Consider the following 57671-nt stretch of genomic DNA (forward strand, 5'->3'; position numbering starts at 1 on the left):
CGATAAGCCGTTCTTCGACCGAGGCCGGCCACGAAACCGTGGGCAGGATGCGAATGCTGCCCGCGGCGGCCAGAAGTCGCTGGTCGAGCGCCGCATAGCGCCGCATCTCGGACGAGAGGTGTAACGGGAGGGCGGTCACATGCATGGCTGCGGAGTATAGGACGCCGACGCCCGCGCAGGAGCCGCCGTGGCGGCGAGAAGCCAGCCCTTGCCGCCATGGCGGCTCCGTCAAAGGCAGTCAGCGCGAGGAAATGTACTTCTCCCGGCGGATGTGCTGCACCGGCAGGCCGTGTTCCTTCAGTGCCGAAAACGCGGCATCGACCATGTTCGGGTTGCCGCAGAGGTAGGCGATGTCCCCCTCGCCGCTCGGCTCCAGCTCGGCCAGCATGTCCTGCACGTGGCCCAGGCGATCGTGCGGGCGCGGGTTCGGCCGTGCCCCGCGGGACAGGCAAGGATGAAAGGAGAAGCCCTCATGAGTGCGGGCGAACGCCTCGAATTCCTCGCCGTAGAGCAGTTCGCCCTCGTTGCGCGCCCCGTACAGGAGCACGAACCGGCAACCGCGCGTGGCGATCAGCGCCTCGATCTGCGGCAGCATGGCGCGGTACGGGGTGACGCCCGTGCCCGTGGCGATGAGGATGTAACGGTTGTTCTGGTCGCCGTCCATAAGGCAGAAGCGGCCGTACGGGCCGCTGGCATCCACCGTACCGCCCTGTTCCAGGCCACCCAGCAGGGCCGTGGCGGCGCCGCCGTCGACATAGCTCACGGCGATCTCGATCCGTTGAACCGGGCCGCTGCCGTCGCCCACGGTACCGACCGAATAGCTGCGTTTCGTCGGCTTGCCGTCATCGTAGTGGAAGTGCACCTGGAGAAACTGCCCCGGCACGAAGGCCAGCGGCTGGCCGTCCGCCCGCTCGAAGGACAGGTGTCGGACCGTCGGGGCCAGCATGAAGCTGTCGGCGAGGCGGAGCTGGAACTGTTCTGCCATGGAAAGTCTCTGTTGACACCGGGGAACGAAGCCGCCCGGTAAAGGCCGGTATAATAGGCGGCTTGTCATTTCGGCGCAGCCCATGACCATTCCCGCTTTAAACGTCAACGATTTAAGGAAGACCTACGGCAACGGCGTGGAGGCCCTCAAGGGCATCTCCCTCACCGTGCAGCCTGGGGATTTCTTCGCCCTGCTCGGCCCCAACGGCGCCGGCAAATCGACCCTGATCGGCATCCTTTCCTCCCTGGTGAACGCCTCTTCGGGCGACGCCGAGGTGTTCGGGGTGTCCATCCACAAGCACCGCAGCGAGGCGATGCGGCTGATCGGCCTGGTGCCCCAGGAGATCAACTTCAACCAGTTCGAAAAACCTTTCGATATCTGCGTGAACCAGGCCGGCTTCTACGGCATCGGTCGCGTGGAGGCCTCGGAGCGTGCCGAAAAGTACCTGAAGGAGCTCCGGCTCTGGGACAAGGCGCACCACCAGGCCCGCATGCTCTCCGGCGGCATGAAGCGGCGGCTGATGATCGCCCGCGCGATGATGAACGAGCCGAAGCTGCTGATTCTGGACGAGCCCACGGCCGGCGTGGATATCGAGATCCGCCGCTCCATGTGGCAGTTCGTCAGCGGCATCAACGCCGCCGGCACCACGGTGATCCTCACCACGCATTACCTTGAGGAAGCCGAGCAACTCTGCCGCAATATCGCCATCATCGACCATGGCCGCATCGTGCAGAACACCGCGATGAAGAGCCTGCTCGCCACACTGGACGTCGAAACCTTCGTGCTCGATGTCTCCGCCGTGCCGGAAACGCTCCCCGCCCCGCCCGGCGTCACGCTGCGCAAGCTGGACGACCACACCATCGAAGCCGAAATGTCCCGCGCGCACGACCTCAACTCCCTCTTCGCCACGTTGTCGGCTCACGGCGTCACCGTCACGTCCATGCGCAACAAGGCCAACCGCCTCGAGGAACTGTTCGTCCGACTGGTCGAGCACGGCCGGGAGAATGCCGCATGAGCAGTTCCACCAACCTTGTCGCCCTCGGCACCATCGTCCGCCGTGAAATCATGCGCATCATGCGCATCTGGACGCAGACGCTGATTCCGCCCGCCATCACGATGACGCTGTACTTCGTCATCTTCGGCAAGCTCATCGGCAGCCGCATCGGCCAGATGCACGGCTTCACGTACATGCAGTACATCGTGCCGGGCCTCGTCATGATGAGCATCATCACGAACAGCTACGGCAACATCTCCTCCTCGTTCTTCGGTGCGAAGTTCGGCCGCTTCGTCGAGGAAATGCTTGTATCGCCCATGCCCAACTGGGTGATCCTGCTCGGCTACATCACCGGCGCCGTAACGCGTGGCGTGATCGTCGGTGCGCTGGTTCTGGTCATCGCGCTGTTCTTCACTGACCTGCACGTAGCCCATCCGGTCATTACTTTCCTCTCGGTGGTGCTGGGCGCGTCGGTGTTCTCCCTGGCCGGTTTCGTCAACGCGGTATTCGCGAAGAAGTTCGACGACATCGCGTTGGTGCCCACTTTCGTGCTCACGCCGCTGACCTACCTGGGTGGCGTGTTCTATTCTGTGGACCTGCTGGGCGAGCCGTGGCACACCATCTCGCTGGCCAATCCCATTCTCTATATGGTGAACGCATTCCGCTTCGGCGTGCTCGGCGTGAGCGATGTGCCCATCGTCACCGCCTTCGTGGTGATGCTGGTGTTCGTGGTGGGTCTCTCGGCGGTGGCCCTCCGCCTGCTTGCACGCGGCATCGGCCTGCGTTCCTGAAGCGATGCGGGTCAATAAATACATCAGCGAGGCGGGCATATGCTCGCGTCGCGAGGCCGACGAGCTGCTGGCTGCCGGCCGCGTCACGATCAACGACGGCGTCGTCGGTATGGGTGCGAAGGCGCTCGACGGCGACGTTGTCAAGGTCGATGGCGAGGTCGTCGTCGCTCGCACCCTCATCGCCAGTCCGGCGAAAAGCCGCGGCGTCTACATCGCATTGAACAAACCGGTGGGCATTACATGCACCACCGACACCACCGTGGACGGCAACATCGTCGACTTCGTCGATCATCCGCAGCGCATCTTTCCGATCGGTCGCCTGGACAAGGATTCCGAAGGGCTGATCCTGCTTACCAGCAACGGCGACATCGTCAACGAGATCCTGCGCGCGGAGAACCACCACGAGAAGGAATACCTCGTGGCGGTGAACAAGCCCGTGACGGATGAGTTTCTCAAGGCCATGGCCAAGGGCGTCATGGTCCACGGCCAGATGACGAAACCCTGCCGCACACGGAAGATCGCCAGGTTCGGTTTCTCGATCGTGCTCATGCAGGGACTCAACCGGCAGATCCGCCTGATGGCGGCGGCCTTCGGCTACCGCGTCACGCAGCTTCGCCGTGTGCGCATCATCAATGTGAAGCTGGGTCATCTCAAGGTCGGTCAGTGGCGGAACCTGACCGAGGCGGAGCTGAAGGGCCTGCTTCCCGACCGCACCAGCTGGTAGTCGATCGCATACAGGTAGACAGGCTTCTCCTACGCGAGGCCTACGCATTCGAGATAGATATCCAGGCCATCCACCGACGGCATGACCTTCCTTCCTTGCGTCTAATGCTTACACCCGCCCGTGGTCGCGAACATGGCCGGGAGGCCCCCTCGGAGAGGGGGCTTGGCACTCGCAAGGAACCCCTACATGAAGCCACACCTGCGACTGGCAGTTTTCGCCAGCCTTCTCCCTTTATCAAGTTTGGCCGCGGACACGCCACCCTTCGATGCCTACAAGGCACTCGTCCAATTCCGCGTGCAAAACCATGGTGCGGCCAGCGCATTCGACGCCACGACCAACCCGCTTCTTTCGCAATTGCAGGTGGACACCGCCTCACCCTATAGCGATCTCATCGATCAGCCTGTCATGGCCAACGAAACGTGGTGGCCTGTCTTCCTTGAAAGCGTTCCGTCCGGTGTAGTGGCCCCGGGCGACACTATCGTCGGCATGCTGCAATGGCAACTTGGGCTGACCAAGGCCCGCCCAAACGTCGATGTTACGGTCAGCGATGAAGACACCGCGAGGTATCGAGGACACGAAGCGGCAGCGAACGCCCTCAAGGCAGAAGTCGATGCCGATATTTTCTGGAAGGCTCGCGACTTGAACGGCTCACACTTTGCCGAGGCTGCCGGCGAAGCCGTCGCCCTGCAAATTCTTCGCGACCAGATAGCTCGCAACGATGCTGAAGACTACGAGTCGCTGGCCATCAAGCCGGACGTGCTGCGGCGGTACATGGAACAAACGAACCCGGAGCGAGTAGACGACTCTGGTCGTGAATATCTAGGCACGATACTGAGACACGCCATAACCTCCAGGCCCTCCTTCGAGGACGGGGGAAGTCGCCGCGGACTGCCCACGATCTACCGCGTTGCGCGCACCGCTGCGGCGTATGCGGATGCGGATGGATACACGAGGCCCGGTGGTTACTGCTCGGGTAACCAGCCCCGACCAAGCGCACCCGATACGTGGCCCATCCAGTCCGGCAGTCCACTCTGCTTCGTCGCGGCCCATGATCGGGCGGTAACGGCATGGTACCGCTGGGAACTGCGAGACGAAGCTGTGCGGCGCCCGCCACCACCGGAACAATCCGGCTTGTCCAAGCTGATGCACTGGGTTGGCGTGGCCCTCCTGCTCATTGACGGCGCGGCCTTCATGGAAACCATAGATGCCGCCGTCGCCGACGACCTCGCCTTCGAGGGCGCCCTCAGCGACGAGGAAGCCGAATTGGCCAGCCGGCGCGCCTCGCGCCTTACGTGTGGAATCCACCGATGAGAAAGTTACTTGTATTTGTCTTCTGCTTGCTTTCGCAAGCGGCCTGGGCGGGAAAGATCGAGCTCCAGTCGGGTGCTGGAAACATTCCCGCCATCCTGGAGAGGGAGGCCCAATACCACCTCGATGCCTTTCTGATGTTCATCGCCGACCACCCGGACATCGTGAGCGATGTCTCTTACATGGATAACATACGCGCTCGCGCCATCGGGATGACCGTCGCACGATTTGAATACACCTACGAGATCAACGGACGCTCCTTCACAAAGGTGTACCACGCACGAAGCGGAAGGTCGGTGGGAGGAACGGTAGCCGACGCAAGATATGGCTCCGGCGGCACCAGCGATTCCGGGACGATGAATGAAGACATCCTTCGAGAGGCTCAAGAGACGGAATACTACCCGCGGGATACGCCTTTCAATGTCCGGGCTCGTAACCTGACACCGGTGCCGGGCTCCGGCATCGTGGCCCAGGGACCCCGGAGCGACGCCGAACTGAAGGCCGTCCGCGCCATCCAGACCAATATCGAGGACGGAATCATCCCGAGGGGCGGCACGCTTACGGCTTATGTCAGCAAAACCCCGTGCCAGTCCTGTACGAACGCTATCCGAAACTTCGCCGAGGAGTACAACGTCGACGGTACCGTCCACTTTATGATCGAGGGCAAAGGGACCGTGGAAGGCCCAGGGAAGGTGAAGAGAAGCATGCGGGCAAACCAGACGTTTTTCACGAAACAGAAGGACCGGGTCAAGGCGCAGTTTCGGAACGGCAATGTGAGAAAGCCAACATCCATAGCTTGGGGGGAAGACAGCGAGCGGCTGTTGGCAACCCAAAGGGAGCTCGAACTGACAGGCGCCACATCGACCGCGGAAGCCTGCGAGTAATGACTCTGCATACGTGGGCACAGGCGCGCCTGTTTGCGGTCTCGTTGCTGGTGTCTGTGCAGGCAACGGGCGCTGTGGTCGTGGGCGTCGACGTCGTTTCCGCCTTGCAGCGCGAGCGAATGGAGCGTTTGGGTCCCGTCGAGGCATTGAATCGAAGCAGCGCGTCCATGGCGCGCGACATGCTCGTCGATCCTGCCTCACCCTACAGCGAGGTCCAACCCCTTCCGGCGTTCGTGAACGATCTGGCTTGGCCGGCGGCACTGGAAAGCCTGCCGGAGCAACTTGACGATCAGCAGGCGCTAGACGTCATCCGTTGGGACCTGGGCATGACGCGTGCCCGGCCCGGCGTCGACATCCCAGTCGGCGCCGTCCATGGCTATCGCGACAGGTTTGTCGCTGCCAGCGCGATCAAGGCCGATGTCGACGCCGACATCTTCTGGCACATGCTCGACCTCACCGGCTTCAGGCACTCCACGAAAGCTGCTTACTACGCGACAGGCATGCAGGTGCTGCGCAATCAGATGGGCACCACCGAGCCTGCACAGCTGGCCGCACTAGGCATCGATGTGGACGTGTTCCGGCGGGTCATGCAGGCCCGGAGCCTGTCCTATATCGCGGACCACGACCTGCGTTACCTCTCTGCGCTGGTCCAGCATCGCCTGATCCACTGGCAGGCCGGTGGCGATGCCTCGACGGGACTGCGGGAACTGCCCATGGCGTTTCGTATTGCACGGGTTGCCGCGGCGTACCGCGATGCCGAGGGATATTTCGTCGGCTCACCGTGCCGGCCCGATGGCTCGCCGGCGGCAAACGTTGCCGGTACTGGCATGCCCGGAGATCCTCGCGATCTCTGTTTCGTCGCCGCCACCGATCGTGCCGTGCACCGCTGGTATCTCGATGAAGTGCGCGCCCAGGCAATACCCAGGCGCGACAGACCCGAGCCAAATGGCCTCGCACGACTCACCGGCCTTCTCTCGCTGGCATTCCCACTGCTCGAATGGGTCACGGCGATCGAGGTAGTGGAGGCCATCATTGCCGACGATCTCGTGAGCGCGGAAGCACTCAGCGTCGAGGATGCCGAGGTTGCGTCCGAGAGGGCCGATCTCATCAGCTGCCGGATTCCAAGATGACCCCGCGGAAAACCATCTTTGCCATGCTTTCACTCACCATGCTCATTGCCGCACCGGCCGAAGGCCGGGGAGGCACCGTCGTCATCGAAGACATGGATCTGGACAAGGGTAACGTCACTGCCCTCCTGGAGCAGACCAGCCAGTATTACGTCGATGCGATGACCAGGCTTGTCGCAGAGCGCTATCCGGACGAGTACCGCCCCATTCGCTGGGAAGACCTCGAAACGGCAATGACGCGCAATCGCGTGGCACGAGTCGAATACCACTTCCGCGTTGCCGGTGAGGAGCGTGTGCGCGTGTACCACGCGATGGGCGGTGAGCCTCTGGGAATCATAGGCGAGTCTATCTTCGAAGGTCCGACGCGGCCGGTCACGCCCGATACACTCGACCCGTCGGAAGACTCAGGCGAAGGAGCTTCGGAAACATCGGCTGCCTCCCGGTCGCCAGCCCAGCGAGAGGCGGCCGATGTCGCGGATGAGGCCTTCTTCACGACGTTCGACGATATCGATGTCAGAGCGCGCGTCCTTCCGATGGACGGATCGTCGCTCGAGCCGTTTCAGGTCGAAGGATGGCAGGGTGAACTCGATGCGGAGCTGAAGGCGTTGCGGCATATCGAGCACGATATAACCACCGGCTCCCTACCCAGGGGCGGACGCATCGACGCGAAAGTAGGCGACATCCTGTGCCAATCCTGCACCGAGGCGATGAGGAGCATGGCCGAGACGTACGATGTTGACATCCGTGCCACGCAGATTTACCGGACCCTGCCATCCACCAAGCAGAAAGTACTAATCCAGTCCGGGAAGGCCCGACTTTCCCGCGGGCGCCTGGTCGACGTATCTAACGGACGGCCACTCCTTGCAGAAGATGCGCTCACCGGTGCACGCGAAGCACAGGTCCGGCGTAGTCTGAGTCCCCGCGCCATGGGTCGGACGTTCAAGGGAATGTCCTGGCAGGGTCGCTCGTTCAAGCTTGGCGCTTCGTCGGGGCCCTTTCCATCGCCCCACCCGGAAGAGGGAAGACGTCCGAATCATTCTGATGTCGAGGAACCACGTCCACCGGAATGCTGAGAGGTAAGTGGTAGCCCTATCCAGAAGTAAAGCTGGTGACCCTGTCCATGCAGGGTGTGTCTGACTCCGTTCCCGCCTCTTCCTGACGCAATCATGAGGACATCCTTCTAGGGGCGATCCAGGAGGCCGGAGAAAATGGCCGAGTCGATGCATCATGCATGCGGCACATGCGGAGTTCCCCACGACATGAAGTCAATCGTCCGGCTGGCCGTTATGGCCTTGCTTGTTTCACTACCCGAATTCGCCATAGCTACTACACCACCCGTCGACGTTCATCGCGAGCTGGTTCGTTACCGGGCGGTCAAGCACGGCATTTCACGAGCCCTTGCCCACAATACGCACCGTTTCGTCAGCATGTTCCTCGAAGACCCCACCTCTCCGTATAGCGATATCGACGGACGACCTTCGATTACCAACGAATTATGGTGGCATGCATTTATCGACAGCTTGCCGATCGACGCAGCCGACAAGAATCGCGCGGCGCTCGAGACACTGCAATGGCAGTTGGGGCTCACCAAGGCCAGACCCGGTATCGAAGTCGCCGTCAGCGAATCACTGGCAAAGCTTTATCGCGGCAAGGAAGCCGCAGCCAGCGCCCTGAAGGCTGGCGTCGACGCCGATATCTTCTGGAAGGCCAGAGACATGAACGGAACCCTGTCCGCCGTCGCCGCCGGCTATGCCGTCGCCCTGCAGTTGCTTCGCGACAAGGTGAACTCGGTACAGCCCGCCCGTTACGCCGCGATGGGCATCAAGCCGAACGTACTGGCGCGTTACCTCCGGCAGGACCGCCCGGATGCTATCAGCGAATACGACACGCAGTACCTCGACGACCTCCTCCGCTACGCAATCAATGACGGCCATCTGACGATCGATGCGAAAGGCGACCGTCAACTACCTGCCCACTTTCGGGTAGCGCGAGTCGCTGCAGCCTACGCCGATGCTGCCGGCTACTTCACGGGTCCAACCTGCGCGGGAAACGCTCCCGCGGGGCAGTCCACGATGCCAGCTATCGGGCAACTCTGCCTGATCGCAGCCACCGACCGCGCGGTCCATGCCTGGTACCGGCAGGAAAAGCACCGGCAGACGGAAACGTTGCGCCTTCATCGGAGTCAACACGAAGCCAGGCACGGCTTCTTCACCCTGGTAACCGTGGTGCTCGCCCTGGCCGACCTTGCCGCATTTCTCGAGCCCATCGAAGCCTCCTTCGTCGACGAACTCGCCTCGTCGGGCGAACTCGCCGAAGCCGATGCCGAGTTCGCCAGCAATCGCTCCAATCGCCTGACATGCAGGATCGAAAAATGAGCAAGCACTTCACGTTCACGGCGCTTCGGGCAGCGACGCTGACGCTGTGCCTCGCCTCGGCCACTGTCCATGCGGGCACCATCGACGTCCTTCCTGGCTCCGGTGACGCCATCGTGGCCATGCTCAAGGGGCATTCCGATACCTTCGCCAATGCCTACCTGAAGATGATCAAGAAGGAAGGCCTGTCACCTACCGGCAGGTCCCTCAACAAGCTCAGGGGAGCAATGCACACGTCGGTCATTGCACGGATGGAATACACCTACGAGAAGAACGGCACGACCCATACGCGAACCTACTACGGGAGAAGCGGGCCTGCCATGAGGGTTATCTATGACCGATCCACGTTCCCGGGGTCCTCGACCGGTAGCGCGCCGGGCAGTTCGACTGGCGAAACTTCGGGATCCGACTCCGGCTCCCGCCCTTACGAAATCACCCCGGACGACCTCGCCCGCGACGCGGAGGAGCAGATCTACTATCCCAGCGATCCGTCCTCCGTGCGGGCACCCAACCTCCCTCCGGAAGGCTCAGCGGTGGAGGCAACCGAGGTAAGAACCGCTGACGGCAGGCTCGTCAGTCACGCGGCCGATGGAGAACTGAAGATATTCAGGAAGATCGAAGCAGACATCTTAAAGGGCGATGTGACCAAGGGCGGGAAGCTACTTGGCTATGCAAGCAAGGCATTATGCGATTCCTGTGAGCGGGCATCTGCCGCGCTCGCCGACGAGTTCGATATCGACGGCCAGATTTTTCAGCTCGTCGAGCCGGTGAACGGCGTCACCTCGACCGATGTGCTACTGGCCGAAAGCAATACGTCGTCCCTCAAGTTGAAGAGCATGCGCAAGGCATTCGCCGACACACATTTCGGCTCCACGGGAGTCAGCGCCCCCATCGAGGAATACGGACTGGGCGTCGATCGAATCGCCGCTATCGAAAGCGAGGAATCCGGCGAGGCGCTAGTGGGAGCAGCATGTGGTGAATAACGGCCAAAGCCATACAGGGAGCCCTACCGCTTGGTGGGGCACCCGTCGCTCAGCCGCGCTTATCTTCCTTATCCTGCCGGCGTGCGCCCTGGCGTCAGTCGTCGACGGCATCGACCTGTTGTCGCGCCTCCAGCACGAACGCGTAGCCCGGCTGGGTGCGGAGGACGCTTTCACGACAACGAACGCGGCGGTCATGCATCAGATGCTTGTCGATCCCGCCTCGCCCTACTCGGCGACCGTGGACCGACCCGCCTTCACCAATGACCTCGACTGGCTCGAGGTGGTCGCCGGCTTGCCCGGCAACGCCAGCAGCGAAGATGCGCTCGCCGCGCTCTATCGGGACCTCGGCCTTGGTCGGGCCAGGCCCGGTATCGATGTCACACCCAGCACGGGCTTCCGCGATGCCTTCCTTGGCGCCAACGCAGCAAAGGCGTCCGTGGATGCCGATATTTTCTGGCACACGCTGGACATGGCCGGCTATCGTCATTCGGCCAGGGCGGCGACCTATGCTGTCGCCATCCAGATCCTGCGCTGGCAAATGGCGACAACCGCTCCCGAGCGATGGGCCGCGGTCGGGATAGATGCGGGCGTGTTCAAGCGGTTCATGGCGACGCAGCACCTGGGCGACCTGGCGGATTACGATCTGGAGTATCTGGGCACACTCGTCCAGCACCGGCTCATCCATCGGGAAGTGGCTGCCTCGGGCGTGCGCGAACTACCGGTCGCCTTCCGCGTCGCCCGGGTCGCTGCTGCGTATCGCGATGCGCAAGGTTACTTTGTCGCTCCGCCTTGTCGTTCCGACGCCTCACCGGCCCCGCGGAACGCGGGTACGGGAACGGATGGCGATGACCGGCCGCTCTGCTTCGTGGCGGCAACCGATCGCGCTGTGCACCGCTGGTATCGCGACGAAGTACGGCGAGAGGCGGCATCGGCACCGCAAAGGGAACACTCCAGTCTGCAAAGAGCCTTCGCCTTTATCGGAGCCATCCTCGCTCTCGTCGATCTGGCTCCGCTCGTCGAAGTGATGGAAGCCGTCACCGCGGACGAACTGGCTACCGCTGAGATATTGACGCCGGCGGAGGCCGAGGTCGCCTCGGAACGAGCCGATGTCCTTTCCTGTGCCATCCCGGAGTAGGGTTCATGAGTAAGCCATGCCTCGCCATGCTTTCGCTGGCCATCCTTGCCCTGCCCTGCTCGCCGCTGCTTGCCACCGGCGTTGTCACGCAGACCCGTGTCACGCTTGACGACGGCAATGTCACGGCACTGCTAGAAAAGACGAGCCAGTATCACGTGGACGCGATGCGTACCCTGATCGACGCACGCTATCGGGATAACTATCGCGCCATCCGATGGGAATCCCTTGAAACCGCGATGCGCGACGCACCGCTGGCAAGGCTGGAATACCACTACACGATGAACGGTACCGCGCAGGTCAAGGTGTATCACGCCATGGGCGGCCGGCCGCTCGGATCGATAGCCAAGTCGATCTTCGAAGGCCCCACCCGCCCCGGCACACCGGACACGCCGGTCTCGCCAGGTTGGCCCGATCCGGAGATCGACGGCGATGAAGCCCTCACAATAGACGCGTCCGATCTCGTGGATGACGCTGCTGTCGACGTCGAAGACAGCGCCTTCTTCGTGGAATTCAATGAGACCAACGTGCGTGCGCGCATCCTCCCCACCGAAGGCTCGGCGCTTAGTGCCTTCGCCGATGACGAACGCAATCGCGCTTTCGACCCCGAGTTCAAGGCCATGCGGACCATCGAACACGATCTCGTCACGGAAACCTTGCCCAGGGGAGGAAGCGTTCGGGGCTTCGTGAGCACACCCACGTGCTCCTCTTGCAAATATGCCATGCAACGGCTGGCCGATACCTATGGGCTGGATCTGCACGTGACTAACGTCGTCGACCGGCTTACTTCCAGCGCGCGGCAACAACTCATCGACGCAGGGACGGCGCGTGTCAAGGGCACACTCCTGGTGGACGCGACGAGTGGGCGGCCCCTGATGGCCGCCGATCTGCTTCACGGCGCACGCGCGGCCCAGATCAGGCAGACGCTGAGTCCCCGCGCCATGGGCCGCACCTTCAAAGGCATGTCGTGGACCCGTCGCTCGTTCCACCTCGGCGTACCAGTGGTTCCCCGGCTTTCCCGGGTTTCCGAGGGTTCGAACTCGCCTGGCAACTCCAGTCGCGAGGGTTCTCCCTCGATCAACAACGACGCCGCGGAAACATCCAACCCGGGTTGCTGAGCACCCGGGCGAGCCAAGGCCACCACAGGCCATCAAGGCATGCTGACGGTACCCGAGCCGGTACCGTGCGATCATGACGGCATGAACACCTTCAGCCAGACCGGCCTTCTGCCCGCCCTCGTGACCGCCGTGGACTCCCTGGGCTACGAGACGATGACCCCGATCCAGCAGGCGAGCCTGCCACCGATCCTGGACGGCCGCGACGTCATCGCCCAGGCCCGCACCGGTAGCGGCAAGACCGCCGCCTTCGCTCTCGGCCTGCTGCAGAAGATCGACGTGGAATCCATTCGCCTGCAAGCCCTCGTGCTCTGCCCGACGCGCGAACTCGCCGACCAGGTGAGCAAGGCGATCCGGCGATTCGCAGTGAATATCCCCAACGTGAAGCTGCTGACCCTGTGTGGCGGCATGCCACTGGGACCCCAGCTCGCATCGCTCGAACACGATCCGCATATCGTCGTGGGCACGCCGGGCCGCGTGCAGGAGCACCTGAAGCGCGGCAGCCTGCATGGCGGCGGCATCAAGGTGCTGGTGCTGGACGAGGCAGACCGCATGCTCGACATGGGCTTCGAGGAAGCCATGGACGACATCGTCAAGCGTATCGCGAAGCACCACCAGACCTTACTCTTCTCGGCCACGTACCCGGATTCGATCCGCGCCGTCAGCGCGCGCATGCAGCAGGATCCCGTCAGCGTATCCGTCGAGGAAACGCACGACGAAACCAGCATCGAGCAACGCTTCGTCGAAGCGGAACCGCCGGTCAAGGCCGATGTGCTGTCACGCATCCTTACCCACGAGAAGCCTGAAGCGGTCCTGGTCTTCGTCAACATGCGCAAGGACACCGAGGCCGTGGCCGCCGAACTCGACCGCCGGGGATTCTCCGCGCTCGCCCTGCACGGCGACCTCGACCAGCGCGATCGCGACGAGGTGCTGGTTCGCTTCGCCAACCGCAGCTGCACGGTCTTGGTAGCAACGGATGTCGCGGCGCGCGGTCTCGATATCGCCGACCTGCCGTTGGTGGTGAGCTACGACATCGCGCATGATCCGGATACGCACACGCACCGCGTCGGACGCACCGGCCGTGCGGGAGCGACCGGTCTCGCCATCCTGCTCGCCAGCTCGCGGGAGTTGAACAAGCTGCGCGCGATCGAGGAACGCGTGGGTACTCCCCTCGGACGCTATCCGGCGAAGCCTGCCGGAGACGGCCGAAAGGTGTTGAACCTCGCACCGATGAAAACGCTCGTGATCGACGGCGGCCGCAAGGACAAGATGCGGCCCGGCGACATCCTGGGTGCGCTCACCGGCGAGGCAGGCCTGGATGGCAAGGACATCGGCAAGATCGACGTCTATGCCACGCGCGCCTACGTGGCGATCCGTCGCGACCTCGCCAACAAGGCGCTGGAACGCCTGCGCGCGGGGAAGATCAAGGGCCGCAACTTTCGCGTCCGCCCTCTGGGCTGAACGTTCCCGGCACGCAGTCCCGTTGTGCCGGACCCGGCCTGGTTCAGGTGCCGCGCGGCTTGGCCCGGTGGGTCGCCGTGGCCGTCCACGGATCGTCCGGCCAAGGGTGTTTCGGATAACGGCCCTTCAGTTCTTTCTTCACCTCCGGATAGGTGCGATCCCAGAAGCCCGCAAGGTCCTGGGTGACCTGGATGGGCCGCCCCGCGGGTGACAACAGGTGAAGCATGACCGGTACGCGTCCATCGCCGACACGCGGGGTGTCAGCCAGACCGAACAGCTCCTGCAGCTTCACGGCAAGGACGGGGGGCGCCCCGGCATCGTCGTCGCGCGTGCCGTAATCGAGCCGGCGCGACATGCCGCTGGGCACCTTCAGGTCTTCCGGCGCATGCGTGTCCAGCGCACGGCGCTGGTCGTAGTCAAGCATGGAGGACAGCGCCTGCGACAATTCAGCCGCCTGCAGCGCCTCGAGCCTTCGCTTTCCCGAAAGGTGCGGGGATAGCCAGGCGTCGAGGTCGCGCAGGAGGGCCTCGTCGCCGACATCCGGCAAGCCAAGTTCGGGACGCCACGCGCGCAGCGCACCAATGCGTGCACGCAGGCGCCGGGCCTGTTCGCTCCACGGCAAGGCATCGATGCCCCGCGCGCGGATCGCAGCGAGCAGTACCTGTATCGCATCGTCGTCGGTCAGGGGCACCTGGCGGCGCGCCATGACAAGCGCATCGAAACGCCGTTCCTCGAAACCCTCGGCGATCTGCCGGGACTCGTCCCAACGCACCACGCGCTCGACTACGAAACGGCCGGCATGGTCACGTTCGAGCACAGCGGGATCGAACGGGACAGCAGCGAAGACGAGGCTATCGCGCGCGTCAAGGCGCAGGTCGAGCATGATGAGCCATGGTTCGCCATGTAGCGCGCTCGCTTCGTGCAGGCGTGCGCCGCGGCCATTCGCGAGCTGGTAGCGCAATGGCTGCGCATCGTCGCGGCGCGCGACGCGATCCGGAAAGGCGTGGACAAGCAGGTCGCCGACGGCATGGCTGTCCGGTACGCCGCTCGCGCCCGAGCGCACGCCCAGGCGACGGCGCCAGCCCGCGGCGACCTTCTCGATCGCGGCCAAGGCACCCACGTCGGCGGATCCGGTGCGGGCGGCGCGAGCGCCACCGTCCCGCCACAGGTGGAGTGCGGCGACTCGTTGGCGAAAATCGTCCGTCCGTCCCTGCTCGCCGCGCAGCGGAGACCTTGCCTCGACAAGGGCCAGCAGATCGGCGACGAGCGCGCGATGTGAAGCTGGCGCCCGCAGCGCCGCGGCGGCGAGACGCGGACTGGCGCCCAGCACCAGCATCTCCCGGCCGAGCTTCGTGATGGCGAAGGTCTCATCAATGGCACCCAGCCTGCGCAGCAGATCCCGCGCCTGGCCCAGCGCCCCCTGCGGCGGCTTGTCCAGCCAGGGAAGTTCCTCACTGCCCCATCCCGCCAGTTCCAATGCCAGCCCTGAGAGTTCGGCGTGCTCGATCTCGGCGCCGCGCGACGACTCCAGCCGCCGGCTCTGCGGCCAAAGACGATAGGCGATGCCTTCCGCGACACGGCCTGCGCGCCCCGCGCGCTGGTCGGCCGAGGCCTGCGAGATCGCGACGGTTTCAAGACGCGAGAAACCGGAAGGCGGATCGAAGCGCGGCTCGCGCGCGAGCCCCGTATCGACGACGGCGCGAATGCCCGGCAAGGTCACACTCGATTCCGCGACATTGGTCGCCAGCACGACACGCCGCACACCCCGTTCGGCAGGTGCGAGCGCGAGCTGCTGCTCCGCCAGCGAAAGATCGCCATGCAACGGAACGACATCGACCTCTCCCATGCCACGTTCGAGCAAGCCGCGTGCGCGCTCGATCTCGCGACGGCCAGGCAGGAAAGCGAGCACGTCGCCGTCGGTTTCTCGCAGCGCCAGCTGTACCGTGCGAACGAGGTGCTGTTCGCTCGTTTCCTGCGTGCGCGCGGGCGGATGCTCGATTCGAACCGGAAAGCTGCGGCCAGGACTTGAAAGCCGTGGCGCATCCAGCCATCGGGCGATACGCTCGCCGTCCAGGGTCGCCGACATCACCAGTAGTCGTAACCCGGGACGCACGCTGGCCTGTACGTCGAGCGCCAGTGCCGCTCCGAGGTCACCGGCAAGATGCCTTTCATGGAACTCGTCGAAAAGGATCGCGCCCACGCCTTCGAGCGTGGGATCGTCCTGGATCATGCGGCCGAGGATGCCCTCCGTGACCACTTCGATACGTGTGCGCGGACCGACACGCGACTCGAAACGGATGCGGTACCCGACTGTTTCGCCGACCTCCTCGCCGATCTGCCGGGCCATGAATGATGCGGCGGCGCGCGCAGCGATGCGCCGTGGCTCGAGCATCACGATCCGGCCACCGGCTAGCCAGGGCGCATCGAGCAGGGCCAGCGGCACCTGAGTGGTCTTGCCGGCGCCGGGCGGCGCCTCCAGCACCAGGCGAGGACGCCCGGCGAGGGAGGCGACGATCTCGGGAAGCAGCGGGGAGATGGGGAAGACGGGGGCCATGCGCGTGTATGTTACGCAAAGCCCGCCGGACATCGCGCGAGGTCAGCCCTCCACGTCGCTTCCCTCGGCCTGCGATGCCTTCGTGGCCGAGGCTTCGAACGGCCGCAGCGAGCGGAACGCGCGACGGTAATCGTCGGACACGCGCTTGGCATCCTCTCCGTTGGCGATCACCCTCGGCGTGATGAGCACGAGTAGCTCCGTGCGCATCGTGGAGTTCCCACGGTCCCGGAACAGGGCGCCCAGAAACGGAATACGCGAAAGCCCTGGCACGCCGCTGCGCTGTTCCTCGTTCAATTCGCGTATCAACCCGCCAAGCAGAACCGTCTGCCCGCTTTGCACCGCCACCTGGGTAATCAGCTTGCGTTTGACGATGGGCAGGTTCGGGCCGATCTGGTTCCGATCGACCCGGCTCACTTCCTGCGCGACATCGAGGTAGACCAGGCCACCGGGATTCACGCGGGGCCGCACGTCGAGGATCACGCCAGTGTCCTTGTACTCCACCTGGCCGACCTGGCTACTGCCACCCAGCGAGGTATTCACATAGGTTTGTGTCACGGGGAACTGGTCGCCTACCTGTATGCGGGCCTTGCGATTGTTGACGACGACGAGCGAAGGCGCGGAGAGGATCTTCGTATGGCTATCGCGCTCCATCGCGCGAATGGCCACCTGAAGATCATGATTGATGAACGAGTAAAAGAACGTATCGGGCCGGGTCGTGGGGCCAGGAGGGAGCTGACCCAGCATCCATCGCTGCTTGTTGCCCGGCTGGGTCACATCGCCGTCACCGCCGGCAAGGCCTTCCAGGTACCACTGGACGCCGAAGCGGAACGAATCGACGAGCGCGACTTCGAGGATGCGCGTCTCGATCTGGACCTGTAGGGGCACGGTATCGAGACGCTCGATCGCCTGGCGGATTTCGGCCCACTGTGATGGCCGCGCGCGCACTATCAGCTGGTTGTTCGCGTCCACCGCGGTGATGCTTATGCCTGAGCGTAATTCGCCGCCCTGGCCGGAAGGAGTCGACGAAGGCGGTGCGAAGAACGCAGAGGACTCGTCCTGGGTGTCCATGTCGCCGCCCACGCCCTCGCTACCACCTGTTTCGAACCCCTTGTCGGTGTCCAGCGAGAATGGCGTGAGCCCGGGTGCAAGGCGCGGCGGGGTATCACCGCTGACCGAGCCGCCAAAGACGTTGCCCACGTATTTCGCGACATCCGATGCCAGCAAGTTGCGCACCTCGTAGACAAACAGGCGCGGCTCGTTGCCGCCACCGCGATCGATGCGCGCAATCCAGTCGCCCACCTGGTCGAGGTGTCCGGCCTGGGTGGAAATCACCACGATCGCATTGGTCCGTTCGATGGGAATGAAACGGACGAGGCCGGCGATGGGCGTGCCGCTCTTTTCCCCAAATACCGATTCCATGGCCGGAAGCAGTTCACCGACGGAGGCGTTCTCCAGGCTGAACACGCCCACCGACATGCCAGCGATCCAGTCGACGTCGAAGGTGTCGACGGTTTCCTGATAGTTGGCGAGTTCGTCGCGCGACCCTGCCAGGACGAGCACGTTGCGCGCGGGATCGGCGAGCAGTATCGCGCCGCGCACGACGAAGGGTTCAAGCAGTTTCTGCATCGCCGGCGCCGCGACGTAGCGCAGCGGAAACAGCCTCGCGCTCGTACCCGGGGCCGGCTTGCCTGCCTTCAGGCTCGGTACGAGACGACCGGCCACGGCCTGGCTCGCGGGCAGCACACTGTAGCGGCTTCCCTCTCGCACGATTGCGTTGCCGGTCCACGAGAGCATGGTTTCGAGGATCGGCAGCGCCTCGTCGCGCCGCACGGGTTTGGCGGTGGAAAAGGAAATGGATCCTTCCACCCCGGGAGCAATCGAATAGTTGGCGTCGAGGAGGTCGCCCAGGATGGCCTTCACCACGGCCTCGATCGGCTGGTTCTCGAAATTGAGTGTGACCGTACCTTCGCCTTTCGCTTCGGGATGGGGACTGTCGATCCCGCGCGGACGAATGAACCGCCCATTGCCGCGATGGATGTCGCTGCCGGAGATCGCATCCGCCGTCGCTGCCTGCTGTGCATCCTGGCTCGCGAGGGGAAGCGGAGCGGGCACGGCTTTGTCTACGCCCGCCAGGGCTTGCCGTTCCAGTTCGTCGTCCGGTCGTGCATTCTTCGGGGCGCAAGCCGCCGTCAGCAGGCCCATGAGTATGGCCATGCCAAGCATTCCGCGTTTCATGATGTACTTCCTCCTTCCCTGGGCGCGGTATCGCCCGCTACTGCTTCTGCGTATCCATAGCCTGCTGGCGTTGTTGCTGTTGTTCCAGGCGCCGCTTCTGCACGGCCTGCTTCAAGGCATCGATACGGGCGCGCTGTAATGCGTCGTCATCCTGCCTTGGTTGCGGCGCGCGCGCCGTCGTTGCAGCCGGTCGCGGCAGCGACGGTCCCGTCATTCCGGATGAGGCCTGTCGTTCGACATGCACGCCATTGCCGGCCCCAGGCTGCAGGCGGGGCGGAACGGGTGGCTGGCCCGGCATGGGTGGCGCGCCCGGACGCTGCGGTCCCTTCGTGACCGAATCGGGCGCGGCGACCTTCAGTGTGAGTTCGCGCCGCTCGCCACCGCTTTCGAAAACCGCACTGCGGGGCGAGAGGGACGCCAGCGTCCAGTGACCGTCGCTGAGTGCACTGCCTTCCTTGACCCGCACAGTGCTGTCTTTGCTCTTGTCGCGGAGCAAAGCCATGTGCAGGCCCGGGGTGACGATGATGCCGGTAAGTTCGAGATCGCCGATGTTGCCCGTGTCGTCGCCGGCTTCCGCCACCGCGGCCGGTTTACGGTCCGCCATGAACAGGGGGCGCTGCCAGACCTCGGCGAAGCGCGCCAGCATCGTCGGCGGCGGCATGGGCACGGGACGCGCGGCCGCCAGGGGTTCGGGTGCTCCCGGCGCATCCCAGCGTACGCCGCTGCCCACGCCAAGAAGCAGGGATGCGACGAGGGCAACCAGGACCATGACCACGGTCGCAAGCATCGGCGTCAGGCGGCGCTGACCTGCCGCGTTCACGAGGCCACCTTCGCAGCGCGCGCGGCATGGATGTACCCCGAGACCGTGAACTGCACTTCCATCGGCGCTGCGGCACCGGAGCGCGCGGCGACCGGGTTGCGATAAATGCTGAAGTCTTCGATGAAAAGGTAAGGCGTCTCTTCCTCGATGTCGTGCAGTACCGCCGTCATCGGTTGCATCTGGCAGCGCAGGCTGATGTTGACGGTGACTTTCCTGTAAGGATCGCCGGCCTTTTCCTGGCTTGGCACGGGCATCTTCTGCACCACGTCGCAGGCACCATCCTCGCGATGGGCGGCGGCGACATCCACGATACGCTGCATGAGCCCGGCGGCGGCGGCATTGGCGTCGTCGCCGGCCAGGAACGCGTCGCTATGCGTCTGACCCTGTTCGAGGGCAGCCAGCCGTTTCTCCAGCTGTGGACGTTCAGCGATAGCGGCAGCGTAACGACGCTGGGTATCGCGCAGGTCGTCCATCTGGTCGGCAATCGCCAGTTGCGGCGCCACGAACCACCAATGCACGAGGGCAAAGTAGCCGGCCACGGCCACTACCATGAGCAGCAGGATCGCGGCGATGCGGGATTCAGCGGGCTTCAGGCGCATTTGCGGCCTCCGGCCTTGGCGTCAGTGCCTTCGCCTGCATGTAGAAGCGCTCCTTGCCGGAGGTGGGATCGGACTGGATGGTTCCCTGGAAGCTCGGCTCGCCGATGGTACGGGCACCCTTGAGACCGTCGATGAGGCGTGCCGCCTGCGGGCTCTGGCCCTGGAAACCCAGCTGTCCCGTACCGTTGAGCGTGAAACGCTCCAGCCATGTGTCGTCTGGCAGGCGGTGCGTCAATTCTTCCAGCACGGGCAGGATGGACGGGCTCTCGGTCTTCTTGCGGGCAAGGAACCCCGATGCGCCGGCGCTATCGGCCAGCCGCTGGCGCAGCGCCGTGACCTTCTGCGCGTCGGCACGCATGGATTCAACGGTAGCGGTCATTGTTTCCAGCGCCACGTGGCGGTTGTGCAGCCAGCTGGCCATACCGGCGAAGACGAGCAACACGATCGCCATCATCAACGCGGCGTTGAGCCGCCGGCGTCGATCTACCCGGCGCGGTGCCCGGACCGGAGGAAGAAGGTCGACACCGGCCAGGCTGCTTCCCTGGCTAACGTCCACGCGGTCGGGGTGGACGCCCAGTGTGGCGAGTTCGTCGAGTAATGGATCGAGCGTGAGCCGGGGGGTGGCCGCGAGTTCCGCGACGAAGCGGCCTTCCGAAGCGGTTTCCTCGAGTTCGCGGACACCGTAGTGGATGTCCTCGGGACGGAAAGGCGTTTGCCGGTCGAGGTCGAAGCCGACCACCTGACGCAGGTTGTCCCGCGCCGCGACGGGCAGCACGAGGCGGCGACGCAGCACCTGCGCGGCGGGAAGAACGAGCGCGATACGGCGGTCGGCGGGGTCGGCTTCCGCAAGGGCATGGGCCAGCACGCCGGCGCGGTGTTCCGCCCCGTCGCTGTCGGCAATCTCCGCGACGCTTGCGACTTCGCCCGCGCGACGGAGCCGCCAGCCGTCCTCGCCTCGCTCGATGACGTACCAGCGCTGCCCGCCGGCAAACGCCTCGCGCCAACGGACCGGCACGAGGGGAGCCAGTTCGCCACCCCACCAACGCAGGAAGCCTGGCAGCACGCTGCCTCGCCAGGCGCGGCGCAGGCGATCGAGCTGTAGCTGGGAGGCGTCCTGCAATGCGGTCATTCAGCGTCTCCTTCGCGCCAACGCAATACTGCGTAGGGCTGGTTTCCCGATCTTATCCCACGCAATCGGATCGTCGATGTAAGGGAACTCCTGGTTCCGTCGTCAAGGATCGCCTGCGCACGTATCGTGTGCGTGACACCGTTACCTCCCACCATGGTGGCAGCGTCAGCCTGACCGCGCTTGGCGAGGATCGCGGCCGCGCCCGCCTGACCGAGGCCAGGAATGGCCGCCAGCGCCAGTGGCTGCGCATGCTCGCTGTTGGGCCGCTCACGTCCGGACCAGATGGTGAGTGCGGGAGCCACCGCCGTCCACGTCGCCGCATCCATTCCCAGCACCATGCGCGCTTCCTCCACCGAGGCGAAGGGCCCGTTGCGCGGACCGTAACCGAGGCCGGCCGCATCGTATTGGGGTTTCTTCGCACCATTGGGCGACGCCGCATCGCCAGGCCGGCGCCAGTCCTGGATCGCGGCAGAAAGATCTCGTGCCTTGTCGTCCGCGGCGCCCGCCGCCTTGAACAAGCCTGTCAGCACGTCACCGGAAGCCGCGTTGAGATCCACCTTGCCGTCCTCGTCGACGATGGTGATGGTGACCTTCGCATCGTCGAAGTCGAACTGATAGGGTCGGCCGTCCGCCACCCAGCGCGAGCCGATGTTCCGGTTCTGCAAGCCTTCGATGGCACGCATGACGCCTGCCTCTGCCGCGTAATGTGCGCGCGTCTGCGCGAACTGGTACCGCGCCTGCAGGCCTTCCGTACGGGCCAGCGCGGCGAACGCCCCCAGCATGATCGCCAGCAGGGTGCAGCCCCACAGCACGATGAGGAGCGCCACGCCCCGGTCGCGACGGGCGATCATCGGGTTATCGGCCCGTGTGGCAGGCGCCCCGGCGAAAAGCCGTTGCGCGAGGCGGACGGATCGATCTTCAGCGGCGCCATCAGCGTCGGGAAGGCCACGTTGCCACCCACGTCGAGGGTCAGCCTCACCAGCGACGGTGTGCGGCGTCCATCGCTCCAGTTGTCCTGCCAGTCGCCCGGCCTGTTCTGCTCGTCCATGCCACGATAGGCGAACGCTCCTTTTCGAATGCCGCGCAGGAGCACTTCCGGCTCCCCCAGCGGCTGCGGATCGCTGCCGTCCGGCGGCAGCAGCGCAAGGCCTACTTCCAGCCGGTAGCTGCCGCGTCCGTCCTCGACCAGCGACACCGTCTGCAATTGCGGGCCGAGCCGCGACAGGTAGCCCGGCATCGGAGCGACAAAGCGCAACGTACGGTCGTCGCCGGCGAAGACGATGGGCTCGCCCTCGTCGGTCTGCGAGAACGGCACCACGAGTGCCTGCGCCAGTTCGCTGCGGAGGAAGTTCTGCGCGGAACGGATCTCGTCCATCCGTTCGATCGCGTCGTTGCCACTGCGGACGATACGCGTCGCCGTGGAAATGCCCGAGTACACGCCCAGCAGCACGATGGTCAGGAGCGCCAGCGCCGCCAGCACTTCCATGAGGCTGAAACCGCCTGCCCGCCTCATGGGAGGTTGCCTCCGCCGGCACCGGCGAGGCGCAGCGTGGAGAAGCGCGCATGTCTTTCGCCGCCGGCCGGCCCCCAGACCACATCGAGGTCCAGGCGGTACATCCCCCCGCCACCGTCATCCAGGCCAGGCTGCCCATTCCCTCCCGGCACGTCACCGGGAGGCTGGTAGCGGCTGACGTTCATGCGCCAACGATAGGTATCGTCGAAGCGGCCGTCGCTCGCACCTTCCCGCACCGGTTCCATGACAAAGGCTCCATCGAGCAAGCTGCGTGCACGCAATGCCGCCTGGGTACGTTCATTGGCCCGCGCGGTGAGGCTGAGCGAACTCCCGGCGACCTGCATGAGCGCCGCGAAGGTGATCGCGAGCACTGCGATGGCCGCGATCACTTCGAGCAGGCTGAAGCCGCGCTGGCCACATCCCGGTTTCATTTCGTGTCCACCACGCTCACCGCGCCGGTAAGCCAGGCGACGTTGACGTGCCACTCGCGCTGACCACGCTTGAGCGTGATGCGACCGCCAGTGGAACTGCCGTCGGGAAAGAAGCGGATGCGGCCCGTCGTCGCGTTGGCCTGGTCCTCGCGCGCGCTGGTCATGGACAAGCGCATATCCTTGGGCAGGCGGACGTCCGACTTGCCGGGGGCCTTATAGGTCGCCGCCGCGGTATCCACCTCCAGCGCGAGGCTCTGGCCGCGCACGATCGATTGCGCACGCGTCCAGCGCAGCGCAGCGGCCAGTTCGCCGCTGGCCGCGTTGACGCGCGCGCTGGCTAGCCCTTGCGTGACAGGGATCGAGACGGCCGCGGCAGCGATCCCGATCAGGAGGATCACGGCCAGCATCTCGAACAGCGTAAATCCGCGCGCGCGCATGGCCGTGAACCCTTACCTCGATCCTGTTACTGCCAATTGCCGGCGTCGGCCGAATAGCCGTCGCCGCCCGCCTGGCCGTCCTGGCCGTAGAAGACGAGGTCGAAGCTGCCGTGCTCGCCCGGGTAGCGGTAGCCGAAGGCATGGCCCCAGGGATCCTTCAGATCCGATGCCTTCGCGTACGGCCCCTGCCAGTTGCCAGCGTCGGCCGGCTTCGTCGTGAGGTCGTCCAGTGCGTGCGGTGGCGTGCCGTTGTCCAGCGCGTAGTTCTCGATCTTCTGGCCCAGCGTGGTGAGCTGCGCCTTGCCCGCGCCGTACTTGCCCTTGTCGACGTTCTTGCCGACCTGGGTGACCACGATGGCACCGATGATGCCGATCAGCACGATCACCGCGAGCATTTCCAACAGGGTGAAGCCGCGGGCATGGCTATGGCGGAGGGTACGGTTCGCACGCATGGGAAAGCTCCTTGGAACGGTTTGATCAGTTGATGTTGCTGGTAAGGCTGAGCAGTGGCAGCAGGATCGCCGCCATGATGAAAGCGACGAGCACGGTCATGACGATCGTAAGCGTGGGCACCAGGGCGGCGAGCAGGCGATCGATGGCGCGTTTGGCCTCCACGTCGAAGGTATCGGCCACCTTGAGCAGCATGCTGTCCAGCGCGCCGGCTTCCTCGCCCACCTGGATCATCTGCAGGGCCAGTCGCGGGAAACGCTCGGTCTGCGCGAGAGCCGAACCCAGGCCCGCCCCGCCCTTCACCCGCTCCGCGGCCTGCTCGAGGGCGAGATCGAGCGCACGGTTGCCGGTGACCTGGCGGGCGATCGCCAGCGACGACAGCAACGGTACGCCATTCTTCAGCAGCGTGCCCAGCGTACGGGCAATGCGCGCCGTTTCGACTTTCAGCAGCAAGGGCCCCGCCACGCGCATCGTCAGCAGTCGGCCATGGAAGGCCAACTTGGAGTCGGGGTCGCGCAGGCGCATGCGCAGCACCGCGACCAAAACGGCCAGCAGAACGGCCATCACCCACCACCAGTCGCTGATCGCGGTACCGAGCGCCAGCACCACCTGGGTGATAAGCGGGATCGGCACCTGCATGTCGGCAAAGATGGGCACGAACTGCGGTACCACGTAAGCCAGCAACAGCACCAGCGATCCGAGCACGCCCACCATGAGGAAGGCGGGATAGATCAATGCGTTGACGATGCTGCCACGGAGAGCCTGTGCCCGCTCGAGATAATCGGCAAGCCGGCGCAAGGTCTCGTCCAGCGAACCGCCGGCCTCGCCCGCACGCACCAAGCTTACATACAGACGCGGGAACACGCCGTTTTCCTCGTCAAGTGCCGTGGACAAGGTGGTGCCGCCGCGCACGCGGTCGCGGATGCGCTCCACCATGTTCTTCGCGCGCTCGCCTTCGGGAAGGTCGAGCAGGATGCCCAGCGCGCGGTCGAGTGGTTGGCCCGCGCCGAGCAGCGTTGCGAGCTGGTGCGTGAACTGCGCGAGTTGGTCGCCCGTGAACGGCCCCTTGCGAAACATCGCGGCAATGCTGCCACCCGACGATTCGCCATCGGCCGGCGCAGCCTCCAGCGGCGTGTGGCCCTGGTCCTGGAGACGGGCCACGACGTCCTCGACGGACATGGCTTCCATCCTGCCCGAAAGGACTTCGCCGGCGGCGCTGATGGCTCGGTAACGGAACTGGCTCATGCGCGTCGGCCTACGATTCCTGCGTGACGCGCAGGACTTCCTCGATCGTGGTGATGCCGGCCACCGCCTTCGCCAGGCCGTCCTCGTACATCGTTCGCATGCCCTCGGCGCGCGCCTGCCGCTCGATCTCGCCGGCATCCGCGCGCTGCATCACCAGCCGGCGCAGGGGGTCGCTCATCACGAGGAATTCCATGATGGCGCGGCGGCCGCGGTAGCCGGTGGGGTTAGCCGTGCTGGAACCAGGCTTCCACAGGCGGATGGGCCGCTCGTCGGTGTACTTGTGCAGTTCGAACTGCTCGATCACTTCGGGCAACGCTTCATAAGGCATGGCCGTTTCCGGATCCAGGCGCCGCACGAGGCGCTGGGCCAGGATACCGTTGACTGTGGAGCCGAGCAGGTAGTCCTCCACGCCCATGTCGAGCAGACGGGTGATGCCGCCCGACGCGCTGTTGGTATGCAATGTCGACAACACCAGGTGGCCCGTGAGCGCGGACTGGATGGCGATGCGGCAGGTTTCCAGGTCACGCATTTCGCCGATCATGATCACGTCCGGATCCTGGCGGACGATGGAGCGCAGGGCGCCGGCGAAGTCGAGGCCGATCTGTGGCTTCACCTGGATCTGGTTGATGCCCTCGATCTGGTATTCGACCGGGTCCTCGACGGTGATGATCTTCACGTCGGGCGTGTTGATCTGCGAGAGCGCCGTATAGAGCGTGGTGGTCTTGCCCGAACCAGTGGGACCGGTGACCAGCAGGATGCCGTGCGGGCGGTCGAGCACTTCGACGAAGCGGCCGCGGAAGTTGTCGGTGAAGCCCAGCGACTCGAAGTCGAACACGATGGATTCGCGGTCGAGGATACGCATCACCACCGATTCGCCGAAACTGGTCGGGACCGTGGAAACGCGAAGGTCGAGTTCCTTGCCCTGCACGCGCAGCTGGATGCGGCCGTCCTGCGGCAGGCGGCGCTCGGCGATATTGAGCCGCGCCATGATCTTCACGCGCGAGATGACTGCGGCGGTGGAGCTGGAGGGCGGCGCTTCCACTTCGTGCAGCACGCCGTCGATGCGGTAACGCACCTTGAGTCGGTTCTCAAACGGCTCGATGTGTACGTCCGACGCACGCTGCTCCACCGCGCGCTGCAGGATCAGGTTGACCAGGCGGATCACCGGCGCTTCCGACGCGAGGTCGCGCAGGTGCTCGACGTCGTCTTCCACCGCGGCGTTACCGTCGAGGCTTTCCACGATGCTGCCCATCGCCGAGCGACCCTGGCCGTAATACCTTTCGATCAGGTCGTCGATTTCCGAGCGCAAGCCCACCCGAAGCTGGACCTCGCGTCCCGTCGCCAGGCGCACGGCCTGCAGGGGGTAGGGATCGGCCGGATCGGCTACGAGCAGGGCAAGGCCGTCGTCGCCCTCGCGGACCGGAACGGTGTGGTATTGCTTGAGGAAACGGATCGACAGTTCGATGTCGGCCGGCGGCAGGTCCGGTGCGTCCTTGGCGGCCAGCAGGGGCAGTCCGAGGAGGTCGGCCCAGGCGTCCGCCAGATCACGTTCCGAAACCAGGCCCAGGCGGGCCATCAGCGCCGTGAGGGTGCCCTCCGGCGTTTCGTCGTGCAGGCGGCGTGCCCGCGCGAGGTCGGTGTCCTTCAGTCGGCCATGCGCGACAAGATGCGCGCAGACCTGTGCTTCGCCGGGTTCCCCGGTGAGCATGTCCCTGTGCTCGGTCATCGCAGACATGCCATCTCCACACGGTCCGTTGAATGCGTTATCCGTTCCGGTCGTTCTTGACCGTTCGGGCCGCTATTGGTAGCACATACCGTGCTTCGACCGCGACCGTGAGGCGTGCGTTCCGCGACGTGACGCAAAAAGAAAAAGCCGGCGTCGCCGCCGGCTTTCAAGAACTTGGCGACGCCCTGTAGGGCGCCGCCGGGTCCATTACCAGCCCACACCTACGCCGACGCCGCCGGAACTTTCGCCGCCGCTGATCGCGGCGCCGAAGGTGACGGTCGCATTCGGGGTGAGGCTACGGGAGTAGCCGACCGAGAGGGCACCCTGACCCTTGTAGCCGCCAACGCCCACACCGAGCCGGTTATCGCCGTTGACGCCCTGGGTGCTGAAGGCCATTTGCGACATCGCTGCGCCCATGGCGCCCACCTTGTCCAGGCGGTCGTTGAGGTTGCTGAACCGACGGTCTACGGTGCGCTTGTACTCGTCGAAGGCACCGCCGCTCACCACGTCGCCGAACTTCTGGTCGGTGTACTGCTGGGCTTTCTGCAATGTGGACGCGTCGCCCTGGTCGGCATAGGTCTTCGCCGTGGCCACCGCCTGGTCGACCTGGCTGACATTGGCCGCATCCGTCGGCGCGACGCCCGCGCCGACGTTGGTGACAGGCGCTCCGCCACCGTCGATGGCCGCCGGGGTGACCGGCAACGCCGCCGCCACCGGAGCGGCTGCCGCCGCGGGTGCCGGTGCCACCGCGGCCGTCGTCACCGCGGCCGCCACCTCGGGTGTCGCGGCAACGGTCGGTGCGGTACGGGCCGCCACCGTCGGCGCGACCGTCCGTGAGGAAGCGGAACCCGGCTTCAGGCCGCCATCCCCCTGCGACTCGAGCGCACCCACGCGGTTGTCGAGCGACGAGAGTGCACCGTCCAGGGCGCCCACCGCATCGCCCACCGTGCCGTAGGAACTGCCCTGCACCCGGTAGACCGGCCCGACGAGGCCGTTGGCACCCATGGTGGCGCCGCCACCCAGGGCCATGGCCACGGCGTTGCCCGCCGTGCTGGACGACCCGGAGAAGACGCCGGACAGGGCGGTGTTCAGCTGACCGAGGTTCACCGCGTCGGTGGTCTGGGTACCGGCCGCCACATTGGTGATCTGGCGGTTGTTGCCCGCGCTGCCAACCGAGACGGTGTTCGCCCGCGTCGCCAGCGACCCGCTGCCGAGGGCCACCGAATTCGCCGCCAGCGCGCGAGCGCTGTCGCCGATCGCGGTGGATCCGGCCGCGCTGGCGGTCGAGAACGTGCCGACCGCCGTGGTCGATTCGTTGCTCGCCGAAGCAAAGGCGCCGGAGGCCGTCGAAAGGTCGCCCGTGGCGCTGCTGCCGGCACCCGTGGCCGTGGCGAGTTCGCCCGTGGCCGCGGCGTCGTCCGAGCCATCCTTCGCCCCGGTCGCCGACACGTAATGAGCTGCCGAGCTGACACTGTCCGCCAGGGTATCGAGCTGGCCCTTGTTCACGGCATCGTTGGATTGCGTACCGGCCCGGACGTGGGTGATCTGCCGGTCGCCGATGAGATCGCTGCCGACGGACACCGTACGGGCACGGTCGGCTTCCGATCCGGCACCCAGTGCCACCGCGTATTCGGCACCGGCGCTGGCATGGGCGCCGAGGGCCGTCGCATTGGTGGCATGGGCCCAGGCACCGCCGCCCACCGCCGTGGCATTCACGAACTCCTGGGGGAAGATGCCGCCCACGCCGACCAGCGCGCCGCTGCCGACGGCCAGGCTGTCCACGCCGAAGGCCTGGGCCGAGCGACCGACCGCCGTCGCGCCTTCGCTATAAGCCAGCGAGAGCGTGCCGACCGCAGTCGACTGGATCGCCAGCGCGACCGATTGCGAACCCACGGCCGTGGCCTGCGTATCCAGAGCGGCCGATTCTGCACCTACCGCCAGGGACAGCGGACCGACGGCATTCGCCACCGCCCCGACCGCCGTGGACTCGTCGGCCGAAGCGAAGGCCCCGACGCCGGCGGCCGTGGCCGCGAAGCCGTTGGCCTTCGCGCTGGCACCGACCGCCGTGCCGCCGAGGCCCGCGCTCGTCGCGCCGGTGTCCACCGGATTGCCGTTGCTGTCGACGATCAGCGGGTTGCCGCTGTCGTCCACCGCCGTACCGCCCACCGCGACGCTGCCGGAGCCGGTCGCCTGCGCGCCCGCGCCAAAAGCCGCGCTGTTCAGCCCGGTTGCGACGCTGCCGTAACCGGAGGCGGTGGCGAACTCGTTCGCCGCCACCGCACCCGAGCCATTCGCCGTAGCGCCCGTTCCCGACGCCAGCGCGCCGGAACCGGATGCCGTGGCGAAGTCGCCAACGGCGAGGGCGTCGTCGCTCCCGTCGCCCGCGCCGTTGGCCTTGAAATAGTGACTCGCGTCGCTCACTCCGCTAGCCACCGAATCAAGCTGGCTCTTGTTCACTGCGTCCGTATCTTCCGTACCGGCGGCGACATTCGTGATCTGTCGCTCCGCGCCCGCGCCACCGACCGAAACCGTGTTGTCGCGATCCGCGATCGAGGCCTGGCCGAGGGCTACCGAGTTTTCACCGAGCGCGGTGGAATTGGCACCCAACGCCGTGGTGTCATTACCCAGCGCCCAGCTGGCCATACCCACGGCCACTGCGTTCGTGCTCTCCAGGCCGAACGCGCCGAACCCGGTTTCCGCACCGGCACCTACGGCCACGCCGCCCACGCCCGAGGCGCTCGCCGCGGTACCCAGCGCGGTCGAGCCGTCGCTGTAGGCTGCCGCACCCGCACCGACTGCCGTCGATTGCACGCCGTTGGCGAGCGTTTGCGTGCCCACGGCCGTGGATAGATCGCCGAGCGCATTCGCCACGGCGCCTTCCGCCAGGCTCTGCGCACCGCTGGCGAAGGCGCCCACGCCCGTAGCCGTCGAAGCGAAGCCGCTGGCGTTCGCGCTCGCACCCACCGCCGTGCCGCCAACACCCGCGCTGGTGGCGCCGGTATCGACCGGCACGCCACCGCTGGTGATCAGCGGATTGCCGTCTTCGTCTACGGCATTGCCGCCTACCGCGACGCTTCCCGGACCGTCGGCCTGCGCACCCGCACCGTAGGCAGCGCTGTTCTGGCCGGTCGCAACTGCTCCGTATCCTGCCGCGATCGATTGCTGACCCGTCGCTACGGCTCCGCTACCGAACGCACTGGCGCCCAATGCACCGGCGAAGGCGCCCGAACCAGCTGCCGTGGCGTAGTCGCCGACCGCCACTGCGTCATCGCTGCCGTCGTTCAGGCCATTGGCTTTGAAATAGTGGCTGGCGTCGCTCACTCCGCCAGCCAACTCATCGAGCTGGCTCTTGTTCACCGCATCCGTATCTTCGGTACCGGCCGCGACATTCGTGATCTGCCGCTCGGCACCGGCGTCGCCGACCGAGACCGTATTCGCACGGTTGTTCAACGAACCCGCACCCAAAGCTACCGAGTTGTCGGCATGCGCGGTCGCGGAGTCACCGATGGCCGTGCTGCTCACGCCGTCGGCCCAGCTGTTCCAACCCATCGACGTGGCGTAGTCCGCCGTCGCCCAGGCACCTGCACCGAAGGCGGAGGCACCTGCACCTGTCGCCTGCGCCGGGAGGAAGCCGAAGAAAGACGCGCCGCCGACCGCGACGCTTTCATCGCCCGTGGCTTGCGCGCTTTCACCCACCGCGACACTGCTCGTGCCAGTGGCCGCGCTCAACGTACCCACTGACGTCGAGTAGTCGCCGATGGCGTTGGCCACCGCACCCACGGCGAGGCTCTGTGCACCGGAGGCATAGGCACCCACGCCGAACGACGAGGCGGCGAAGCCGCTGGCATTCGCGCTCGCACCCACCGCCGTGCCGCCGACACCCGCACTGGTCGCGCCGGTATCGACCGGCACGCCACCGTTGGTGATCAGCGCATTGCCGTCTTCGTCCACGGCATTGCCGCCTACCGCCACGCTTCCCGGACCGTCAGCCTGCGCACCCGCACCGAAGGCAGCCGCGTTCTGGCCCGTCGCGACCGTGCCGTAACCCACGGCCGTCGACTGCTGCCCCGTTGCCACCGCACCGCTACCGAACGCGCTCGCACCCTGGTTACCGGCGAAGGCACCCGAACCGGCCGCAGTGGCCTGATCACCGGTCGCCTGCGCATCGTCGCTGCCGTCGCCCAGACCGTTGGCCTTGAAGTAGTGGCTGGCGTCGCTCACTTCGCCCACCACCGCGTCAAGCTGAGCCTTGTTCACCGCATCGGTGTCTTCCGTGCCCGCCGCCACGTTGGTGATCTGGCGATCGAACGCCTCGTGCACCACGCCGTTCGTGTCGGTCCATGCCTGCGACGCGCCTACCGATACGGTGTTGTCGCGCACGGTCATGGAGTTGCTGCCCAGCGCCACCGAGTTCGCATTGTTCGCGTACGCGTTCGCACCGAGCGCCACTGCGCCGTCGACCACACCGATGCTGTGCGCGCCGATGGCGATGGTGTCGGCGTTCGCGGTGCCGGCCTTGTAGCCGAGCGCGATGGAGTTGTTGCCGTAGGCCGAGGACTCGCCGCCGATGCCCGTGGAGTTGGCGCCATAGGCGATGGCAAACTCGCCGATCGCGGTGGCGTTCTTCTGGTACGACAACGCGCTCCAGCCCACCGACGTTGTGTTGGCCGCACCCGCCACGGCCAGGAGGCCGACGGCGGTGCCATAGTCGCGGGCCAGGGTGCCCGCGCCGATCGCGGTCGAGCCGTAACCGGCGGCCTGGGTGTCGAACAGAAAGGTATAGCCCGTGCCATACAGCGCGTTGGCCGGGCCACCGATGGCCACGCTCGATTCGCCGTTCGCCTGGCTGTTGTAGCCGATCGATGCCGAATAATCGCCGAGGCCCTGCGCCGCTCCGCCGACCGCGACGGTCTGCAGGCCGCTGGCCTTCGCCGCGTTGCCGAAAGCGGACGCCTGCGCGCCCGACGCCATCGAATCCGCACCATGCGCCGTACTCTGTTCGCCCGTCGCCTGCGCGTTCGCGCCATGCGCGGAACTGCCCGTGCCGGTGGCGACGCTGCCGTAGCCGCTCGCCGTCGACAACGCGCCCGTAGCCACTGCGCCGCTCCCGTTCGCCGTCGCGCCATCGGCGCCCGCGAACGAACCCGAGCCCGAAGCGGTCGCATACTGCCCCGTCGCCAGCGCGTCGTCAGAACCGTCGTCGTTGCCCGTGGCCTTGAAGTAGCGCGTTGCTGTGTTCACAGACCCATCGAGCTGACCCTTGTTCACCGCGTCGGTATCTTCCGTGCCCGCCGCGACATTTGTGATCTGCCGCTCGGCACCGACGTCGCCGACGGATACGGTGTTCGCACGGTTGTTCAACGAGCCCGCACCCAGCGCCACCGAGTTATCGGCATGCGCGGTCGCGGAGTCACCAATAGCCGTGCTGCTGACACCATCGGCCCAGCTGTTCCAGCCCATCGACGTGGCGTAGTCCGCCGTCGCCCAGGCACCTGCACCGAAGGCGGAGGCACCTGCACCTGTCGCCTGCGCCGGGAGGAAGCCGAAGAACGACGCGCCGCCGACCGCGACGCTTTCGTCACCCGAGGCGATCGAGCTTTCGCCCACCGCGACGCTGCTCGTGCCGGTGGCCGCGCTCTGCGTGCCGACGGCCGTCGAATAATCGCCGACGGCGTTCGCCACCGCACCGAGGGCCGACGACTGCGCACCGCTGGCAAAGGCACCCACGCCACTCGCCGTTGCGGCGAAGCCACTTGCGTTCGCACTGGCACCGACCGCCGTGCCGCCGACACCGGCGCTGGTCGCCCCCGTGTCCACGGGTACGCCGCCGTTAGTGATCAGCGGATTGCCGTCTTCGTCCACGGCATTGCCGCCCACCGCCACGCTTCCCGGACCGTCAGCCTGAGCGCCCGCGCCGAAGGCCGCGGCGTTCTGACCCGTCGCGACCGCGCCGTAACCCGCAGCGGTCGACTGCTGCCCTGTCGCCACCGCGCCGCTGCCGAACGCACTCGCGCCCTGCGCTCCGGCAAAGGCGCCCGAACCGGCCGCCGTGGCCTGGTTGCCGACCGCCTGCGCGTCGTCGCTGCCGTCGCCCAGACCGTTGGCTTTGAAATAGTGCGAGGCATCGCTCACGCTGTCCGCCAGGGCGTCGACGTTCTGCGACACGCCATCCACCGTCTGCGTCAGCGCGTCCACGCGATTCGAGACGCCGGTGACCGAGGTGGATACCTTGTCGAGCTGCCGCTTGTTCACCGCGTCGGTCGCCTGCGTGCCGTCGGCGAGGTTGGTCAGCTGGCGCTCGGCGTTCACCGAGCCGATCGATACCGTGTTGGCGCGATTGGCAATCGAGCTTTCGCCGAGCGCGACCGAATTCTTCGCGGTGGCTTGTGCATCCGTGCCGAAGGCGGAACTGGCAGAGCCGCTCGCCATCGACGATTCGCCCACGGCGACACTGTCAGTGCCGGTGGCGCGGGAGGCCTGGCCGAGCGCGGTGGACCACGAGCCGGTGGCCTGGGCGTCGTTGCCCACCGCCACGCTGTAGTCGCCGCTACTCTTTGCCGACGTGCCGAATGCCGTGCTGTAGGCGCCACTGGCCTTCGCCGAGGTGCCGCAGGCGAACGCATTGGCGCCCGACGCGACTGGAGCGGCACCCTGGGTCACTCCGCATACGTTGCCCGCCTCCGCAGGCAAGCTGGCCAACGCCAGCACGACACCGGCAGCCAGCGGCAGCGCGGCCATCGCGGCGCGCAGACGTCGGGAGGCACCGCCCTTGCCGTTGGCTCGGGCCAGTTCCGAAGCGACGACCAGCATACCGAGCGATTTGTTCCAGACCTTGCTGTAAATGGTGTTCACGTCAAGCTTCCTCCCAGAATGTCCGCATGTGAGCGATCGATGCGCGGGCGCGCGACGCGCTGCCCGTCGCCAGTCCGTCGCGAGGCGGCGGACGATGTGTCCTGTGTTTGATGACCCCCGCCCCGGACCGTCGAATGCCACACGGCATTCTTCAACCCGGGGATGATTCCCCCACGAAAGTGGAGGCCCCGGCGAACCGGGGCCTCTTGCCGTCAGAGCGTGTAGGCGCCCAAGACGGAAACGCCCGCGTACGTCTTGACTCCCTTCACCGTCAGCGTCCATGTGCCCGCGGCAGGCTTGCTCGCCGTGAACGGTTCGCTGTTACCCGGTCGGTTCGGCTGGTCCTTCACCGTGCCGCTGGGATGGGTGACCGAGATCGAGACGTCGCCCGAACCGCCGAAGGTGCGCAATGTCAGCGTCTTCGCGTTGGCAGGCACGTCGAGCACGTAGACCGTGGTCGATCCCGCCGCGCCCTGCTGACCGCCCAGCGCCTGGTTGTTGTTGAGCACGATGCCCGGAGGCGCCGGCGGCGGACCCCATTCGTCGTACTGCGCCTGGGTCTGCTCGTCAGTGAGGCAGGCATTGAGGCTGGTCGCCTGGCCGGCGTCGATCAGGCCGTCGGCCGCGAGCTGCGCGGCGTAGGCCGTGACGCCCGCGCGATAGGCGCCCACGTCGTCGGCGTTGCCGGCGATGATCTTCGCGTTGGCGATCACGTTTGAACCGATGATCATGCCGCCCGGCACGAGCTTCGGAATGCCCGTATCGCAGGTCAGCAGGAACTGGTTGCTGTAATCGATGCCCCAGCCGATATCCTTGAACAGCGCGGGACCCAGGTCGAGGTCGATTTCGCCACGAAGATCCTGGTTGATCGCGTATTCCATGATCGCGTTCGGCGTCAGGCGGGTGTCGTAGTGCGAGAAAGACGAACCACCCGAAAGCACCGTCGGCGCATAGATCAGCACGCCATCCGCATTCGTACCGGAGAGACCCGTGCCCTTGGCCACGGTACCGGCCAGGCCGGCGAGGTTGGCCTTGAGGGTATTGCCGTCCACCTGGTTCACCAGGATCACCGGGATGGTCACCGGGGAGGCAGGCGTACCGCCTGGCGTCACCGCCGCGGGCTGGTTGTTGGCGAGCAGCACGGCGCTGGCGCCGGCGGCCTGGGCATTGAGCGACTTCACAGTGAAGTCGCACGTACCGCGATCGATCAGCGCGACCTTGCCAGCGATATCGGCGGCGTTGGTGATGGCGGCGCAACCGTCGTTCGGCGTTGCCTGCACCACGCTACCGGAGAAGTTTGCCGACGTGGCGATCGGACCGAAGGCGGCCTGCGCATACTCATAATCACCGACGGCTCCCGCCGGGGCAGATACGCGATACACGTCGGGCTGGCTCAGGGCGAGCGGCGCCTCGGTGACCACGGTCGCACCGGAGAACGCCAGGTGACCGTCGTCCACGGCAGCCGTGACGCGCTGTGCCGGCGTCAGGTCGTCCCATAGCGTTCCGTCATGCTTGACGAACGTGCCATAGATATCCGGGTGCGCATCCGCGCCACCCGGGAAGTCCTCGCCGGTCTGCAGGTCCGTGAGACCCAGGAAACCCAGGCCGTGTGACATCTCATGCAGCACGACGTTGAGGAAGTCGATCTGGCCGTCGGGCACCTGGTGGTCGAGGCCCATGTACCACTTCGAGCCTTCGATACAACCCGGCGAACCCAGGGCGCCGTTGAACTGGCTCTGGATGTCGGCGTTGCCTGGATCGAGGTCTTCGCCAGCCAGGGCGTCGGCCTCGGGGCCGGCATACCATGTGTCGGCGATGGCGCCCGCAGGCAGGGTGGCGCCGGCGTTGAAGGTGAAGACGGACAGGGGGCCGGACGAACCGAGCACGCCGCCGGTGGCGTCGCACTCGAGCGGCTCGAACGTGGCGTTGTTGATGATGGTGACGTCGCTCTTCAGGTAGGCGCCGTGGATGTCGGCCGCGAACATGAAGACGTTGAGCGCCTGCTGACCGAACGTCGTGCCCGGGTTGCCGCCCACGGGCGTGGCGGGCGTGTGGTCGTCAAGGCCCTGGCCGGTGCCGACGTCCTGATTGACGATCTTGATCTCGGCGGCGGTAACGCTCATGGCGCCACACAGTCCGGCTGCGAGAAGGGCTGAATAGAGGAGGCCGCGGCGGATCATCGTGTAGCCTCCGGTGCCTTGGGTGCAGCCTGTGCGCCCTGGTCGTCATGATGGATGGTGAGGGTGCCGTCCGCTGCGCGCGTGGCGACAAGGCTGCTCATGCGCTCCTGCGGCAAGCGCATCCCCGTGGCTTTCCCACCGTTGCGGAGGGTGACCTTGCGAGCGGTCTTCACCGCGTCAGCGTTGGTGCGCGGCTGGCCGGTGAGTACGGAGACCCGGTTCTGCCGCGTTTGCGCCGCCTTGGAGTACGCCGCCCGCTCGGCAGCGGTCGGTGCCCGCAGCTTGCCGGTCGCCGGATCGATCGCGACGACCTGCATGGCCTGTCCGGTAGCGGCCTTTGGTGTGGCTTGGGTGGCGGGCGTATCCGCGGCATACGCCGCCCCCGCCACGGTGAACATGCCCGTCAGCACGAGACCCAAGGCCTGTGCCAGTGTTCGTAAAGTCATTACCAGTACCTCCCTAGTGCGGCGCCGGGACCCCTCCCTGCACGCCCACCGGCGAAGACCCCCTCGCCGGCGTAAACACTCGAGGATTCGACGTTCCCCTCAACGCCAACCCAAATTCTGCCGCCGCCGCGCCGGGCGCGACGGTGACGATTCATGACGTGATGAGGTCCATCGGACCGGTGACACCGGGCGTGATGCCCCTGACGGACGAAGCCTTGGCCGGCTCCGCGGCGGAACGGTTTACCATCTGCACTACCCCTAGCCACGTGGTACTGCCCGGACGACCGCGTTGGGCCGTCTTCCCTTTTGATGCCCTGGCGGACATCCCCTGCCGAAAAAAGGTGGTTCTGCGATCCGTCTGACCGTGGTCCCCGCGTCGTTTTCTTGACGACGGTTCATGGAACGTAGCAGTAAGAAAAACCGAACGTCAATCTTTTGACATCCATTTCCGGATCGTTCGAACGGCCTATGCTGAAACCCCGGCGAAAGTTCGTTCAGACGTCCATATATGTTTCTATTCATGGCCTTGCGTGGCGATAACGCGTTCCAAGGACATACCGCCGCCCGCTTCAACACGAAAGAAAACATGGACTTGATCGATATCGGCGCCAACCTCACCCATGAATCCTTCCGCCAGGATTTTGACGACGTTCTCGCCCGAGCGAGCGCCCATGGGGTGGGGAGGATGGTCGTGACCGGCGCCTCACGTGAAGGCAGCCACGACGCCCTGGCGCTCGCGCGCGCCAGTAGAGGCCGCCTGTTCGCCACGGCTGGCGTGCACCCGCACCATGCCATCGACTATGACGACCGGACCGACGCGCAGCTGCGAGAACTGGCGCGGGAACCTGAAGTCCTGGCAGTCGGCGAGACGGGCCTGGACTACAACCGCAATTACTCCCCGCGGGACGTCCAGCGCGACGTCTTCGAGCGACAGCTGGAGATCGCGGTGGAGATGGGGAAGCCCTTGTTCCTGCACCAGCGTGACGCGCACCACGACTTCCTGGCCATCCTGAAGCGCTACCGCGACCGCGTCCCGGCGGCAGTCGTGCACTGCTTCACCGACACCGGCGAAGCTCTGCGCGACTACCTCGACCTGGACTGCCATATCGGCATCACCGGCTGGATCTGCGACGAACGCCGTGGCGCGCACCTGCGCGAACTGGTCAGGACGATTCCGGCCAACCGCCTGATGCTGGAAACCGACTCCCCTTACCTGCTGCCGCGCACGATCCGGCCCATGCCGAAGGACCGCCGCAACGAACCGATGTACCTGGCCCACATACGCGACGAGGTGGCGAGGGATCGCGGCGAGACGCGAGACGCACTGACCGAGGCGACGACGCGGACGGCGGAAGCATTCTTCGGTCTCAGTCCGGGTGCAGTCCCGTAAGCGCAAGAAAGGGTCAGGGTCATTTCTTGTGCGGTGGCTTCGTCGATTGCGGTTCCCTTCGCAAAAAATGACTCTGACCCCCGTTTTTTGTCTCCGGCCTTTATGAAGCTTTTTTCATCCCCGCGTTAACACGCGGCGGATCTTCCTGCGCCGCGCGAAGGCAAAGGCCGTCCCATCGCGGCAACCGCCTTGCGATCGGCCCGCGTGACCCTTGCGGTTCTCCCATCGCGCAAGAGGCAGAAGAAATTGTGTTCAGGGAACTCGCATTGAGTGCCCTGGAACTGCGGGCGTAGCTTGCATCGCTTGTTGCAGTTTTGTTAACCGGGAGAAACCATGGAATCGCGTCGCTCGCTATCTTTCGCCATCGCGCTGGGTCTTGGACTCGTCGCTACCGGCGCGCTCGCACAGAGTACGGTCGGTGGTGTCTACGGCACGGCGGATGCCGGCGCGCAGGTCACGGCGACCAACAAGGGTAGCGGCCTGAGCCGCTCAGCCACCGTCGGGAACGACGGCCGCTTCAACATTTCGTCGCTGCCGCCGGGCGACTACCGCATCACCTCCACCAAGGGCGGCCAGAGTTCGACGCGAAACATCCAGGTCGTCGCCGGCCAGGGTTTCAACCTCAACCTCGCGGCCCCCGCATCCGCGGCACCGGGGGGCGCCGAGGACCTCACGACGGTCTCGGTCACCGCGAACGCCCTTCCGCCGATCGACATCACCTCAAGCCAGACCAACACGGTGATGACGGCACAGCAGATCAAGCAACTGCCACTGGCGCGTAACCAGACCGCGGTGGCCCTGCTCGCGCCAGGCGCGACCAAGGGCGACAGCGCATTCGGCAATCTCGCATCCTTTGGCGGGGCGTCGGTCGCCGAGAACAGCTATTACGTGAACGGCTTCAATGTCACCAATTTCTTCCAGAGCCTCACCTACTCGCAGGTGCCATTCGAAGCGATCGACCAGGAAGAGATCCAGGACGGCGGCTATGGCGCCGAGTACGGTAATTCCACCGGTGGCGTCATTTCGGTGAACACGAAGCGCGGCACGAACGAGTGGAAGGGCGGCATCGACTTCACCTGGAACCCGTACCAGCTCCAGGCCAACCAGCCTAACGTCTACCTGCGCAATGGTGCGCTCCTGCAGAACAACCGGCACAACAGCAACTACGTCATGGGTAACAACAACACGGGCAACGCCACCGATTTCGGTCAGCGCTGGAACGCGTGGCTCGGCGGCCCGCTGATCAAGGACAAGCTGTTCATGTTCGCCCTCGTGGGCGGCACGCGCACGGCCGACGAGCACTACGGCGACACGACGGGTGGTGGCAACTTCAACAAGACGACGATCAAGGACCCTCGCTACCTGGTGAAGCTCGACTGGAACATCAACGAGAGCAACATCCTCGAATACACCGGTTTCAGCGATTCCAGCACCCAGCAGCAAAGCGTCTATGGCTACGACTACGACGACGACGGCCAGCCGCATCGGGGCGACTATCTCGGACAGGTGTACGACAAGACCGGCGGGATGAACAACATCCTGAAGTACACCAGTTACATCACCGACGACTTCACGATATCGGCGCAGTATGGCAAGAGCACGAACAAGCGCATCGAGCGCGCGACCATCGCGGACGGAACGGTCGAGCAGTACGACGGCAACATCTTCGATGCCGTGAATTCCCCGGGCTGCCCGATCATCAACGACGATCGTACGCCGGTCACCAATGGCGCGGCGGGCTATCCACACTGCTCGTTCACCACGGGCACGCTCAGCACACCCGACGGCGAGGACAAGCGGAACGCCGGGCGCATCGATTTCGAGTATCACGTCGGCGATCACGAACTGAAGGCCGGCTGGGCACGCGATCATTTCACCACCGACACCGGCACCGCCTACGAGGGCGGCTCCACGTATACCTACCAGTCCATTCCCGAAAATATCCTGGGCCATGCCCCGGGCATCGACCCCGCTGACAGCGTCGTGGAGCAGGCCGTGTTCGCCACGGGCGCGAAGGTGGGTATCACGCAGAAGTCCTATTACCTGCAGGACAACTGGCACATCACCGACAATTTCGTCGCCCGTATCGGCGTGCGCAACGATGGCTTCGACAACACCAACAGTATCGGCCAGACCTACGTCAGCCAGACGCACAGCTGGCAGCCGCGCCTCGGCTTCTCATGGGACGTGCACGGCGATTCGTCGTTGAAGCTGTACGGCAGCGCGGGCGACTATTCCCTCCCGCTGGACGGTAACGTGGCCCTGCGCGGCGCTGCCGCCGCGCTCTACCAGATCCGCTACTTCAGCTATACCGGCGTGGATCCCGTCACCGGTGCACCGCTCGGTATCGGTCCCGTGCCGGCTTCCTATGGTGCGCAGTTCCCGTCGCGCACCGGCACCGTCTTCTCCAACGGCGAAGCCGGCGTGGTGCCGAATCCCGGCGCCGTTGCAACGAAGGACCTCAAGCCGTTCAAGCAGCGCGAGTTCATCCTGGGTGCCCAGCAGCAGGTGGCCGACTGGACCCTGGGTGCGAAGGCGATCTACCGCAAGGTGCTCACGGGCATCGACGATTCGTGCGACTTCCGGCCGATCGCCAAGGCCGCCAACACCCAGTACGGGCTGAACCTCGACACGAGCAGCCTCACGCCCGGGGCCTCGAACGTGCCGGGCTGCTACATCTTCAACCCGGGCAGTTCAGTCACCCTGCGCACGCCGGTGGACGCGACGGGAACGCTCTACGACATTCACCTGCCGGGCACCGCCGTGGGCGAACCTAGCTACAAGCGCTCGTACATGGCGTTGCAGCTCACGGCCGAGCGCAACTTCGACAACGTGTGGTATCTGAAGGCTTCCTACGTGTGGTCGCATACCCGCGGCAACTCGGAGGGAGGTGTCGACTCGAGCAATGGCCAGGCGGACACGGGTACAACGGAACTGTTCGACTATCCGGAAATCATGGCCGGCGCCAACGGCTACCTGCCGAACGACCGCAAGCACACCTTCAAGATCTACGGCGCGTGGCAGATCTCCCCGGAGTGGCTGGTCGGTGCCAACGGCGTGCTGCAGACCGGCCGGCCGGAGAGTTGCTACGGCTTGAATCCCATCGACGGACAGGTGGACGGCGGCTACGGCGGCGGCGCTTACCTCTACTGCAGTGGCATGATCGTCAAGCGCGGTTCCGTCGGTCGCACGCCCACGTACTGGAACATTGACCTCAACGCGTCCTACAAGCCGGACTGGGCGAAGGGCGTCACGCTCTCCGCCAACGTGTTCAACATCTTCAACAAGCAGCACACCACCACGATCAACGAGGTGGGCGAGGACAACAACGGCAATTCGCTGGCGGGCAGCACGTACCGGATCCCCACCAGCTTTCAGCAGCCACGCTACGTGCAGCTCTCGGCCGAGTACGACTTCTCGCTATAAGGCGTCACCACAAAAAGACATGGCGCGCGTCGTCCGGACGCGCGACCGATGCGAACCTCCCCAGATCGCCGCCCGCTGGACGCGGGCGGCCTTTTTTGTGGAAGCTTATGCCGCGACCTGTTCGCGGCGGCGGATATGCGCGCCGAGGACGAAGACCGCGACGCCCGCGAGCATCGCTATGATGCCGGCCCACACAGCCATGCCGAAGCGCTCGTCGAAGACGAGGTACGATGTTGCGATGCCCGATGCAGGGACGATCAGCGACAAAGGCGCCACCTGCGCGGCCGGGTATGTCTTCATCAGGTCGTTCCAAACCTTATAGCCGAAAACCGTCGTGACGTAGGCTTGGAATAGCACAGACCCACCCGCTCTCAGGGTAATGCCGTCAAGAAGCCCGAGGAACGGCGCCGTTCCGTGCTGCACCCAAGTGAGGAGGAACAGAGCAGGGGCCGAGAACACACTGGACCATACAACGAAAGCCAACATGTCAGCCGGTTTGTGACGCTTCACGATGAGGTTGCACGTGCTCCAGCTAAACGCAGCGAATAGAACCAAGGCGATGCCGAGACTTGTCGTGGCACCGCGGGTGAAGCCGATCACTAAAGCCAGGCCGCTTCCTGCAAGCAACATCCCGACGTATTGGGCCACCCCGATGCGTTCCTTCAAGAAGATGGCGCTGAGGACAACGGTGAAGAAGGCGCTGAACTGCAACACGAGTGACGACAGCCCCGGTGACAACCCTTTAGCCATGGCCAGGTTCACGACCCACCAAAGGCCCACACCAAACAAGATTCCGTATGCCGCCAACACACCGATCGGCACGTCCCTGGGTCTACGCAGGAAGAACACCAGGGGCAGCGCCGTGAATGTGAAGCGCAGTCCCGTGAGCAAGAAGGGGTCCAGATCGCGAAGCCCCACCTCAATGACAGAGAAATTACTACCCCATATCACGGTTACCAGAATCCCCAACAACAGATGGGTGATTCTCATGCTCCAGCTTCCACTTCAAGCGAGGGTGGCACGCCGTCATATACGAAGGTATCGAAAGACTCATGTCGCCACGTATCTCCGCGCATGTAGTAATTGAGCACAACGGAAATCTTCCGCTCGGTTATCGTCGGCTCACAGTCATGAAGCACCTCACGCCCCTTCATGACGAGAAGTGAACCTGCCATCGCATGAATGGACCGGTGTTCAATCCACTGTCCTTTAGCTGGGTGGCTCCGGGGGATCTGCATACGCAGCGGCGCCTCGCGGTTCGTTGTCAGGAACAGCAGTACGGTGATGCCGTTCGTATCGTAATGCTCGCCTAGCGTGCCCCCGCCTGGCGGATAGACCTTGATATTTATGTTCGAGCGTGGGTAGGGCGATAGAACGACGTCTTGCGAAGTGATTGCGGACACCATAGGCAGTATGGCGTGATAGACCGCCGTTAGCTCGGGCAGGTGCCGCCGAACGTCCTCCCCTTCAAAGATGTGATGGAGGTAGCGGCCCCCTGCATCTGATACCGCTTCGGTTCCCAAACCCTGATGATCGACCAGCCTCACCTGATCTTTGTCAATCAGACTCTCGATCCGCTGACGCAGCGTTTTGCAGAGCGCCGAGCCCATTACTTCGTCGACAACAGTGACGTAGTCGTAGTGGTAATCACGCACATGACGCGTCAGATCAAACCCTTGCTGCATATCCCAACCTCCCGTTTAGATGCGGAGGTAAAGTAAGTTGCGGTCAACGGGTGGGATATAAGACCAGTCTGAAAAATAGCTTGCATCGGTGGAATAGTGACCTTGGTCACACATCAGCACACATGGATCTATTCGGGAGTTGCTTACTCCCCGTCGTCCTCGAAACGCAAGTGCTTCACGCTGCGACCGTGACGGCGGACCAGCTTGAGCGCCTCGATGCCGACCTTGATGTGGCGCTCGACGAAGTTCGCCGTGACCGAGGCATCGCTGGTCTCGGTCTTCACGCCCTCGGGGATCATCGGCTGGTCGGAGACGAGCAATAGCGCGCCGCAAGAAATGTGATTGGCGAAGCCGGCGGCGAAGATCGTCGCGGTCTCCATGTCGATCGCCATGCTGCGGGTGCGGCGCAGGTATTCCTTGAACCCGTCGTCGTGCTCCCATACGCGGCGGTTGGTGGTGTAGACGGTGCCGGTCCAGTAGTCGTGGCCGAGGTCGCGGATCATCGTGGACACCGCGCGCTGCAACTGGAAGGCGGGCAACGCCGGCACTTCGGGAAGCAGGTAGTCGTTCGAGGTGCCCTCGCCCCGGATGGCGGCGATCGGCAGCACCAGGTCGCCGATGGCGTTCTTTTTCTTGAGGCCGCCGCACTTGCCCAGGAACAGCACGGCCTCCGGTTCGATGACGCTGAGCAGGTCCATGATCGTGGCGGCGTTCGGGCTGCCCATGCCGAAGTTGATGAGGGTGATGCCGTCGGCCGTAGCGTTGGGCATGGGCCGGTCGCGGCCATGCACTTCGACGCCGTGCTCCTGGGCGAAACGGTCCACGTAATGGCCGAAGTTGGTCAGCAGGATGTGCTGACCGAAGGCCTCCAGGGGGGTGCCCGTATAGCGGGGAAGCCAATTGGAGACGATCTCGTTCTTGGTTTTCATGTCGAACCCGGATGCGCTTGCGCGGTTACCGGCGACGCCACGCCGGCGGAGTGCCATTTCAGTCATGCAAGTGTAGCATCCGCCCTGAAGGGGCCGACGGGCCTTCGAGCGGGGGTCACCGATGCGGATCGGCGTGGCGATCGACGCGGCCTGCGACGTGCCGCATGAGTTCCTGGAGCGCAGCGGCATCGCCGTGTTGCCCATCGCGGTAAAGGTCGACCACCAGCGGTTCAAGGACGATCGCGATCCGGCGGAAATCCAGCGCTTCCGCGACCAGAAGCTCGGCAGCCGCAGCCACTCGGCCGAGACCGAGGCCAGCTCGGTGGAGGACGTGCAGTCCCTCTTTCTCGGCCGTCTGGTGAAGGAGTACGACTGCGTCGTCTGCCTGACCATCATGGCGACGCGCAGCCCTATCCACGACAACGTGATCAAGGCGAGCTTCGCGATCCTGAAGAACTACCGCCCCGTTCGCGAAGAGGCCGGGCTCAGCGGGCCGTTCCTGATGCGCGTGGTGGATACCCGCAACATCTTCGCCGGTTCCGGTCCCGCCATCGCGGAAACGGTACGCATGATCCAGGCCGGCAGGTCGCCCGCCGAGGTGCGCGAACGCGCGGCCCAGATCGCCGACTGTTCGTACGGTTACATGCTGCCGCGCGACCTGAACTACCTGCGCTCGCGGGCACGCAGCAAGGGCGACCGTAGCGTGAGTTTCCTCAGTTCGATGCTCGGCACGGCACTCGACATCAAGCCGATCCTTCGAGCGCATCGCGGTGAGACCGGCCCCGTGGGCAAGATCCGCGGTTTCGAGCAGGGCTCCCTGGCACTTTTCGAGTATGCGTCGAAGCGGGTGCAAGCCGGCCTGCTGGTCCCGTCGCTGTCGCTCAGCTACGGGGGCGACCTGGACGAGATGCGCAACCTGCCCGGCTACAATGCCCTCGTCCGCACCTGCGAGGATGCCGGTGTACAGGTCCTCGAAAGCCCCATGGGTATTACCGGCATGGTCAACGTGGGCGAAGGCGCCATGACCCTCGGGTTCGCTTCCGAAGACCACGTGGCCGAGTTCTGAGCATGCGCATTCAGGAGCGATCGCGGGCCGCTGGAAGCGAACGACGCGCAGCTACGGCAACAGATGCAAGGCTACGGGTAACGCTCAGGCGGGTGACGGACTGAGTTCCGTCGCGGCAACGGCAAGACCCGACACCACGCCGAGCGACGGATCGCCCTCCACCATCGGAATCCCGGGGAAGCTTTCACGCACGGCGGCCTTCACGACCGGTGAGCGCGAGGTACCGCCAGTGAGGAAGACGCTGGCCGGAACGGACGGCCATTCGTCGCGGACCTCGGCGAGCAGGCGCTGCATGCGCTCGATGAAGGGTTCCACCGCCTGGTCCATGTCGGTGCGTGCAATGTGCACGCCGAGGCAGGCTTCAAGGAAACCGAGATCGGCTTCCGTGCGCTCATGGCTGCTCAATGCGATCTTGCTGCGTTCCGCCGTCTGGTTCAGCCGCGTGGTGGCGCCCGGCTGCTGCAATGCCTGCAGGCGTGAACGCCAGGGATCGTCCACTAAGCGATAATCCTGGCGACGGAACTCGCGCTGCTTCGGCAGGTTGTGCACGCTGGCCGCTTCCACGTAGTGGTGCACTGGCACGCGCGTCAGGTTGTTGCCCAGCTGCGGCATGAACGCATGCATGCTGAGGCTCACGTCGAGGTCGGTGCCGCCCTTGGCCAGTCCCCAGGTGCGAACGATCCGCGGCAGTTCGTCGCCGCCGAGTTCGGCGAAGGCGACGTCGGTGGTACCGCCGCCGATGTCGACGATCAGCGCCGTCTGCCGGGTATCGAGGCGCTTGTGGTAATGCATCGCTGCAGCGGCCGGTTCCTCGAGGAAGCTCACGGCGTCGAAGCCCGCGACGGCAGCCGCCTCGCGAATGATTTCCACCGCCTGCTCCGAACCCTTTTCGCCCATGGAACTGCGGAAGTGCACCGGGCGGCCGATGACCGCCGTGCGGATTTCCTCGCCGAGCTGCCGGCCGGCCGCGAGTCGGATGTGCTCGAGCACGTACGTGGCGATGTGCACGATCACCTTGCGCACCTGCGGGTCCATCCGGAAGCCGAGCATCGACTTCGGCGATTCGATCAGGTTGCCGTCGCCGTATTCGAGGTAAGCATCCACGGCCTCGTCGCCGAACAGCGCTTCCTGGAAGCTCTCCACCGTCGCTGCGCGCGATTCCCCCGCGGCGCGGCGCCTGGAGGGATCGGGCACCACCTCGGGAAAGAACACGGCGGTGCGGAACTGCTTCGCATCACCGAACATGACGTGAGTGAGCTCGCCATCGACGAAGGTCGCGGCGGCCGTGTAGCTCGTGCCGAAATCGATACCGATGTGCATGGAAGTTCCTCGGGGGAACCCCCTATGATAAGGGCTCAGAAGCCGTAACGCAGGAATCCGCCGTCCACGGCGACGATTTCCCCCGTGACATAGCTGGAGGCGGGCAGGCAGAGGAAGGCCACGGCGCCCGCCACTTCCTCGGGCTCCCCGATGCGCCCCATGGGGGTGCGATCCAGTACTTCTTCCAGGTATTCCACATCGGCCAGCGCCGGCTCGCTGCGCTGCGTGCGGATGTACCACGGGGCCACCGCGTTCACGCGGATGCCGTCTTCCGCCCATTCGCAGGCGAGGTTGCGGGTCATCTGGTGCAGGGCCGCCTTGGTCATGCCATAAGGCGAACCGGTGCGCACATGAACGATGCCGGATACCGAGCCCACGTTCACGATGGCGGCGTGGGCATGCTGGACCAGGTGCGCATAGGCCGCGCGGCTCATTTCGTAGGCCGAGAACACATTGAGTTCGAACAGTTCGCGGTATTCGTCCTCCTCGTAGTCCAGCGTGGCCTTCGGCGTGTTGCCGCCCACGTTGTTCACGAGGATGGAGAGGTTCTCGCCGAGGTCGGATACCCAGTCGAAGACGGCGAGGCGGTCTTCATGGTCCGAAAGGTCGGCGGCCATGCCGAGAATTTCAACGTCGGGACATTCCTCGGCCAGTTCGTCGCGCACTTCCTGCAACGCCAGTTCGTCGCGCGCGACGAGCAGGACATCGGCACCGAGTGCCGCCAGCTCCCGCGCGCAGGCGTAGCCGATGCCCTTGCTGGCACCGGTGACGAGTGCGGTGCGGCCGTCGAGGCGCCAGCTGGCGAGTCGTGGGTGCATATCGGATCTCCCTGCTTTGCGTCGATCGTAAGCGATTGCGCTCGTTCCGCGACAGCGCCAGACTCGGCGCCGACACAGGAGGACCCGCAACATGATCCGTCATCTTCCATTACTGGCCCTGGCGATCGCCTGTGCGGCCTGCTCAAAGCCGCCCCAGCCACATGAGCCACCTACGCCCCAGGCCCGGGCGGAAACGCCGTGGGATTCGCTGGAGACGCAGAAGAAAAAGGCGCAGGACGTGCAGAAGACGGTGGACGAACAGGCGAAGGCGCAAGCCAAGGCGGTCGACGCGGAATCGCAATAGACCTTGGCGAGCACCCATCGCCGCTGAAGCAGGTCCCACACAAAGCGCAAACCTGTGGGAGCCGGCTAGTGCCGGCGATTAGCGCGGCGAGCAGAAGCAGTACGCGTAGACGTGCGGCTTGCCTGCTTCCGCTCCGCGGAACAGCGACCACTCCGGCGCCAGCTTCGGCAGGTCGGCCACCCACGACGGCAGGCGCAGGCCCCACGACATTGCCACCCGCGCTTCGGAACTGTCGCCGATATTCGTCAGGAAGCGTTCAAACGCGCCCATCGGCTTTTCGGCGTAGCGCACGTGGAAGTCCTTGCCGAGGCCGGCCTGTTCCGCCGCGTCGCGGATCGCGTCGTCGAGGCTTCCCAGGCGGTCGACGAGGCCGCGATCCAGCGCCTGTCGCCCGGTCCAGACGCGGCCCTGCGCGATGGCGTCGATCGCCGCGAAATCCTTGCCTCGCGCTTTCGCCACGTTGCCGACGAAATCGCGATAACCCTTGTCGATGATGCTCTGGATGAGCACGCCCACGTTCGGATCGAGCGGCCGGGTCATGTCGAAGGCACCGGCCAGCGGCCCGGTGGAGACGCCGTCGCTCTTCACGCCGATTTTCGCCAGCGTGTCGGGCACGGTGAAGAACATGCCGAAGATGCCGATCGAACCCGTGATGGTGTTCGGTTCGGCATAGATCCGGTTGGCATTCATCGATATCCAGTAGCCGCCACTGGCGGCCACGTCGCCCATCGAGACCACCACGGGAATGCCATCCTCGCGGGTCAATTCCACCTCGCGGCGGATCTGCTCGGCCGCATAGACCTCGCCTCCCGGCGAATTCACCCGCAGCACGAGCGCGCGCGTGCGCCGGTCGTGGCGGACGGCACGGATGAGCGCCGCCGTGGAATCGCCGCCGATCCGGCCCTGCGCCTGCTTTCCTCCGCTGATCTCGCCCTCGGCGACCACCACGGCCACGCCCGGGCCCGTCTGCAGCATGTCGACGGTGGACAGGCTGCGATCGGCGACGTAGCCGGCCAGATCGACCTGACGAAAGCCCTGGTCCTTCTTGCCGGCCGGCACACCCTGGTCACGCAACATCTTGACGAACTGCTGTTCCGTGGCGATGCCGTCCGCGAGTTTTTCGTCGACGGCCAGCTGGGCGAGGCTGCCCTTCGCATCGCGAACGCGTTCGGGGAGGCCGTCGACATCGGCACGAAGCGCCGCGGGGTCGAGGTGGCGCATCTTTGCCACTTCGTCGATCCATGTGCTCCACAGGCCGCCGAGCCAGAACGCATCGGCTTCCTTCGATTCGGGCGAGGCATGGTCGAGGATGAAGGGCTCCGCCGCGCTCTTGAACTGCCCCACGCGGAACAGGTGCACCTGGACCCCCAGGCGATCGAGCATGTCCTTGTAGAACAGGCGATAGTTCGCCAGGCCCGTCGCCATGACGCCGCCCTGCGGGTCGATGTAGAGCTTGTCGGCGTGCGCGGCCAGGTAGTACTGCCCCTGTTCCAGGCTGACGCCCCAAGCAATCACAGGCTTGCCTGCCTTGCGGAAACGGTCCAGCGCGGCGCCGACTTCGCGCAACGCGGCGAAGCCGCCGGCCTGCAGCTTGTCGGGGCGCAGCACGATGCGGCTGATCCGCTCGTCCCTGGCCGCGCTGTCGATGGCACGAACCAGGTCGCGGACCTGCACCTGCTGTACCCCGTCGCCGGTCATCCGGCCGATCGCACGCGAGAACGGATCGGCGCTGTACTGCTCTACCAGCGTGCCTTCCGGCGCCAGCACCAGCACCGTACGATCGTCCACCTGGTTTGCCCGGCCGCCGATAAACATCGCCAGCAGGAACACAGCCAGGAGTCCGAAGAAAATCGTGTTGATGATCACCAGCCGGGTGATGTTGAGGCCGCGGCCGAGGCTGAGCATGAACCGGCCGAACCCGCCGCGCGGGCGCGGGGGCGGAACGGGTTGGGGCCGGCCCGGTAAGGGCGGCGGCACGGCGTCGTGGCGATCCGGCATCTAGGTGTTTCCTCGAAGGTTACGCTCAGCGTAACGTGTCGGACCGTTGGTATCACGTGTGGAATGGCACGGGCGTCGCCGTCTCCGGATCGTCCTGCCAGTTTCCCTTCACGCTGCTCCGCCAAAATCTCGCGAAGAGCAGGATCGCCGCCATGCTCAGGCCGGCGATCAAGCCCATCCACATGCCGCGGGCGCCCATCTCGTGGTGGAACGCCAGCCACCAGCCGATCGGCATGCCGACCACCCAATAGGCGAACAGGGTGATGCCCATCGGTACACGCGTGTCCTTCAGCCCGCGCAAAGCGCCGTTGGAGGCCACCTGGATGCCGTCGGAAAACTGGAAGAAGCCTGCGAGCACCAGCAGCTGCGAGGCCATCGCGATGACGGCCACGTCGCTGGTGTACAGGCGGGCGATCGCTTCCGGGAAGGCCAGCATCACGCCGGACGAAACGAACTGCGTGACCAGCACCAAGGCGATACCGGACATCCCCGCGTAACGCACGCCGGCCACGTCACGGCGGCCTGCCGCGTTACCCACACGCACCGTGATCGCCATGGACAACCCCAGTGGCACCATGAAAGCCACCGATGCCACGTTCAGCGCCACATGGTGGCCCGCCGTGACCGTCTCGCCCAGGCGGCCGATCAGCAGGGCCACCGCGACGAACAGGCCGGCTTCCATCAGCAAGGTGACCGCCATCGGCACTCCGATGTGCAACAGCTGGCCGATCTTCCGCAGGTCCGGCTTTGCCATGCCGCCGTGCAGGTTGAGGTCGCGGTAGTTGCGATGCTTCAGCACGTAGATGGCGAAGCCGAGCATCTCCACCCAGAGCACCACTGCGGTGGCGATGCCGCTGCCGCGCGCACCCATGACCGGGAACCCGAGCTTGCCGTACATCAGCACATAGCCCAGCGGTGCAAGCAGGACCAGGCCACCGAAACTGAAATACATCGACGGCCGCGGCATCGACAGCCCCTCGGACAGGCCACGTAGCGCGAAATACGTGGTCAGCGCCGGTGCGGCGAAACAGATGGCATGGAGGAATGCCTCCACGTCGGGGCGCATGGACTCCACCACGCCGAACAGTGCCATCAGCGGCGAGGCGTGCCACACGCCGATGGTCAGCAACAGGCCGAGGCCCCATGCGATGTAGAGCGCCTGGTGGAACACCGGGCCCACCTGACCGCGGCGGCCCGCGCCGTCTAGCTGCGCCACCGTCGGGGGCACCGCCATCATCATGCCGATGCCGGTGACGATGGCGAGCACCCAGATGCTCGCGCCCGTCACCACGGACGCCTGCGTATGCGCCGCCTGGTGTCCCGCGAGGACGGCGTCGACGACGTTGGTGCCGATGGCGGAAAGCTGCGCGACGATCATCGGGAGGGCCAACCGCATGGTGGCGCCGATCTCTCGCCGCGCCCGTGCGCGGTCGATGGTCATGGGGAGGGATGACGATGAGGGCCGCCCATTGTAGCGGTTGCCGTGCCATCATCCGCACCCGAAAGGGGAAACTTCGGGGAAAAAGCGATGAACCCACTGACGCCGTCGCCCGGCCTGCGCTGCGCAAATTGCGGCGAGGAACTGAAGGGCGAGTTCTGTCACGGCTGCGGACAATCGATCAAGAGCGTGATCCGGCCGGTCTCGCACATGCTCGAAGACGCCGGCGACCTGTTCTTCCACATGGACGAGCGCATCGTCCATACGCTGCCGCCGCTGTACACGAAACCGGGTTTTCTCACCCTCGAATATTTCTCCGGCCGCCGCGTACGCTATATCGCGCCGTTCAGGCTGATGTTCGTGTTCTGCCTGCTCGCGTTTTTCTTCGTGCACCTCGCCTTCAGCGACGTCAACCTGGAAAAAGCCGCATCCGGAGAGGCACCGGCCAGGGACGACATCGCGGCCTTCCATGCCGCGGCGACAGCGGACGAGGTCCATGAGCTTTACCAGGGCCAGATGGACGAGCTCAACGCGGCCAGGGGCGCACCGGGACTTCCGGCTCCCGCGGTGGCCGCCATCGGCCTCAGCCAGGACATGGTTCGCGAGGCCGCCAATCGCCGCCTCGCCGAACTGAAGTCGGAGCCCATCCCGGCGGATACTCACGCGGAACCCGGCGAGAAGCACGGCTACCGCCATGCAAGCCCCTGGGCCCTCGAGCCGACCGTCGTCGACATCGCCTGGCTGCCCGACGTGGTGACACGCCGCCTCGCCGTCGGTCTTGCCCACCTCAAGGCCAACGTCGCCCAGATTCAGGACGGCGGCCCACAGAAGGGCGAGGCGATCCGCCGGATCAGCGAAGGCTTCTTCTCGGTGCTCCCGCAGACCCTGCTGGTAATGATCCCGGTGTTCGCGCTGATCCTGAAACTGTTCTACGTCTTCAAGCGCCGGCTGTACATGGAGCACATCATCGTGGCCCTGCACAGCCACGCGTTCCTGTTCATTTCCCTCCTCGGCCTGATGCTCCTGGGCTTCGCGAAGGAGGGCATTCGACCTCATTTCTCGCCGGCCGCGACCGCGATCACCCTGGTCCAGGTGGCCATGTGGGTCTGGATGCCCATCTACCTGCTGATCATGCAGAAACGGGTGTACCGGCAGGGTTGGCCGATGACCCTCCTGAAGTACTGGTTGATAGGCAGCATCTATTTCTGGCTGCTTATATTCGTCCTGTGCATCGCGGCCATCCTCGGTGCGGCGCACTAGGATTTTTTCCTACGCGGCAGTGGGTTGTACACAGGGCGTGACACCTCACCACGTTTGTCAAGGCGAAATGGACTGGCGGTGAACGCAGCCCGTGAACGGAATCGCAAGTGATTGAATTCAAATTATATTTCAGCTTGGTTAAAATGTGCCCAAGCTAACCCCAATGGCCCAACCATGCGCCTTGGATGCCTCCCATCCGAGACTCATCCACAGAGTTATCCACAGAGATTGTGGATAACCCGGAAAGCGTTCCGGGGGCAGGTACTTACAGCTTCTTCTTCCCTCCGGGGACCTCATTCTTAGGCAAACCCATGTGTCGCTGGTCAATCATTGACCAGCAGCTACGGCATCTCCCTTTAAACTAGGCCTCGCATGATTGCCGTCCTCCGCGTCGCCCTTCCGGTGCCCCTGCCGACCCTTTTCGACTACCTGCCGCCGATGACCGGCGAGGTGCGGGCGGGGTCGCGGGTACGCGTACCGTTCGGGCGGGGCGACATGGTGGGCATCGTGGTCGAGCCGCTGGCGGAGGCGGCGGTGGGGGCCACGCGCCTGAAGCGGGTGAGCGAGGTTCTCGATCCGTATCCGCTGCTCGACGACGAATTGATGGCCACGCTGGCCTGGGCGGCGGACTATTGGGCAGGGGCACCGGGGGAGGCTTTCGCCAATGCCCTGCCTCTGGCGCTACGGGAACCCCGGCCCTTGCCGGCGACCGGCCGCGAGGCATGGGCATTGACCCTGCAGGGTCGCTCCGCGCGTGACGCGAAGAGCCGCAAGGGCGGTTCCGCGGCATTGCTGGAGGCCTTGTACGAAGGCCCCCGCGCTGCCGATGACCTGGCCCTGGCCTTGCCCGCATGGCGGGCCGCGGCGCGACGGCTCCTCGAAGCCGGGCTGGTCGAGAAGTTCGAACTGGAAGAAGCTTCCCTGCCCGTGGCGTCCGCGCCCGGACCCGCGCTGAGCGAGGAACAGGCCGCCGCGGTCGCCGCGATCGGCGAAGGATTCGGCGGCTTCCAGCCTTATCTGTTGGACGGCGTGACGGGCAGCGGCAAGACCGAGGTCTATCTGGCGCTGATCGAGCGGGCGCTCGCCGAAGGAAAGCAGACCCTGCTCCTCGTCCCCGAGATCGGCCTGGCACCGCAGACGGTACGCCGGCTGCGCGAGCGCCTTGGCGTGGCGGTGGAGGTGCTTCATTCGAACCTGGCCGAAGGCGAACGCGCCCGGGCGTGGCTGCGGGCGCGCAACGGCACGGCGCGCGTCGTGCTCGGCACGCGTTCGGCCGTGTTCACACCGCTGCCCCATGCCGGCCTGATCGTCGTCGATGAGGAACACGATCCTTCCTACAAGCAGCAGGAAGGCTTTCGTTACCACGCCCGGGACCTCGTGCTGGTGCGCGCCAGGGCACTGGGCGTACCGGTGGTGCTGGGCTCGGCCACGCCGTCGCTGGAGACCCTGGGCAACGTCCAGGCAGGGCGATACAAACGTCTGGTGTTGCGCGCCCGCCCCGGTGCCTCGCAGTCCACGCGCGTGCAGATCGTCGACATGCGCGCCCAGCGGCTGGACCATGGCCTGTCACCGACGCTCGTTCACGCGGTGGCCGCGTGCGTCGGGCGCGGCGAACAGGCCCTCGTCTTCCGGAACCGCCGCGGATATGCCCCGGTGCTGCTATGCCACGACTGCGGCTGGCATGCCGACTGTCCGCGCTGCGAACGGCCCATGACGCTTCACGCCGGACGACGCAGGCTGATCTGTCATCACTGCGACAACACCGCGGCGGTGCCACCTGCCTGCCCGGCCTGTGGCTCGGCGAACCTCAGCCCGCAAGGCCAGGGCACGGAACGGCTGGAGGAAGCGCTGGCCGGGCGCTTCCCCGATGTTCCGGTGGTTCGCATCGACCGCGAGACCACACGCCGCCGCGACGCCTTCGGCGACATCCTCGACGGGCTGCGCGAGGACAAGCCCGCCATCCTGGTCGGCACCCAGATGCTGGCGAAGGGGCACGACCTGCCCAACCTTACCCTCGTCGCCATCGTGGGCGTGGACGAGGGCCTGCACAGCGTGGATTTCCGCGCCAGCGAACGGCTTGCCCAGCTCGTCGTCCAGGTCGCGGGCCGCGCCGGTCGCGCCAGCAAGCCGGGAAGCGTGCTGTTGCAAACCCACCATCCCGACCACGCGATGCTGCACTCGCTGCTGCGCGGCGGTTATACCGCCGTCGCGGAAAGCCTGCTCGAGGAGCGCCGGCTGCTGGAACTGCCGCCGTACTCGCACCAGGTCCTGCTGCGCGTGGATGCGCTGGGGCGCGCCGAAGTCGACGAATTCCTCCACCAGGCCCACGTGGCGATCGGCGATCCCGGGGACCTGCGCGTCGCCGGCCCCATGCCCGCCCCCATGCCGCTGCGCGCGGGCCGCCACCGGGGACAACTCCTGGTAGAGGCCGGGTCGCGCGCGCGCCTGCACGCCTTCTTGCGGCCGTGGCGGCAGGCCCTCCCCCGCCTACCGGCGGCACGCAAGGTGCGCTGGTCGCTCGACGTGGATCCGATCGACCTCTATTGAGGCTTGATTCGCAAGGTTTCGCTCACACCTGTTGGATATCGCTGAACCGATACGTATGGATGCCTACATTTGCCTTGCGTTCGGCGCGACAATAGACGTCTTACCAGGTAACGGAACCCCGAACGTGACCAGCCAACTCGAGCAACTCCGCAAGATCACCACCGTCGTGGCCGACACCGGCGACATCGCCGCCATGAGCAAGTACAAGCCGGAAGACGCGACCACCAATCCGTCGCTGCTCCTGAAGGCCGCCGCCATCCCCGAATACGCCGGTTATATCGGCGAAGCCGTCGAGTGGGCGAAGTCGCAGGGCAATAGCCGTGACCAGCAACTCACCGATGCCGGCGACCGCCTGGCCGTGCTGGTCGGCCGCGCGATCCTCAAGATCGTCCCGGGCCGCGTGTCGACCGAGGTCGACGCCCGCCTTTCCTTCGATACGCCGGCTTCCATCGAGAAGGCGCGTCACCTGATCAGCTTGTACGAAGACATCGGCATCAAGCGCGAGCGGATCCTCATCAAGCTGGCGTCCACGTGGGAGGGCATCCGCGCGGCGGAGCAATTGCAGAAGGAAGGCATCAACTGCAACCTCACCCTGCTTTTCAGCTTTGAGCAGGCGGTGGCCTGCGCCGAGGCGGGCGTGTTCCTGATCTCGCCGTTCGTCGGCCGCATCTTCGACTGGTATGTCGCCAACACCGACAAGAAGACGTATGCACCGGAAGAGGACCCGGGCGTGCAGTCGGTACGCCGCATTTATGACTGGTACAAGCTGCATGGCTTCCAAACCGTCGTGATGGGCGCAAGCTTCCGCAACATCGGCCAGATCCAGGCCCTCGCGGGCTGCGACCGCCTCACCATCGCGCCCGAGTTGCTGAAGCAACTGGACGAAACCAACGAACCGCTGCCGGTGGCGCTGAAGGACAGCGGCCGCCGCGAAACGGCGCCGGCGAAAATCAACGAGGCGAAATTCCGCTGGGGCCAAAACGAAAACGCGATGGCCACCGACAAACTCGCCGAAGGCATCCGCAAGTTCGCCGCGGACCAGCGCAAGCTCGAGGAACTGCTGGGCGCGAAGCTCTGAGCGGTACCGCATCGATGTAAACGAAGAAGGGGCCGCCAGGCCCCTTCTTCGTTCATGAATCAGATCAGGCAGGATCCCTATGGGAGCCGACCCTGTCGACGATGCTTTACCCGCTCCAGCCACCACCCAACGCGCGGATCAACTGAACGCTTGCACGCAGCTGCCGCGTTTCGAGGTCGATGACGCTGCGCTCCGCGTCGAGCGCGTCGGTCTGCGCCTGTACCACGTCGAGGTAGCCCACGGCGCCCTCGCGGTACCGGTTGAGCGACAGGTCGACCGAGCGCTGTGCCGCATCGGCTGCCGCGCGCTGGTCGATCAGCGCCGTACCCAGGTCACGTAGCAAGGTGAGGTTGTCTTCCACCTGGGCGAACGCATTCAGTACCACCCCACGGTACTGCGCGCCTGCCTCGTCCGTCGCCGCCTTCGCCTGATCGACGGCCGCTTTGCGGCGGCCACCGTCGAACACGTCGAGCAGCAAGCTGGGGCCGATGGCCCAGAAGCGATTGGGCGCCGTGGCGATGCTGCCCCAGCTGCTGCTCTGCCAACCACCCTGGCCGTCCAGGGTCAGTTGCGGGAAGAAGGCCGAACGCGCCACGCCCACGCGCGCGTTCGCGGCGGCGGTACGCCGTTCCGCGGCGGCAATATCAGGACGTCGCTGCAGGATCGACGAAGGCACGTCCAGAGGAATCGTCGGCACCTTCACCGGCGCGTCGTCGGTGGCGAGCGAGAAGCTCGACGCCGATTCGCCGGCCAGCACCGCGATCGCATGCAGCACGAGCCCGCGCTGCGCCTGTGCCTGGGTCAGCTGCGACTTCGCGTTTGATAGCTGGGTCTGCGCACGGGCCACGTCGAGACCGGATGCAATGCCCCCGTCGTGGCGTGACCGGGTCAGCGCGAGCGCCCGGGTGAAGGCGTCGATGCTCTCGCTCAGCACCTTGATCTGCCGATCGAAGCCGTTGAGCTGGAGGTAATTGTCTGCTAGCTGGGCCTGCAGGCTCAGCTGTACCGACGCCAGGTCGGCAGCTGACGCGGCTTGTTCGGCGGTACCGGCGGTTACGCTGTCACGCACGCGGCCCCACAGGTCCACCTCGTAATCCAGCTGCGCGCCGATGGTGTACGCGTTGTAGTTGCTGGGCGAGGTCGCACCCCGCAGCGGACGCGTATCGGATTCGCGATTACGCTGTGCATTCGCGTCCAGGCCGACCTGCGGGAACAGGCCGGAACGCAACTGGCGCGTGAACGCGGCGGATTGTTCGTAGTGCGCCAGCGCCGCGGCGAGCGTGGCGTTGTTCGCCACCAGCTTCGCCTGCAGATCGTCCAGACGCGTGTCACCGTACAGCTTCCACCATCCCTGGCGGTCGAGCCGATCGGCGGGCCTAGCTTCCGTCCATGGCGTGTCGGCGTTCGCATACTGCGCGGCCACCGGTACGTCGGGAGCCTTGTACGTTGGAGCCAGCGAACAACCCGACAAGCCGGCAACGATCAAGGCCGCCAGAATGTCACGCCTTGGCATGGTCGCCTTCCGCCTTCGGTGCGTTGACGCGCACGGTGTCGCCGTCGGCGAGGCCGTCCGGCGGACTTTCGATGAGGCGGTCGCCGGCAGCGATGCCCGAGGCCAGTTGCACTGTCTTGCCGAAGTCGCGCGCGATGGTGACAACCTTGAAGCTCACCTTGTTCTGCGCATCCACGATAGCGATGCGCAGGCCGTTGTCGTCGAAGACCAGTGCGCTCGCGGGAACGCGCAGCAGAGCGGCATTGGCGGGAAGGTCGAAGGTGACGCCGGCATAGCCGCCGGGCAGCAGCTTGCCATCCGCATTGTCGACCGAGACCTGCACCAGTGTCGTGCCCGACGCGGCATTGATCGCGGCGGACGTCGATTCCACGTTACCGGAGAAGGTCTGTCCCGGATATTCCGGCAC

Annotated in this window: 45 protein-coding genes (2 of these 45 cut by a window edge); 19 read left to right on the top strand and 26 right to left on the bottom strand. The window is 65.4% G+C overall.

What is annotated here, in order from left to right; all coding sequences use genetic code 11:
* A protein-coding gene (locus tag VGM71_RS12340) for a flavohemoglobin expression-modulating QEGLA motif protein (RefSeq protein WP_331545526.1) crosses the window boundary here: on the bottom strand, positions 1–145 show its start. The gene continues 1136 nt to the left of window position 1, outside the view; the window shows 145 of its 1281 coding nt (coding positions 1–145); its start codon is at positions 143–145; its stop codon lies beyond the left edge, outside the window.
* A 93-nt stretch (positions 146–238) separates the two neighbouring features.
* Positions 239–985: an FAD-binding oxidoreductase gene (locus tag VGM71_RS12345; protein ID WP_331545528.1), complete on the bottom strand. Its 747-nt coding sequence runs from the start codon at positions 983–985 to the stop codon at positions 239–241.
* 82 nt (positions 986–1067) lie between these two features.
* Here VGM71_RS12345 and VGM71_RS12350 point away from each other — a divergent pair, with 82 nt between their 5' ends.
* From VGM71_RS12350 to dbpA, 12 genes are all read left to right on the top strand, one after another.
* Entirely contained in the window at positions 1068–2000 is a 933-nt protein-coding gene (locus VGM71_RS12350) for an ABC transporter ATP-binding protein (protein ID WP_331545530.1), read from the top strand.
* Positions 1997–2770, top strand: a complete 774-nt coding sequence (locus tag VGM71_RS12355) for an ABC transporter permease (RefSeq protein WP_331545532.1) — start codon at positions 1997–1999, stop codon at positions 2768–2770. Before VGM71_RS12350 ends, VGM71_RS12355 begins: the two co-directional genes overlap by 4 nt.
* 4 nt (positions 2771–2774) lie before the next feature.
* On the top strand, positions 2775–3494 hold the full coding sequence (locus tag VGM71_RS12360; RefSeq protein WP_331545534.1) for a pseudouridine synthase: 720 nt from the start codon (positions 2775–2777) through the stop codon (positions 3492–3494).
* Between the two features lie 186 nt (positions 3495–3680).
* Positions 3681–4805: a hypothetical protein gene (locus tag VGM71_RS12365; protein WP_331545536.1), complete on the top strand. Its 1125-nt coding sequence runs from the start codon at positions 3681–3683 to the stop codon at positions 4803–4805.
* Positions 4802–5686, top strand: coding sequence for a hypothetical protein (locus VGM71_RS12370; RefSeq protein ID WP_331545538.1), 885 nt, complete (start codon positions 4802–4804; stop codon positions 5684–5686). The genes VGM71_RS12365 and VGM71_RS12370 overlap by 4 nt, the downstream gene beginning before the upstream one ends.
* Entirely contained in the window at positions 5686–6816 is a 1131-nt protein-coding gene (locus VGM71_RS12375) for a hypothetical protein (RefSeq protein ID WP_331545540.1), read from the top strand. The genes VGM71_RS12370 and VGM71_RS12375 overlap by 1 nt, the downstream gene beginning before the upstream one ends.
* Entirely contained in the window at positions 6813–7886 is a 1074-nt protein-coding gene (locus VGM71_RS12380; protein WP_331545541.1) for a hypothetical protein, read from the top strand. The genes VGM71_RS12375 and VGM71_RS12380 overlap by 4 nt, the downstream gene beginning before the upstream one ends.
* A 135-nt stretch (positions 7887–8021) precedes the next feature.
* The gene (locus VGM71_RS12385; protein ID WP_331545543.1) at positions 8022–9188 is read left to right on the top strand and encodes a hypothetical protein; all 1167 of its coding nucleotides are present in this window, start codon (positions 8022–8024) and stop codon (positions 9186–9188) included.
* Positions 9185–10168, top strand: a complete 984-nt coding sequence (locus VGM71_RS12390) for a hypothetical protein (protein ID WP_331545545.1) — start codon at positions 9185–9187, stop codon at positions 10166–10168. The genes VGM71_RS12385 and VGM71_RS12390 overlap by 4 nt, the downstream gene beginning before the upstream one ends.
* A 193-nt stretch (positions 10169–10361) precedes the next feature.
* Positions 10362–11303: a hypothetical protein gene (locus VGM71_RS12395; protein WP_331545547.1), complete on the top strand. Its 942-nt coding sequence runs from the start codon at positions 10362–10364 to the stop codon at positions 11301–11303.
* A 5-nt stretch (positions 11304–11308) separates the two neighbouring features.
* Positions 11309–12418, top strand: a complete 1110-nt coding sequence (locus VGM71_RS12400; RefSeq protein WP_331545549.1) for a hypothetical protein — start codon at positions 11309–11311, stop codon at positions 12416–12418.
* 81 nt (positions 12419–12499) lie between these two features.
* Positions 12500–13876, top strand: a complete 1377-nt coding sequence (gene dbpA / locus VGM71_RS12405) for an ATP-dependent RNA helicase DbpA (RefSeq protein WP_331545551.1) — start codon at positions 12500–12502, stop codon at positions 13874–13876.
* Between the two features lie 43 nt (positions 13877–13919).
* Here the strand turns inward: dbpA and hrpB are convergent, their stop codons facing one another.
* From hrpB to VGM71_RS12480, 15 genes are all read right to left on the bottom strand, one after another.
* Complete coding sequence (gene hrpB / locus VGM71_RS12410; protein WP_331545553.1) at positions 13920–16430, bottom strand: ATP-dependent helicase HrpB; 2511 nt, start codon at positions 16428–16430, stop codon at positions 13920–13922.
* Between the two features lie 42 nt (positions 16431–16472).
* Positions 16473–18665 carry a type II secretion system secretin GspD gene (gene gspD / locus VGM71_RS12415; RefSeq protein WP_331545555.1) on the bottom strand — a complete coding sequence of 731 codons (2193 nt, stop codon included), beginning with the start codon at positions 18663–18665 and terminating at the stop codon, positions 16473–16475.
* 37 nt (positions 18666–18702) lie between these two features.
* Positions 18703–19485 carry a hypothetical protein gene (locus tag VGM71_RS12420; RefSeq protein WP_331545557.1) on the bottom strand — a complete coding sequence of 261 codons (783 nt, stop codon included), beginning with the start codon at positions 19483–19485 and terminating at the stop codon, positions 18703–18705.
* Positions 19482–20084, bottom strand: coding sequence for a type II secretion system protein GspM (gene gspM, locus VGM71_RS12425; protein ID WP_331545559.1), 603 nt, complete (start codon positions 20082–20084; stop codon positions 19482–19484). The genes VGM71_RS12420 and gspM overlap by 4 nt, the downstream gene beginning before the upstream one ends.
* Complete coding sequence (locus VGM71_RS12430; protein WP_331545561.1) at positions 20065–21213, bottom strand: PilN domain-containing protein; 1149 nt, start codon at positions 21211–21213, stop codon at positions 20065–20067. Before VGM71_RS12430 ends, gspM begins: the two co-directional genes overlap by 20 nt.
* Positions 21210–22064, bottom strand: a complete 855-nt coding sequence (locus VGM71_RS12435) for a type II secretion system protein GspK (protein ID WP_331545563.1) — start codon at positions 22062–22064, stop codon at positions 21210–21212. Before VGM71_RS12435 ends, VGM71_RS12430 begins: the two co-directional genes overlap by 4 nt.
* Positions 22061–22726 carry a prepilin-type N-terminal cleavage/methylation domain-containing protein gene (locus VGM71_RS12440; RefSeq protein WP_331545565.1) on the bottom strand — a complete coding sequence of 222 codons (666 nt, stop codon included), beginning with the start codon at positions 22724–22726 and terminating at the stop codon, positions 22061–22063. The genes VGM71_RS12435 and VGM71_RS12440 overlap by 4 nt, the downstream gene beginning before the upstream one ends.
* A complete protein-coding gene (locus VGM71_RS12445; protein ID WP_331545567.1) occupies positions 22723–23157 on the bottom strand; it encodes a type II secretion system protein in 435 nt (144 codons plus the stop codon). Before VGM71_RS12445 ends, VGM71_RS12440 begins: the two co-directional genes overlap by 4 nt.
* Entirely contained in the window at positions 23154–23594 is a 441-nt protein-coding gene (locus tag VGM71_RS12450) for a GspH/FimT family pseudopilin (protein ID WP_331545569.1), read from the bottom strand. The genes VGM71_RS12445 and VGM71_RS12450 overlap by 4 nt, the downstream gene beginning before the upstream one ends.
* 26 nt (positions 23595–23620) lie before the next feature.
* Positions 23621–24046: a type II secretion system major pseudopilin GspG gene (gene gspG, locus VGM71_RS12455; protein ID WP_331545571.1), complete on the bottom strand. Its 426-nt coding sequence runs from the start codon at positions 24044–24046 to the stop codon at positions 23621–23623.
* A gap of 25 nt (positions 24047–24071) precedes the next feature.
* Positions 24072–25289 carry a type II secretion system inner membrane protein GspF gene (gene gspF, locus VGM71_RS12460; protein ID WP_331545573.1) on the bottom strand — a complete coding sequence of 406 codons (1218 nt, stop codon included), beginning with the start codon at positions 25287–25289 and terminating at the stop codon, positions 24072–24074.
* Positions 25290–25299: 10 nt separating this feature from the next.
* Positions 25300–27015, bottom strand: a complete 1716-nt coding sequence (gspE, locus tag VGM71_RS12465) for a type II secretion system ATPase GspE (protein WP_331545658.1) — start codon at positions 27013–27015, stop codon at positions 25300–25302.
* Positions 27016–27222: 207 nt separating this feature from the next.
* On the bottom strand, positions 27223–33867 hold the full coding sequence (locus tag VGM71_RS12470) for an ESPR-type extended signal peptide-containing protein (protein ID WP_331545575.1): 6645 nt from the start codon (positions 33865–33867) through the stop codon (positions 27223–27225).
* Positions 33868–34079: 212 nt separating this feature from the next.
* On the bottom strand, positions 34080–35990 hold the full coding sequence (locus VGM71_RS12475; protein ID WP_331545577.1) for a PA domain-containing protein: 1911 nt from the start codon (positions 35988–35990) through the stop codon (positions 34080–34082).
* Positions 35991–36043: 53 nt separating this feature from the next.
* On the bottom strand, positions 36044–36493 hold the full coding sequence (locus VGM71_RS12480; protein ID WP_331545579.1) for a post-PEP-CTERM-1 domain-containing protein: 450 nt from the start codon (positions 36491–36493) through the stop codon (positions 36044–36046).
* Between the two features lie 586 nt (positions 36494–37079).
* Here VGM71_RS12480 and VGM71_RS12485 point away from each other — a divergent pair.
* Positions 37080–37883 (top strand): TatD family hydrolase, encoded by an 804-nt coding sequence (locus VGM71_RS12485; RefSeq protein ID WP_331545660.1) that lies wholly within the window; start codon positions 37080–37082, stop codon positions 37881–37883.
* Between the two features lie 333 nt (positions 37884–38216).
* Positions 38217–41309 carry a TonB-dependent receptor gene (locus VGM71_RS12490; RefSeq protein ID WP_331545581.1) on the top strand — a complete coding sequence of 1031 codons (3093 nt, stop codon included), beginning with the start codon at positions 38217–38219 and terminating at the stop codon, positions 41307–41309.
* 105 nt (positions 41310–41414) lie between these two features.
* On the opposite strand, the gene VGM71_RS12495 is transcribed toward VGM71_RS12490, so the two are convergent.
* From VGM71_RS12495 to VGM71_RS12505, 3 genes are all read right to left on the bottom strand, one after another.
* A complete protein-coding gene (locus VGM71_RS12495) occupies positions 41415–42299 on the bottom strand; it encodes an EamA family transporter (protein ID WP_331545583.1) in 885 nt (294 codons plus the stop codon).
* Positions 42296–42994: a hypothetical protein gene (locus VGM71_RS12500; protein WP_331545585.1), complete on the bottom strand. Its 699-nt coding sequence runs from the start codon at positions 42992–42994 to the stop codon at positions 42296–42298. The genes VGM71_RS12495 and VGM71_RS12500 overlap by 4 nt, the downstream gene beginning before the upstream one ends.
* Before the next feature lie 143 nt (positions 42995–43137).
* Complete coding sequence (locus tag VGM71_RS12505; RefSeq protein ID WP_331545662.1) at positions 43138–43923, bottom strand: AMP nucleosidase; 786 nt, start codon at positions 43921–43923, stop codon at positions 43138–43140.
* A 121-nt stretch (positions 43924–44044) separates the two neighbouring features.
* Between VGM71_RS12505 and VGM71_RS12510 the strand changes: the two genes are divergently transcribed.
* Complete coding sequence (locus tag VGM71_RS12510; protein WP_331545587.1) at positions 44045–44989, top strand: DegV family protein; 945 nt, start codon at positions 44045–44047, stop codon at positions 44987–44989.
* Positions 44990–45073: 84 nt separating this feature from the next.
* Here VGM71_RS12510 and VGM71_RS12515 read toward each other — a convergent pair whose 3' ends face one another.
* On the bottom strand, positions 45074–46309 hold the full coding sequence (locus VGM71_RS12515; protein ID WP_331545589.1) for an Hsp70 family protein: 1236 nt from the start codon (positions 46307–46309) through the stop codon (positions 45074–45076).
* 35 nt (positions 46310–46344) lie between these two features.
* Positions 46345–47127, bottom strand: a complete 783-nt coding sequence (locus tag VGM71_RS12520) for an SDR family oxidoreductase (protein ID WP_331545591.1) — start codon at positions 47125–47127, stop codon at positions 46345–46347.
* A gap of 91 nt (positions 47128–47218) precedes the next feature.
* On the opposite strand from VGM71_RS12520, the gene VGM71_RS12525 reads away from it, so the two are divergent.
* Complete coding sequence (locus VGM71_RS12525; protein ID WP_331545593.1) at positions 47219–47431, top strand: hypothetical protein; 213 nt, start codon at positions 47219–47221, stop codon at positions 47429–47431.
* A 78-nt stretch (positions 47432–47509) separates the two neighbouring features.
* On the opposite strand, the gene sppA is transcribed toward VGM71_RS12525, so the two are convergent.
* Both sppA and VGM71_RS12535 read right to left on the bottom strand, forming a co-directional pair.
* Positions 47510–49429 carry a signal peptide peptidase SppA gene (gene sppA, locus VGM71_RS12530; RefSeq protein WP_331545595.1) on the bottom strand — a complete coding sequence of 640 codons (1920 nt, stop codon included), beginning with the start codon at positions 49427–49429 and terminating at the stop codon, positions 47510–47512.
* A 52-nt stretch (positions 49430–49481) separates the two neighbouring features.
* Complete coding sequence (locus VGM71_RS12535) at positions 49482–50870, bottom strand: MATE family efflux transporter (RefSeq protein WP_331545597.1); 1389 nt, start codon at positions 50868–50870, stop codon at positions 49482–49484.
* A gap of 87 nt (positions 50871–50957) precedes the next feature.
* Between VGM71_RS12535 and VGM71_RS12540 the strand changes: the two genes are divergently transcribed.
* The 3 genes from VGM71_RS12540 (at position 50958) to tal (ending at position 55752) form a co-directional block, all read left to right on the top strand.
* A complete protein-coding gene (locus VGM71_RS12540) occupies positions 50958–52127 on the top strand; it encodes a DUF3667 domain-containing protein (protein WP_331545598.1) in 1170 nt (389 codons plus the stop codon).
* Positions 52128–52499: 372 nt separating this feature from the next.
* Positions 52500–54674 (top strand): primosomal protein N', encoded by a 2175-nt coding sequence (locus VGM71_RS12545; protein ID WP_331545600.1) that lies wholly within the window; start codon positions 52500–52502, stop codon positions 54672–54674.
* 124 nt (positions 54675–54798) lie between these two features.
* Positions 54799–55752 (top strand): transaldolase, encoded by a 954-nt coding sequence (tal, locus tag VGM71_RS12550; protein ID WP_331545602.1) that lies wholly within the window; start codon positions 54799–54801, stop codon positions 55750–55752.
* Between the two features lie 106 nt (positions 55753–55858).
* On the opposite strand, the gene VGM71_RS12555 is transcribed toward tal, so the two are convergent.
* Positions 55859–57265, bottom strand: coding sequence for an efflux transporter outer membrane subunit (locus VGM71_RS12555; RefSeq protein WP_331545604.1), 1407 nt, complete (start codon positions 57263–57265; stop codon positions 55859–55861).
* Positions 57252–57671, bottom strand: the final stretch of a protein-coding gene (locus tag VGM71_RS12560) for an efflux RND transporter periplasmic adaptor subunit (protein ID WP_331545606.1). 753 nt of this gene lie beyond the right edge of the window; 420 of the gene's 1173 nt are visible here — the last part of the coding sequence; its start codon lies off the right edge, out of view — the gene reads right to left on this strand; its stop codon occupies positions 57252–57254. Before VGM71_RS12560 ends, VGM71_RS12555 begins: the two co-directional genes overlap by 14 nt.

Origin of the sequence: Luteibacter sp. (genome assembly GCF_036499525.1) — a bacterium.
Lineage (GTDB): Bacteria > Pseudomonadota > Gammaproteobacteria > Xanthomonadales > Rhodanobacteraceae > Luteibacter.

Excerpts from the sequence above, each read along its gene's own strand:
- VGM71_RS12345 (WP_331545528.1), bottom strand. The coding sequence starts at position 985 with ATGGCAGAACAGTTCCAGCTCCGCCTCGCCGACAGCTTCATGCTGGCC.
- VGM71_RS12350 (WP_331545530.1), top strand. The coding sequence starts at position 1,068 with ATGACCATTCCCGCTTTAAACGTCAACGATTTAAGGAAGACCTACGGC.
- VGM71_RS12355 (WP_331545532.1), top strand. The coding sequence starts at position 1,997 with ATGAGCAGTTCCACCAACCTTGTCGCCCTCGGCACCATCGTCCGCCGT.
- VGM71_RS12360 (WP_331545534.1), top strand. The coding sequence starts at position 2,775 with ATGCGGGTCAATAAATACATCAGCGAGGCGGGCATATGCTCGCGTCGC.
- VGM71_RS12365 (WP_331545536.1), top strand. The coding sequence starts at position 3,681 with ATGAAGCCACACCTGCGACTGGCAGTTTTCGCCAGCCTTCTCCCTTTA.
- VGM71_RS12370 (WP_331545538.1), top strand. The coding sequence starts at position 4,802 with ATGAGAAAGTTACTTGTATTTGTCTTCTGCTTGCTTTCGCAAGCGGCC.
- VGM71_RS12375 (WP_331545540.1), top strand. The coding sequence starts at position 5,686 with ATGACTCTGCATACGTGGGCACAGGCGCGCCTGTTTGCGGTCTCGTTG.
- VGM71_RS12380 (WP_331545541.1), top strand. The coding sequence starts at position 6,813 with ATGACCCCGCGGAAAACCATCTTTGCCATGCTTTCACTCACCATGCTC.
- VGM71_RS12385 (WP_331545543.1), top strand. The coding sequence starts at position 8,022 with ATGGCCGAGTCGATGCATCATGCATGCGGCACATGCGGAGTTCCCCAC.
- VGM71_RS12390 (WP_331545545.1), top strand. The coding sequence starts at position 9,185 with ATGAGCAAGCACTTCACGTTCACGGCGCTTCGGGCAGCGACGCTGACG.
- VGM71_RS12395 (WP_331545547.1), top strand. The coding sequence starts at position 10,362 with ATGCATCAGATGCTTGTCGATCCCGCCTCGCCCTACTCGGCGACCGTG.
- VGM71_RS12400 (WP_331545549.1), top strand. The coding sequence starts at position 11,309 with ATGAGTAAGCCATGCCTCGCCATGCTTTCGCTGGCCATCCTTGCCCTG.
- dbpA (WP_331545551.1), top strand. The coding sequence starts at position 12,500 with ATGAACACCTTCAGCCAGACCGGCCTTCTGCCCGCCCTCGTGACCGCC.
- hrpB (WP_331545553.1), bottom strand. The coding sequence starts at position 16,430 with ATGGCCCCCGTCTTCCCCATCTCCCCGCTGCTTCCCGAGATCGTCGCC.
- gspD (WP_331545555.1), bottom strand. The coding sequence starts at position 18,665 with ATGAAACGCGGAATGCTTGGCATGGCCATACTCATGGGCCTGCTGACG.
- gspM (WP_331545559.1), bottom strand. The coding sequence starts at position 20,084 with ATGCGCCTGAAGCCCGCTGAATCCCGCATCGCCGCGATCCTGCTGCTC.
- VGM71_RS12430 (WP_331545561.1), bottom strand. The coding sequence starts at position 21,213 with ATGACCGCATTGCAGGACGCCTCCCAGCTACAGCTCGATCGCCTGCGC.
- VGM71_RS12435 (WP_331545563.1), bottom strand. The coding sequence starts at position 22,064 with ATGATCGCCCGTCGCGACCGGGGCGTGGCGCTCCTCATCGTGCTGTGG.
- VGM71_RS12440 (WP_331545565.1), bottom strand. The coding sequence starts at position 22,726 with ATGAGGCGGGCAGGCGGTTTCAGCCTCATGGAAGTGCTGGCGGCGCTG.
- VGM71_RS12445 (WP_331545567.1), bottom strand. The coding sequence starts at position 23,157 with ATGAAACCGGGATGTGGCCAGCGCGGCTTCAGCCTGCTCGAAGTGATC.
- VGM71_RS12450 (WP_331545569.1), bottom strand. The coding sequence starts at position 23,594 with ATGCGCGCGCGCGGATTTACGCTGTTCGAGATGCTGGCCGTGATCCTC.
- gspG (WP_331545571.1), bottom strand. The coding sequence starts at position 24,046 with ATGCGTGCGAACCGTACCCTCCGCCATAGCCATGCCCGCGGCTTCACC.
- gspF (WP_331545573.1), bottom strand. The coding sequence starts at position 25,289 with ATGAGCCAGTTCCGTTACCGAGCCATCAGCGCCGCCGGCGAAGTCCTT.
- gspE (WP_331545658.1), bottom strand. The coding sequence starts at position 27,015 with ATGACCGAGCACAGGGACATGCTCACCGGGGAACCCGGCGAAGCACAG.
- VGM71_RS12475 (WP_331545577.1), bottom strand. The coding sequence starts at position 35,990 with ATGAGCGTTACCGCCGCCGAGATCAAGATCGTCAATCAGGACGTCGGC.
- VGM71_RS12480 (WP_331545579.1), bottom strand. The coding sequence starts at position 36,493 with ATGACTTTACGAACACTGGCACAGGCCTTGGGTCTCGTGCTGACGGGC.
- VGM71_RS12485 (WP_331545660.1), top strand. The coding sequence starts at position 37,080 with ATGGACTTGATCGATATCGGCGCCAACCTCACCCATGAATCCTTCCGC.
- VGM71_RS12490 (WP_331545581.1), top strand. The coding sequence starts at position 38,217 with ATGGAATCGCGTCGCTCGCTATCTTTCGCCATCGCGCTGGGTCTTGGA.
- VGM71_RS12495 (WP_331545583.1), bottom strand. The coding sequence starts at position 42,299 with ATGAGAATCACCCATCTGTTGTTGGGGATTCTGGTAACCGTGATATGG.
- VGM71_RS12500 (WP_331545585.1), bottom strand. The coding sequence starts at position 42,994 with ATGCAGCAAGGGTTTGATCTGACGCGTCATGTGCGTGATTACCACTAC.
- VGM71_RS12505 (WP_331545662.1), bottom strand. The coding sequence starts at position 43,923 with ATGAAAACCAAGAACGAGATCGTCTCCAATTGGCTTCCCCGCTATACG.
- VGM71_RS12510 (WP_331545587.1), top strand. The coding sequence starts at position 44,045 with ATGCGGATCGGCGTGGCGATCGACGCGGCCTGCGACGTGCCGCATGAG.
- VGM71_RS12515 (WP_331545589.1), bottom strand. The coding sequence starts at position 46,309 with ATGCACATCGGTATCGATTTCGGCACGAGCTACACGGCCGCCGCGACC.
- VGM71_RS12520 (WP_331545591.1), bottom strand. The coding sequence starts at position 47,127 with ATGCACCCACGACTCGCCAGCTGGCGCCTCGACGGCCGCACCGCACTC.
- VGM71_RS12525 (WP_331545593.1), top strand. The coding sequence starts at position 47,219 with ATGATCCGTCATCTTCCATTACTGGCCCTGGCGATCGCCTGTGCGGCC.
- sppA (WP_331545595.1), bottom strand. The coding sequence starts at position 49,429 with ATGCCGGATCGCCACGACGCCGTGCCGCCGCCCTTACCGGGCCGGCCC.
- VGM71_RS12535 (WP_331545597.1), bottom strand. The coding sequence starts at position 50,870 with ATGACCATCGACCGCGCACGGGCGCGGCGAGAGATCGGCGCCACCATG.
- VGM71_RS12540 (WP_331545598.1), top strand. The coding sequence starts at position 50,958 with ATGAACCCACTGACGCCGTCGCCCGGCCTGCGCTGCGCAAATTGCGGC.
- VGM71_RS12545 (WP_331545600.1), top strand. The coding sequence starts at position 52,500 with ATGATTGCCGTCCTCCGCGTCGCCCTTCCGGTGCCCCTGCCGACCCTT.
- VGM71_RS12555 (WP_331545604.1), bottom strand. The coding sequence starts at position 57,265 with ATGCCAAGGCGTGACATTCTGGCGGCCTTGATCGTTGCCGGCTTGTCG.